Annotated in this window: 61 protein-coding genes and 1 tRNA gene (2 of these 62 running past the window's edge); 27 read left to right on the top strand and 35 right to left on the bottom strand. The window is 60.8% G+C overall.

The annotated features are described in order from the left end of the window. The 3 genes in view from ispE to FZX13_RS02245 are tightly spaced (at most 14 nt apart) and all read right to left on the bottom strand, a layout consistent with a single transcriptional unit that may run on beyond the window. A protein-coding gene (ispE, locus tag FZX13_RS02255; protein ID WP_226406888.1) for a 4-(cytidine 5'-diphospho)-2-C-methyl-D-erythritol kinase crosses the window boundary here: on the bottom strand, positions 1-181 show its 5' end (the start). The gene continues 743 nt to the left of window position 1, outside the view; the window shows 181 of its 924 coding nt (coding positions 1-181); it begins with the start codon at positions 179-181; its stop codon lies beyond the left edge, outside the window. A 9-nt stretch (positions 182-190) separates the two neighbouring features. Then, on the bottom strand, positions 191-1015 hold the full coding sequence (rsmA, locus tag FZX13_RS02250) for a 16S rRNA (adenine(1518)-N(6)/adenine(1519)-N(6))-dimethyltransferase RsmA (RefSeq protein WP_226406886.1): 825 nt from the start codon (positions 1013-1015) through the stop codon (positions 191-193). A 14-nt stretch (positions 1016-1029) separates the two neighbouring features. After that, complete coding sequence (locus FZX13_RS02245; RefSeq protein ID WP_115023341.1) at positions 1030-1398, bottom strand: YraN family protein; 369 nt, start codon at positions 1396-1398, stop codon at positions 1030-1032. A gap of 72 nt (positions 1399-1470) precedes the next feature. Here FZX13_RS02245 and FZX13_RS02240 point away from each other — a divergent pair, with 72 nt between their 5' ends. From FZX13_RS02240 to FZX13_RS02220, 5 genes are all read left to right on the top strand, one after another. Next, positions 1471-1956 (top strand): pentapeptide repeat-containing protein, encoded by a 486-nt coding sequence (locus tag FZX13_RS02240; protein WP_115024199.1) that lies wholly within the window; start codon positions 1471-1473, stop codon positions 1954-1956. A 3-nt stretch (positions 1957-1959) separates the two neighbouring features. Further along, positions 1960-2385 (top strand): hypothetical protein, encoded by a 426-nt coding sequence (locus FZX13_RS02235; protein ID WP_166018206.1) that lies wholly within the window; start codon positions 1960-1962, stop codon positions 2383-2385. Further along, positions 2382-2816 (top strand): 23S rRNA (pseudouridine(1915)-N(3))-methyltransferase RlmH, encoded by a 435-nt coding sequence (locus FZX13_RS02230; protein ID WP_226406884.1) that lies wholly within the window; start codon positions 2382-2384, stop codon positions 2814-2816. Before FZX13_RS02235 ends, FZX13_RS02230 begins: the two co-directional genes overlap by 4 nt. Before the next feature lie 324 nt (positions 2817-3140). Continuing rightward, positions 3141-3689 (top strand): hypothetical protein, encoded by a 549-nt coding sequence (locus FZX13_RS02225; RefSeq protein WP_226406882.1) that lies wholly within the window; start codon positions 3141-3143, stop codon positions 3687-3689. A 2-nt stretch (positions 3690-3691) separates the two neighbouring features. Then, positions 3692-4291 carry a 2OG-Fe(II) oxygenase gene (locus tag FZX13_RS02220; protein WP_226406880.1) on the top strand — a complete coding sequence of 200 codons (600 nt, stop codon included), beginning with the start codon at positions 3692-3694 and terminating at the stop codon, positions 4289-4291. On the opposite strand, the gene FZX13_RS02215 is transcribed toward FZX13_RS02220, so the two are convergent. Then, a complete protein-coding gene (locus tag FZX13_RS02215) occupies positions 4260-4649 on the bottom strand; it encodes a hypothetical protein (RefSeq protein WP_115093751.1) in 390 nt (129 codons plus the stop codon). The two genes, FZX13_RS02220 and FZX13_RS02215, sit on opposite strands and share 32 nt — an antisense overlap. A 94-nt stretch (positions 4650-4743) precedes the next feature. On the opposite strand from FZX13_RS02215, the gene FZX13_RS02210 reads away from it, so the two are divergent. Together FZX13_RS02210 and FZX13_RS02205 are read left to right on the top strand one after the other, a co-directional pair. Continuing rightward, the gene (locus FZX13_RS02210; protein WP_226406869.1) at positions 4744-5175 is read left to right on the top strand and encodes a translesion error-prone DNA polymerase V autoproteolytic subunit; all 432 of its coding nucleotides are present in this window, start codon (positions 4744-4746) and stop codon (positions 5173-5175) included. Between the two features lie 12 nt (positions 5176-5187). Continuing rightward, complete coding sequence (locus tag FZX13_RS02205) at positions 5188-6462, top strand: Y-family DNA polymerase (protein ID WP_226406867.1); 1275 nt, start codon at positions 5188-5190, stop codon at positions 6460-6462. Between the two features lie 9 nt (positions 6463-6471). Here FZX13_RS02205 and FZX13_RS02200 read toward each other — a convergent pair whose 3' ends face one another. The 4 genes from FZX13_RS02200 to dnaG all read right to left on the bottom strand — a co-directional run bounded on the left by FZX13_RS02200 (position 6472) and on the right by dnaG (position 9582). Further along, complete coding sequence (locus FZX13_RS02200; RefSeq protein WP_226406865.1) at positions 6472-6846, bottom strand: hypothetical protein; 375 nt, start codon at positions 6844-6846, stop codon at positions 6472-6474. A gap of 3 nt (positions 6847-6849) precedes the next feature. Then, positions 6850-7146, bottom strand: a complete 297-nt coding sequence (locus tag FZX13_RS02195) for a hypothetical protein (protein WP_115023356.1) — start codon at positions 7144-7146, stop codon at positions 6850-6852. Next, the gene (locus FZX13_RS02190; RefSeq protein ID WP_115023358.1) at positions 7146-7403 is read right to left on the bottom strand and encodes a hypothetical protein; all 258 of its coding nucleotides are present in this window, start codon (positions 7401-7403) and stop codon (positions 7146-7148) included. Before FZX13_RS02190 ends, FZX13_RS02195 begins: the two co-directional genes overlap by 1 nt. An 88-nt stretch (positions 7404-7491) precedes the next feature. Next, positions 7492-9582 carry a DNA primase gene (dnaG, locus tag FZX13_RS02185; protein WP_226406863.1) on the bottom strand — a complete coding sequence of 697 codons (2091 nt, stop codon included), beginning with the start codon at positions 9580-9582 and terminating at the stop codon, positions 7492-7494. 53 nt (positions 9583-9635) lie between these two features. Between dnaG and FZX13_RS02180 the strand changes: the two genes are divergently transcribed. Further along, positions 9636-10526 (top strand): DMT family transporter, encoded by an 891-nt coding sequence (locus tag FZX13_RS02180; RefSeq protein ID WP_226406861.1) that lies wholly within the window; start codon positions 9636-9638, stop codon positions 10524-10526. 25 nt (positions 10527-10551) lie between these two features. On the opposite strand, the gene FZX13_RS02175 is transcribed toward FZX13_RS02180, so the two are convergent. Then, on the bottom strand, positions 10552-11013 hold the full coding sequence (locus FZX13_RS02175; RefSeq protein WP_170952158.1) for a hypothetical protein: 462 nt from the start codon (positions 11011-11013) through the stop codon (positions 10552-10554). 22 nt (positions 11014-11035) lie between these two features. On the opposite strand from FZX13_RS02175, the gene ruvA reads away from it, so the two are divergent. The 3 genes from ruvA to FZX13_RS02160 are packed head-to-tail and all read left to right on the top strand — an operon-like array spanning position 11036 to position 12435. Then, positions 11036-11680, top strand: a complete 645-nt coding sequence (gene ruvA, locus FZX13_RS02170) for a Holliday junction branch migration protein RuvA (RefSeq protein WP_166018390.1) — start codon at positions 11036-11038, stop codon at positions 11678-11680. 56 nt (positions 11681-11736) lie between these two features. Further along, the gene (gene rpsO / locus FZX13_RS02165; RefSeq protein ID WP_006851408.1) at positions 11737-12006 is read left to right on the top strand and encodes a 30S ribosomal protein S15; all 270 of its coding nucleotides are present in this window, start codon (positions 11737-11739) and stop codon (positions 12004-12006) included. Positions 12007-12018: 12 nt separating this feature from the next. Beyond that, a complete protein-coding gene (locus FZX13_RS02160) occupies positions 12019-12435 on the top strand; it encodes a PAM68 family protein (protein WP_226406859.1) in 417 nt (138 codons plus the stop codon). 29 nt (positions 12436-12464) lie between these two features. Here the strand turns inward: FZX13_RS02160 and FZX13_RS02155 are convergent, their stop codons facing one another. The 8 genes from FZX13_RS02155 to trpD all read right to left on the bottom strand — a co-directional run bounded on the left by FZX13_RS02155 (position 12465) and on the right by trpD (position 22517). Continuing rightward, positions 12465-15983 carry a DNA polymerase III subunit alpha gene (locus FZX13_RS02155; RefSeq protein WP_226406857.1) on the bottom strand — a complete coding sequence of 1173 codons (3519 nt, stop codon included), beginning with the start codon at positions 15981-15983 and terminating at the stop codon, positions 12465-12467. 70 nt (positions 15984-16053) lie between these two features. After that, complete coding sequence (gatA, locus tag FZX13_RS02150) at positions 16054-17529, bottom strand: Asp-tRNA(Asn)/Glu-tRNA(Gln) amidotransferase subunit GatA (RefSeq protein ID WP_226406855.1); 1476 nt, start codon at positions 17527-17529, stop codon at positions 16054-16056. Between the two features lie 28 nt (positions 17530-17557). Beyond that, positions 17558-17803, bottom strand: a complete 246-nt coding sequence (locus FZX13_RS02145; RefSeq protein WP_115093742.1) for a DUF1816 domain-containing protein — start codon at positions 17801-17803, stop codon at positions 17558-17560. A gap of 60 nt (positions 17804-17863) precedes the next feature. After that, positions 17864-19447: a 23S rRNA (guanosine(2251)-2'-O)-methyltransferase RlmB gene (gene rlmB / locus FZX13_RS02140; protein WP_226406853.1), complete on the bottom strand. Its 1584-nt coding sequence runs from the start codon at positions 19445-19447 to the stop codon at positions 17864-17866. A 16-nt stretch (positions 19448-19463) separates the two neighbouring features. Next, positions 19464-19874, bottom strand: coding sequence for a Mini-ribonuclease 3 (locus FZX13_RS02135; protein ID WP_115023373.1), 411 nt, complete (start codon positions 19872-19874; stop codon positions 19464-19466). Continuing rightward, entirely contained in the window at positions 19871-20260 is a 390-nt protein-coding gene (locus FZX13_RS02130; protein ID WP_226408221.1) for an STAS domain-containing protein, read from the bottom strand. Before FZX13_RS02130 ends, FZX13_RS02135 begins: the two co-directional genes overlap by 4 nt. Before the next feature lie 42 nt (positions 20261-20302). After that, the gene (gene carA / locus FZX13_RS02125) at positions 20303-21463 is read right to left on the bottom strand and encodes a glutamine-hydrolyzing carbamoyl-phosphate synthase small subunit (RefSeq protein ID WP_226406851.1); all 1161 of its coding nucleotides are present in this window, start codon (positions 21461-21463) and stop codon (positions 20303-20305) included. A gap of 7 nt (positions 21464-21470) precedes the next feature. Continuing rightward, on the bottom strand, positions 21471-22517 hold the full coding sequence (gene trpD / locus FZX13_RS02120) for an anthranilate phosphoribosyltransferase (RefSeq protein WP_226406849.1): 1047 nt from the start codon (positions 22515-22517) through the stop codon (positions 21471-21473). A 150-nt stretch (positions 22518-22667) separates the two neighbouring features. Between trpD and FZX13_RS02115 the strand changes: the two genes are divergently transcribed. The 6 genes from FZX13_RS02115 (at position 22668) to FZX13_RS02090 (ending at position 26693) form a co-directional block, all read left to right on the top strand. Beyond that, on the top strand, positions 22668-24431 hold the full coding sequence (locus FZX13_RS02115; protein WP_226406847.1) for an ABC transporter ATP-binding protein: 1764 nt from the start codon (positions 22668-22670) through the stop codon (positions 24429-24431). Positions 24432-24499: 68 nt separating this feature from the next. Continuing rightward, the gene (locus tag FZX13_RS02110; RefSeq protein WP_115093736.1) at positions 24500-24763 is read left to right on the top strand and encodes a hypothetical protein; all 264 of its coding nucleotides are present in this window, start codon (positions 24500-24502) and stop codon (positions 24761-24763) included. Positions 24764-25239: 476 nt separating this feature from the next. Beyond that, a complete protein-coding gene (gene msrA / locus FZX13_RS02105; RefSeq protein WP_226406845.1) occupies positions 25240-25953 on the top strand; it encodes a peptide-methionine (S)-S-oxide reductase MsrA in 714 nt (237 codons plus the stop codon). Positions 25954-26037: 84 nt separating this feature from the next. After that, the gene (locus FZX13_RS02100) at positions 26038-26202 is read left to right on the top strand and encodes a hypothetical protein (RefSeq protein ID WP_226406843.1); all 165 of its coding nucleotides are present in this window, start codon (positions 26038-26040) and stop codon (positions 26200-26202) included. 67 nt (positions 26203-26269) lie between these two features. Continuing rightward, positions 26270-26605 (top strand): hypothetical protein, encoded by a 336-nt coding sequence (locus FZX13_RS02095; RefSeq protein ID WP_226408219.1) that lies wholly within the window; start codon positions 26270-26272, stop codon positions 26603-26605. Between the two features lie 14 nt (positions 26606-26619). Then, positions 26620-26693: transfer RNA gene (locus tag FZX13_RS02090), tRNA-Pro, on the top strand. A 79-nt stretch (positions 26694-26772) separates the two neighbouring features. On the opposite strand, the gene FZX13_RS02085 is transcribed toward FZX13_RS02090, so the two are convergent. The 5 genes from FZX13_RS02085 to FZX13_RS02065 form a co-directional block, all read right to left on the bottom strand. After that, positions 26773-27408 carry a Crp/Fnr family transcriptional regulator gene (locus FZX13_RS02085; RefSeq protein ID WP_226406841.1) on the bottom strand — a complete coding sequence of 212 codons (636 nt, stop codon included), beginning with the start codon at positions 27406-27408 and terminating at the stop codon, positions 26773-26775. A 181-nt stretch (positions 27409-27589) separates the two neighbouring features. Then, complete coding sequence (gene pstS / locus FZX13_RS02080; protein ID WP_226408217.1) at positions 27590-28564, bottom strand: phosphate ABC transporter substrate-binding protein PstS; 975 nt, start codon at positions 28562-28564, stop codon at positions 27590-27592. A 179-nt stretch (positions 28565-28743) separates the two neighbouring features. After that, positions 28744-29748, bottom strand: coding sequence for a phosphate ABC transporter substrate-binding protein PstS (gene pstS / locus FZX13_RS02075; protein WP_226406839.1), 1005 nt, complete (start codon positions 29746-29748; stop codon positions 28744-28746). Positions 29749-29771: 23 nt separating this feature from the next. After that, entirely contained in the window at positions 29772-30044 is a 273-nt protein-coding gene (locus FZX13_RS02070; protein WP_115093731.1) for a hypothetical protein, read from the bottom strand. An 80-nt stretch (positions 30045-30124) separates the two neighbouring features. Next, positions 30125-30988, bottom strand: a complete 864-nt coding sequence (locus tag FZX13_RS02065; protein ID WP_226406837.1) for a 3'-5' exonuclease — start codon at positions 30986-30988, stop codon at positions 30125-30127. Positions 30989-31073: 85 nt separating this feature from the next. Between FZX13_RS02065 and FZX13_RS02060 the strand changes: the two genes are divergently transcribed. Both FZX13_RS02060 and FZX13_RS02055 read left to right on the top strand, forming a co-directional pair. Further along, positions 31074-31529 (top strand): peroxiredoxin, encoded by a 456-nt coding sequence (locus FZX13_RS02060; protein WP_226398958.1) that lies wholly within the window; start codon positions 31074-31076, stop codon positions 31527-31529. A gap of 2 nt (positions 31530-31531) precedes the next feature. Next, the gene (locus tag FZX13_RS02055; RefSeq protein WP_226406835.1) at positions 31532-32257 is read left to right on the top strand and encodes a DUF1350 family protein; all 726 of its coding nucleotides are present in this window, start codon (positions 31532-31534) and stop codon (positions 32255-32257) included. A gap of 21 nt (positions 32258-32278) precedes the next feature. Here the strand turns inward: FZX13_RS02055 and acs are convergent, their stop codons facing one another. Continuing rightward, the gene (gene acs / locus FZX13_RS02050; protein WP_226406833.1) at positions 32279-34252 is read right to left on the bottom strand and encodes an acetate--CoA ligase; all 1974 of its coding nucleotides are present in this window, start codon (positions 34250-34252) and stop codon (positions 32279-32281) included. A 141-nt stretch (positions 34253-34393) separates the two neighbouring features. On the opposite strand from acs, the gene FZX13_RS02045 reads away from it, so the two are divergent. Next, the gene (locus tag FZX13_RS02045) at positions 34394-35056 is read left to right on the top strand and encodes an HAD family phosphatase (RefSeq protein WP_226406831.1); all 663 of its coding nucleotides are present in this window, start codon (positions 34394-34396) and stop codon (positions 35054-35056) included. Here FZX13_RS02045 and sds read toward each other — a convergent pair. Genes sds through FZX13_RS02020 form a run of 5 tightly spaced genes read right to left on the bottom strand, consistent with a single transcriptional unit; the run spans position 35040 to position 39530 of the window. Continuing rightward, positions 35040-36011, bottom strand: coding sequence for a solanesyl diphosphate synthase (gene sds / locus FZX13_RS02040; protein ID WP_226406829.1), 972 nt, complete (start codon positions 36009-36011; stop codon positions 35040-35042). The two genes, FZX13_RS02045 and sds, sit on opposite strands and share 17 nt — an antisense overlap. A gap of 37 nt (positions 36012-36048) precedes the next feature. Beyond that, positions 36049-36846: a glutamate racemase gene (gene murI, locus FZX13_RS02035; RefSeq protein WP_226406827.1), complete on the bottom strand. Its 798-nt coding sequence runs from the start codon at positions 36844-36846 to the stop codon at positions 36049-36051. After that, positions 36843-37937, bottom strand: coding sequence for an N-acetylmuramoyl-L-alanine amidase (locus tag FZX13_RS02030; RefSeq protein WP_166018149.1), 1095 nt, complete (start codon positions 37935-37937; stop codon positions 36843-36845). Before FZX13_RS02030 ends, murI begins: the two co-directional genes overlap by 4 nt. Before the next feature lie 5 nt (positions 37938-37942). Further along, on the bottom strand, positions 37943-38764 hold the full coding sequence (locus tag FZX13_RS02025; RefSeq protein WP_115023402.1) for a carbon-nitrogen hydrolase family protein: 822 nt from the start codon (positions 38762-38764) through the stop codon (positions 37943-37945). Between the two features lie 34 nt (positions 38765-38798). Then, a complete protein-coding gene (locus FZX13_RS02020) occupies positions 38799-39530 on the bottom strand; it encodes a 2-phosphosulfolactate phosphatase family protein (RefSeq protein WP_115023404.1) in 732 nt (243 codons plus the stop codon). A 63-nt stretch (positions 39531-39593) separates the two neighbouring features. Here FZX13_RS02020 and FZX13_RS02015 point away from each other — a divergent pair, with 63 nt between their 5' ends. The 4 genes from FZX13_RS02015 to glmU are packed head-to-tail and all read left to right on the top strand — an operon-like array spanning position 39594 to position 44793. After that, a complete protein-coding gene (locus FZX13_RS02015) occupies positions 39594-41156 on the top strand; it encodes a UbiD family decarboxylase (protein ID WP_115023405.1) in 1563 nt (520 codons plus the stop codon). Between the two features lie 24 nt (positions 41157-41180). Next, positions 41181-42506, top strand: coding sequence for a 3-phosphoshikimate 1-carboxyvinyltransferase (gene aroA, locus FZX13_RS02010; RefSeq protein ID WP_226406825.1), 1326 nt, complete (start codon positions 41181-41183; stop codon positions 42504-42506). Further along, positions 42487-43404 carry a tRNA (5-methylaminomethyl-2-thiouridine)(34)-methyltransferase MnmD gene (locus FZX13_RS02005; RefSeq protein WP_226406823.1) on the top strand — a complete coding sequence of 306 codons (918 nt, stop codon included), beginning with the start codon at positions 42487-42489 and terminating at the stop codon, positions 43402-43404. The genes aroA and FZX13_RS02005 overlap by 20 nt, the downstream gene beginning before the upstream one ends. Before the next feature lie 36 nt (positions 43405-43440). Beyond that, the gene (glmU, locus tag FZX13_RS02000; protein WP_226406821.1) at positions 43441-44793 is read left to right on the top strand and encodes a bifunctional UDP-N-acetylglucosamine diphosphorylase/glucosamine-1-phosphate N-acetyltransferase GlmU; all 1353 of its coding nucleotides are present in this window, start codon (positions 43441-43443) and stop codon (positions 44791-44793) included. 10 nt (positions 44794-44803) lie between these two features. On the opposite strand, the gene murF is transcribed toward glmU, so the two are convergent. From murF to menD, 6 genes are read right to left on the bottom strand one after another with little or no spacing between them, the layout of a single operon-like run. Next, positions 44804-46168: a UDP-N-acetylmuramoyl-tripeptide--D-alanyl-D-alanine ligase gene (gene murF, locus FZX13_RS01995; protein ID WP_226406819.1), complete on the bottom strand. Its 1365-nt coding sequence runs from the start codon at positions 46166-46168 to the stop codon at positions 44804-44806. Then, positions 46165-46932: a hypothetical protein gene (locus FZX13_RS01990; RefSeq protein ID WP_226406817.1), complete on the bottom strand. Its 768-nt coding sequence runs from the start codon at positions 46930-46932 to the stop codon at positions 46165-46167. Before FZX13_RS01990 ends, murF begins: the two co-directional genes overlap by 4 nt. A 2-nt stretch (positions 46933-46934) precedes the next feature. Beyond that, on the bottom strand, positions 46935-48470 hold the full coding sequence (glgA, locus tag FZX13_RS01985) for a glycogen synthase GlgA (protein WP_115023415.1): 1536 nt from the start codon (positions 48468-48470) through the stop codon (positions 46935-46937). Positions 48471-48525: 55 nt separating this feature from the next. Continuing rightward, positions 48526-49071 (bottom strand): L,D-transpeptidase, encoded by a 546-nt coding sequence (locus tag FZX13_RS01980; RefSeq protein WP_115023417.1) that lies wholly within the window; start codon positions 49069-49071, stop codon positions 48526-48528. Positions 49072-49076: 5 nt separating this feature from the next. Continuing rightward, positions 49077-49946: a 1,4-dihydroxy-2-naphthoyl-CoA synthase gene (gene menB, locus FZX13_RS01975; protein ID WP_115023418.1), complete on the bottom strand. Its 870-nt coding sequence runs from the start codon at positions 49944-49946 to the stop codon at positions 49077-49079. A gap of 5 nt (positions 49947-49951) precedes the next feature. Further along, positions 49952-51637 (bottom strand): 2-succinyl-5-enolpyruvyl-6-hydroxy-3-cyclohexene-1-carboxylic-acid synthase, encoded by a 1686-nt coding sequence (gene menD / locus FZX13_RS01970; RefSeq protein ID WP_226406815.1) that lies wholly within the window; start codon positions 51635-51637, stop codon positions 49952-49954. A gap of 57 nt (positions 51638-51694) precedes the next feature. Here menD and lepB point away from each other — a divergent pair, with 57 nt between their 5' ends. Both lepB and FZX13_RS01960 read left to right on the top strand, forming a co-directional pair. Further along, entirely contained in the window at positions 51695-52285 is a 591-nt protein-coding gene (lepB, locus tag FZX13_RS01965) for a signal peptidase I (protein ID WP_226406804.1), read from the top strand. Between the two features lie 48 nt (positions 52286-52333). Beyond that, the gene (locus FZX13_RS01960) at positions 52334-52687 is read left to right on the top strand and encodes a DUF760 domain-containing protein (RefSeq protein ID WP_115023423.1); all 354 of its coding nucleotides are present in this window, start codon (positions 52334-52336) and stop codon (positions 52685-52687) included. Here FZX13_RS01960 and FZX13_RS01955 read toward each other — a convergent pair. Beyond that, entirely contained in the window at positions 52677-53873 is a 1197-nt protein-coding gene (locus FZX13_RS01955) for a DUF4336 domain-containing protein (protein ID WP_226406802.1), read from the bottom strand. The genes FZX13_RS01960 and FZX13_RS01955 overlap by 11 nt on opposite strands. 556 nt (positions 53874-54429) lie before the next feature. Here FZX13_RS01955 and FZX13_RS01950 point away from each other — a divergent pair. Continuing rightward, on the top strand, positions 54430-54441 hold the 5' portion of the coding sequence (locus tag FZX13_RS01950; RefSeq protein WP_226406800.1) for a hypothetical protein. The gene runs 171 nt beyond the window's last position; the window shows 12 of its 183 coding nt (coding positions 1-12); the start codon lies at positions 54430-54432; the stop codon falls past the right edge of the window.

Here is a 54441-nt window from a genome sequence, read left to right as displayed (position 1 = left end):
CACTGAGGCTGGCGTCATCGCAACTGAGGCTGACCCGCGCATCGGCGGTGTTCTCAAAGCTGAGACGATCCGCCAATTCGATGCTCTGCATCACCATGGCCAGCTCATGGAAACCGTCCGACCGCAGCCCCAGGACCTCCAGGTGCAGATTGACTTTTGCCGGGGCCGTCACCGTAATCATGGTGGTCGTTCAGTCGCCCCGATTCAAACCCCTGGCCAGGGCAACCCAGATGTCCGGAGCTAGTTCCTGGGGACGCTGCTGAAGGCTGAAGCCAGCGGAGGCAGCCAAAGCCTGCAAGCGGTCGGGATCGGCCACGCCCGCCAGGGTGTTGCGCAACATCTTGCGCCGCGCCAGAAATACCTGCTTCAGCAGGGATTCCACCTGAGCAGCCAAGGCCGGCTCCACCCGCTCGGACGGCGGCAAAGGCTCCAGGCAGATCACTTCCGACTGCACCTTCGGAGGGGGCTGAAAACAGCGCGGCGGCACTGGACACACCGAACCACAGCGGGCAAGCAACTGCATGCGCACACTTAGGGCGCTGAAACTGCTGTGGCCCGGACGGGCACGGATCCGCTCCGCCACTTCCTTCTGCACCAGCAACACAAGCCGTTGGTACGGCGGATCCACAGGGCGATCTAACCGCCCCACCAGCCGCTCAAGCAGAGGCCCTGTGATGTTGTAAGGGATGTTGGCCACCACTTTGTCGGCGATGTGACCGTCACTCAATTCGAGGGGCGCCTCGAGAACATCCCCCTGATGGAGGCTGAACCCAGGGTGATCAGCGAAACGATCCTGCAGACCGGCCACCAGATCGCGATCAAGCTCGATCGCATGCACTGCCCCCACATCCGCAGCCAGCAGACGCTCGGTTAAAGCCCCCCGACCAGGCCCCACCTCCAGCACGCGATCGGTCGGCTGAAGATCGGCAGCCTCAACAATCCGCTGCAGAACGGAGTCGTCACGCAACCAATGCTGGCCGAAGCGCTTGCGGGCGTGATGTCCGGAGAAACCCATCGATCAACTGTGCATCAGCACAGCCGCTCCACATCCATCCAGCAAATCGTTTCTTGGGATGGCATCAACGGCACAAGGGCCAGCTTGATCCGGAGCAGCTTCTCGGCGCAGGTTGGATGCGCAGCTCTCCAGCAACTGATTGCACGCGCCATGCGGCGTCTTTTGGCGGGATGAAACGCATCCAGGCCGCGGCGGTCCCAATGACCGATGCGGCGCCCTTTTACCTCCACCACCAACAGCTGCTGATGCTGTTCCAGCACCAGATCCAGTTCCCCCCAGCGGCAGCGCCAGTTGCGATCGAGCAACCGCCATCCCTTCGCTTCAAGCTGTTGCAAGGCCTGCTGTTCCGCCCAGCGACCGCTGCATTGAGACTCCACCGGCATGAACCATCACTTTCTTGTTCAAACCATTCCCCCCAGGAACGGTTCTAGGGTTCAGCGGTGATTGTTCCGCTCATGCGCAGACGCTTCGCGGCCCTTCTGGTCTCTTTTTTGGTCTTAACCGCTCAGTGGCTGGTGGTCGCTCCAGCCCATGCAGCCATGGATGTCGCCAAACAGGTCTTGATCGGTGCCGACTACTCCGACAAAGATTTGCGTGGCGCCACCTTCAACCTCAGCAACTTGCGCGAAGCCAATCTCTCTGGATCGGATCTACGCGGGGCAAGCCTGTACGGCGCGAAGCTGCAGGACGCCGACCTCAGCGGCACAGATCTGCGCGAAGCCACGCTGGATTCCGCCGTGATGACGGGAACCAACCTCTCGGATGCCGTACTGGAAGGATCCTTCGCCTTCAACACTCGCTTCAAGGATGTGGTGATCACAGGAGCTGACTTCACCGATGTCCCCATGCGCGGTGACCAACTCAAAAGCCTTTGTGCAGTGGCCGACGGCGTTAATTCAGTCACTGGCCGAAGCACCCGCGAAAGTCTCGGTTGCGCTTGAACCATGAGCTTTGATCCCCGCAGTCTGGAGCGCCTGCGTGAGTTGGGACGCCAGCTCCCCGAACGTTTGCCAGAACCCAAGCCCCCGGCGGCAGCCAAAGCAAGCCAGGCGCGCCACCGCGTCGAAACGGAAAAGGATCCCGAAGAACTTTTCCGGGAACTGATGAAGGCCAGCCAGGACGGCACGGTTCCTGAGCACCTCATGGCCCGCCTCAAACAGTTGGAAGCCCAACGCAAGCCGTCTGGGCAGTCTTCGTCCTTGAACAGCAGCAACGAGGTTCCAGGCCTGGCCGCCCCGACGCGCAGCCAGGCTGGACCGGGAAAAAACACCAAACCAAAACGGCCGAAAGTTGACCCGGGAAGCGAAGAGGAGAGCCTCTATGTGGCCTTCGGTCAGCTGCTTCTCGAGGACGAAGGAGATGACGTTTGAACCCGGCTCGTTGCCGGATTCTTGCGGTGGGCAAAGTGCGTCGCGGTTGGATTCAGGAGGGCATTGAGCTTTACCTCAAACGCCTGCCGGGATTGACCATCAGCGAGCTTCGGGACAGCACCCCGGACAAAGAGGCAGATGCGATCCGAGCGGCCCTAAGGCCAGACGAAACCCTGATCGCTCTCATGGAGCAGGGCGAGACCCTGGCGTCGGTTCCCTTCGCGCGACGACTCGAACAGTTCGGTTACGAGCGGCTCGTCTTTGTGATTGGTGGAGCCGATGGTCTAACCCCTGAGCTCAAGGCACAGGCTCACTGGCGCTTGAGCCTCTCTCCGATGACGTTCCCCCACGAACTAGCGCGACTGATGCTTGTGGAACAACTGTTCCGGGCCCAGACGATTGTTCAAGGCAGCCCTTATCACCGCGCCTAAGATTTTGCTGTCGCTGCTGCTCTTTCTCTCTCCACCATGCGTCTGGCTCTGCTCTCCCCGATCCATGGCCAGTCAATTGATCACATTGCCCAACAACTGGAGAACTACAGGGTGTTTCTTGCACCCTTTGAGTTGCGTCATTACTTCCACGTTTCTTTGGAGAGTCATCCAGACCTCCAATCCGACCTCACCGCCCTCGCCGAACGGGAGGGTCACAGCATCCACTTCACAAAACAAAGGCAGCCCACCTGGCGGCCCTGCACCGTTTATGCCCTGTGTGAACTAATCAAGACCGTCCTCGCCGACCACCACAGTCACGACAAGGTGCTCATTCACACCGATACGGACCTGCTCGTGTCAAGCCAGGCGAAGAATCAACTTTCCAACCACCGTATCGGCTGCGGCAACAAGCCATTTCGGATTGACAGAAAGACCAAGTGGAGATGGAGATTAAAGGCTAAATCTGATCCTCACCTCAAACAATTCGTCAGGGAAATGTTGGACGACGACCCATCAAAGCTTCGGGTTGGCCGGGTTTGTGGTGCCTACATGCCCTGGTCGACTTTCAAAACTTTCGGGGTGCTCTTTAACAACTATTTCAACAACAACTACTTCAAGAGACGGCCCAAACGCCACTGGCCCGTGACTGAAATCGCTATACCCAGCATTCTTCATCTTTTAGAGGGCCCAAAAGCCAACTTTCAACCTCCTTTGATCGAAGTACCAAAGGGCAAAAAAGTGTCCTGCAAAAACATCGATCGGTTGCTCCAAAGCGATCACAGCTTTGGACTCAAAAAAATTGCCAGGGATACAGACAGCAAAGCGTTCCAGTACGTGATGCACCTGCAAAAGCAAGCCTCGCAACACGCCTAACCATGCTGCACGTGGTCGACAACCTGCTGCAGCCCGAGGAGCTGCAACACCTGCGGGATCTTTGCGACATCCATGGCCGGCTCAGGGAGCAGCATTCCGGCGATGCTCAGTTCAGCTGGCGACCCGAGAGCGGTGCCCCTCGCTCCATCCACGCGCCCGCCCAGCAAGCCATCGTCGATCGCTATCTCGACGAGGTTCTTCTCCCCCTCGCCACACCGTTCGCACCCCAGCGGGCCGGGATCGAGTGGTGGTGCAATACCAACAACGACCTCGATTGGCACATCGACAAGGACGAGCTGGAAGGCCAATACAGCGGCCGCTATGTACTGCCGTTGCTGTCCACAGTGTTCTATCCCCACGTCAGCTGTGCTGGAGGTGAACTTCTGGTCGCCGACAACCCCCCGATCAGCAACGGCTATCAGGGCCCCCTGCCAACGTTCCGGTCTGTGATCTCGATCCCGCCCGTGGTGAACCGTTTGGTGCTCTTCTCACCCGGAATCCTGCATCGCATCAACCCATTCGAAGGCGAGCGCTACTCCGTGGCCGTGAACATCTGGGCTCAACCGCCCCTCACCACAACGGCTGCAGAGCCACCGGCTTGAATTTCTCGATCGATACGGTCCAGGCCCGGGGCGAAAAGGTCTGTAGCGCCGCTTTGAATGCAGCCGTATCACCCGTGTTCAGCCAGGCCGCCTTAAGCCTGGGCACATCCTCCGGCAGCCGCTCCATCGGCAGCTCCACCAGCAGCAGACTGTCTGCTCCAGCAGCACGCTGCAGAGAACCCTGATCGCTGCGCTGGAAGACCCGCAGCAGCAGCTCCAGCACCAAGACATGGCCCAACGCTTCCGGAGCCTCACCCTGCGGAGCCACCTCTTTCTGAGAGCGTCCCCCCAGAGGCAACGCCCGCTGCCCCTGCTGATCGATCAACGCCATGGCCACGAGATAAGGAGAGTCAGCCAATACCAGAACCCGAAGACCACCATCCTCACCGGACCCTCCCCATAGCGATCAGTACATGTGTACTATTTAGCCAGCTGTTGCTGTTGCTGTTGCCGTGGAGCTCCAACACATTCCGCTGCCCCTGCAACCAAGGCGAACCCGGCTCACTCTGCCCCTAGCCAATGAATGCGTTGCCGCTGGGTTCCCATCCCCCGCCGATGACTACGTCGATGTGGGGATCGACCTCAATGAACAACTCGTCCGGCATCCCACCAGCACCTTTTTCCTGCATGTCAGCGGCAACTCCATGACCGACGCCGGCATCCACGACGGTGATCTCCTGGTGGTCGATCGCAGCCTCGAACCGCGACCGGGGAAGGTGGTCGTGGCTGTGCTTGACGGTGCCTTCACCCTCAAGCGCCTGGTGCGCCATCGCGGCAGGTTGCGCCTGGAAGCCGCCCATCCGGACTATCCGCCGCTGGAGCTTCACCGCTGCGGCGAGGTTCAGATCTGGGGCGTCGCCATTCATGTAATCCATCCGCTCTGAGGCGACATCGCCATGTCTCAGGCCACGGCCCTGATCGATGGAAACAATTTCTATGCCTCCTGCGAGCAGAGCCTGGACCCGGCCCTGATCGGCCAGCCCGTGGTGGTGCTGTCCAACAACGACGGCTGCATCGTGGCGCGCAGCGCCGAAGCCCGTGCCCTGGGGATCCGCATGGGGACGCCGTACTTCAAGGCGCGTCGAGAGCTTGAACGGCACAACGTGGTGGTGCGCAGTTCGAACTACGCCCTTTATGCCGATATGAGCCAGCGGATGATGAGCCTGCTGGAGGCCCACTGTGAAGAGCTGGAGGTGTATTCGATCGACGAAGCCTTCGGTCGGATTCGTCGTCCCAGCAATGGTGATCTACAAGGTTGGGCCCGACAGCTGCGGGCACGGGCCCGACAGAACCTCGGCATCCCAATCGCCATCGGCCTGGGGGCCAGCAAAGGACAGGCCAAGCTGGCCAATCGCCTGGCCAAACAGACCCCGAACCGTGCCGGGACGTTCGACCTCGGCCAGTGCGATAACCCTGATCACTGGCTGGAAACGATTGCGATCGAGGATGTCTGGGGGATCGGTCGTCAATTGGCCCATTGGTGTCGACTGCGGGGCATCAGCAACGCACGACGCCTGCGGGACATGCCGAGCGGTGAGCTACGCGCCAAATGCGGCGTGGTGGGCCTGCGTCTGCAACGCGAACTGCGCGGCCATGCCTGCCTACCGCTGGAGCTTGCACCGGCACCGAAGCAGGAAACCTGCGTGAGCCGCAGTTTCAGCCGACCCATCACCAGCGAGGCTGAGCTGCACCAGGCGATCACGACCTATGTGGTGCGCGCCGCCGAGAAATTGCGCAAGCAACGGCAGCGGGCGGCAGCCCTCACCATCTACACCCGCACAAGCCCGTTCGCTCCCGGCTTTTACAGCCAAGCGGCCAGCACGCAACTGGATCTACCGAGCAATGACACGTCCGTGCTGCTGCAAGCAGCGCACCCCTTGGTGGCACGAATCTTTCGCCCCCACCGTCAACTGGCCAAGGCCGGCGTGCTGATGCAGCACCTGCAGAGCCATGAGATCCTCCAGACCCATCTGATGGTGCCGATGAGTGAAGAGCAGCAGCAGAAACGGGAATGCCTGATGCAGACCATCGACCAGATCAATCGGCGTTACGGGCGTGGAACCCTGCAATGGGCAGGCTGCGGACTGCAGCCAAGCTGGTTGATGCGACGGGAGCAACTCAGCCGAGCCGCCACCACCCGTCTGCAGGATCTACCCGTGGTGAGGGCCTGAGCCCATCGATCACGGCTCACCCAGAAAACGGCAGGCAGGGAGGCTGATCGCCACCTGATCCACACCGTCGAGGAAAGCTTCAGCGTCGACCGCCCGCGTGCGCACAAAACTGGTTCGAATCTCTTCCAGCTGGGCCATGGCGTCGTCACGACTCAGGCCTGTGGAGGTGTGAGCAAGACTGCAAAGGGATGTCGCGACACCACGACCGAAGCCACGTGAACTGGCCTGGCGCCGCACCGCCGACAGCAGCATGGGCACCACGAGACCACCCAGCACGAGAACAAACACAATCACGCCCCAGAGGCGACCGCCACGCACCCAGTAAGGAACCAGATAAAGACCGCTATTGGCAGGAGAGGGTGGCTCAGAGGGAGGAGGGTTCATCACTCAGGCCTCCTGCAGCAACTGAATGACCTGTTCACGTGTGCTGAGCAGCAACACCATCCGCTCACCATGGGCATTAAGGCCAGTCTGCTCCCGCACCAGATCGGTGCTAGCGAGCGCCAATCCTCCGGTTTCGGTGAACAACACCGGCAACGTGCCGTGGTGTCCCCGCATGCCCTGTAAATCCAAAGCCTGACGCACGGCCCGCTGCGCTTTGTCAGAGCCCAAGCGCTCCACGAAGGCCGGCCAGAGGTGGTTCACCGGAGCGAGAGCCGCGAAATCAAGCTGCGTATCAGACATCAAGACGGCAACAACGCGAGAGCTTCACTGATCATCTGCGGGGTGACAGCGATGCGCTCAAGCGGATCGGCATTGTCGAGGTAAGCGTCAAACGAAGCGAACCGCTCGATCACCGGATCAGCTCCCTCGGCGGCGCAAGCTTCGACCCAATCGCCCTCCTCCGGCTTCACCGCGATGTAGGCCTGCAGCGCTTCCTCGAGATCACCGCCGTCGCCGACGCCATCGCCATGCCAGATCGCTTCGAAGAATTCAGACATCTCAACGCGACGGACAGGTCTTGATGCAGTTTGCCGAGAACATTGGCAACCTCACCACACATCGAAGCCAAGAACCATGGCCCATGGCTCAGGCGGCGGGAGGAACCGCATCCCCTGAGGTCTCCGCAGCAGGGGAATCGACCGCAACGGTGTAGCTCGCGCAACGCTGCTGATCCAGATGGCCGATGTGCTTTCTCTCGGTGTAATAAAGCTCCTGGTAACGCAGCGCATCACGGTTGAGGTCATCGAACAAGGCCTGAATCCGTAGCTCCATGTCCACGTTGCTCTCGTCTGACGAGGCGTCCTGATCAATCAATACGGCGATACAGGCCTCCAGGGTCTGCAGGCGCTGACCACCCCAGGCCTCCAGCAGATGCCGGCAGCGCTTCAGGCTTTTCTGGCGCTCCAGCAGAGCAGCGATGCCTCGCAACTGCTCCAACGGCTCCGCCAAAGCAACAAGCTGCAATTCGCCGGGCTCCAGGAGAGGCGTCAGGCGGGAGACCAGCGCACTGCTCTCGAGCAACAGCTGATCGGTGAGCAGGCGTGGCAGATCCATCACATCAAGACCCTCGCCGTCGTCGTCGCATCGGCTGATCGCCTCCAACCGCCCCTCACCCAGGTTGGTCTCCTCTAGATCCGTAATGGCCGCCCAGAGATGGCGGTGATGGGGGATGGCGAAATCCTCCAGTTCCCGCGTGCGCAGTTCCTGGCGAATCGTGGCCCGATGCCGAGGGCAATGCAGATACAAACGCAGCAGGTCTGCCTCGCAACGCTCCCGCTGACCGGATTCACCCGGCTGCTCATGGCGGCTGGAGCGCCCATGCCAACGCTGGCCCTTCACCTGCTGGCGCAGATCGTCCTCGAGCTGAAGCGCCAGCCGTCCCTGCCCACCACTGAGCCGCTCCGCCACCCGTTGGAGGTAGTGGGTTCGGACAGCGGACTGGGGCAGTTTGCCCAGCAGCCCCACCAGGGCCGTCACCGCCTGCTGAAACTGGTCAGCCCGGCTGAGGTCTCTCGCCTCAAGGACCTGCTCGATCTGCCAGTCGAGCCAGAGGGGGGCCTGATCCAGCAGAGCGCGGTAATCGCCGGCCCCGTTCTGTTTGAGGTATTCATCAGGGTCCTTACCGGACGGGAGGTGCAGAACCCGCAGCTCCAGCTGGCCCTGCATGGCCAGCTGCTCCACCTCTCCAATAGCCCGATTGGCCGCACGGACACCAGCGCCATCGGCATCAAAATTCAGAACGATCCGCTTGCTATCGCTAACGCGGCACAACTGGGTGATCTGCTGACTGCTCAGAGCCGTGCCAAGGGAGGCCACGGCGTTGGTGATGCCGGCGGCATGCAGTGCAATCACATCGAAGTAGCCCTCCACCACCACAGCCCTGTCGTCCTTACGGATGGCATTGGAGGCTTTGTCGAGACCAAACAGATGCTTTCCCTTCTCGAACACCTCGGTCTCGGGAGAGTTGAGGTACTTCGGTTCGCTGCCATCAAGACTGCGCCCCCCGAAGCCGATCACCCGACCCTGACGGTCATGGATCGGAACCATGACCCGATGGCGGAAGCGGTCATAAAAGCCATTGCCGCCCTTGCGAGGCACCACCAGACCAGCCGCCTCAAGGAGCTCGGGAGCCAGCCCCTCCACCTGTTGAAGATGCTTCAGAAGGCCATCCCACTCATCCGGCGCATAGCCGAGCTGAAATGACTCCTGGGTGGCGGGGCTGAGACCTCTGGCGTCGCTGAGGTATTTGAGGGCCTCTGCACCCGTGGGAGCCAGCAACTGGCTGCGAAACCAGCCGGCGGCCAGAGCCAGGGCCCGTTGCAGCTTGTCCCTACGGGAGAGCTGCTGCCGCAGCCGCTCCTGCTGCGGACCATCCACCGTCTCGATCGGGAGCTGGTAACGCCGCGCCAGATCCAGCACGACATCACTGAAGCTCTGGCGTTGGAACTCCATCAGGAACTTGATGGAGTTGCCCCCGGCACCGCAGGAGAAGCAGTAGTAGAACTGCTTGGCGGGAGACACCGTCATCGACGGTTTGCTGTCGTCATGGAACGGACAGATCCCGACGAATTCCCGTCCCTTCTTCTTGAGCACCACGTGCTCGCCCACCACATCAACGATGTCGGCCCGTTCCTTGACGGCCTCGATCGTTCTTGGGTGCAGGCGGGCATTCACCATCAGTTCATTCTGCGAAGTCGCAGGGTTCCGTGCACCCCGTCATCAGAACACCCATGGCCGAAACGCAGAACGAACCAGCCTGGTGGAACCGGGAATCGGTGCGGGGCAGTCGGGCTCTGATCCTCAGCTCTCTGGCCTTCAGTCTGATGACGGTCTGCGTCAAGCAGCTGAACAGTCGTCTTCCGGTGGTGGAAATCGTGCTGAGCCGAGCGCTGATCAGCATCGTTCTGACCGTAATTGGGCTACGCCTCGCCGGGGTTTCTCCCTGGGGGCATCGACGCGGGCTGTTGGTGGCCCGTGGGCTGCTGGGCAGCCTGGCTCTGCTGTGTTTCTTCGAGGCGATTGATCAGCTGCCACTCGCCTCGGCAACGGTGCTGCAGTACACCTACCCCACATTCACGGCCCTAGCGGCGCTGCTGCTGCTTGGCGAACCGCTCCGACGACGCATCAGTGGGGCGGTTCTGCTGGGCTGGATCGGCGTCACGCTGGTGGTGCAACCGCAGTGGCTGACGGGAACAGCACAGCCGGCTCAGCTCATCCCTGCCCTGATCGGCATTGCTGGCGCTCTGATGACCGCCCTGGCCTACGTCAGTGTGCGGCGGCTGTCGGAAACCGAACACCCGCTGGTGATCATCCTGTATTTCCCGATGATCTCGGTTCCCTTAACCCTGCCCTGGGTGCTGCATCAGGGGGTGTGGCCCAACGGCATCGAGTGGTTCTGGCTCCTGGGAGTCGGCGTGATGACTCAGCTTGGCCAGATTTGGGTCACCGAAGGCCTGCGCTGTCTGCCCGCCGCCCGAGCGACGTCGATCAACTACGTGCAAGTGGTCTTCGCCGCTGGCTGGGGCTGGCTCTGGTTTGCTGAATCGGTGAATGCCTGGCAGGTGGGTGGGGGAATGCTTGTGCTGTCCGCCACCCTGATCAGCCTGTCGGCCCGGAGTTAGCTCGACTCGAAGTAGAAAGTAGACCTCAGGCCTTGTCCAATCCCAAGGGATAGGTGAGCCAGGCCTGACGGTCATCCGTTCCACCCTTGGGGCGAACCAGGCGCCAGCTCTGCCCGCGGGAGCCCCGTTGCAGAAACAGCTCAAACGGGCTGTCCACCTGAACGCGGTCACCGGGCAGCTGCCAATCGAACCGACCCGAAACCCTCAAGCCCTGCTCATCGCCCAGGGCGAAGCTTTCCTGGTCTTCGACCCGCACACGACTAACGCTGGGGGCGATGGGCATCGGGGTGAGGTCCAGGGAGCTGGCGATAGCCGTCTGGGTGAGCTGAATCTGCAGGGCCAGCGCTTCATTCAATAGAGCGCGTGGCGGTTGGGATCCACTGCAGGCCGTGAGGGAAACCACGATCGACAAAACGCAAAGCGCCTGAAGAAACCTTTGCAAGACACGCTTCAAAAGAGACACAGGCAATGAGAGCTGCGGCAACATGACGCGGTTGGAACCTCTCCCCATGATCGGCTGGCTGCAAGGACGACCGATGGAGTGCTGGACTCAAGGCAACCGTAGCGGCGTTCTGTTGCTTTGCGGTGGTGTCGGGTATGAGGTGCATCTGACGGAGCGGCATCAGCAGAACCTCTCTGCTGACAGCGATCTGAACCTGTGGATTCATCAGGTGCAGCGGGAGGACGGCAGCAGCCTCTATGGCTTTCCTCTCCGTCAGGAGCGGGATCTGTTCAGGCTGCTGATCAGCGTCAGCGGTGTCGGTCCCCAGGCCGGTCTGGCCCTGATGCAGGAATGCAGGCCCCAAGAACTGGTGGAAGCGATCAGCAGCGGTGATCTGCGCCGACTTTGCAAGGCGCAGGGCATCGGCAAACGCACAGCAGAGCGCCTTGCGGTGGAACTCAGGGCCTCCATCGCGGCATTCGCGGGCGTTGATCCAGCTCCCTCCCTGGCTGAAGGAATCAGCTCAGAGCAGATGCCAGAGAGCGGGGCCGACGTCGAAGCAACCCTGGCAATGCTGGGTTACGACGATCTCGAAATCCGTCGCGCCATCCGTGCGATCGCCGAGGGTGCAGATGGCCCCCCGCCTGCCGGAGGCGACCAGGACGCTTGGCTGCGGGTCTGCCTCCAATGGCTAAGTCGCGAATCGGCCTGATCCGTCCCTCGCAAAGGTAAGCTGGTTGTTTGCACTGACAGGGCCGCCCCCCGCGCATGTCGCTTGATACCACCGAGAAGCAGCAGCTGATCAACACCCACCAGACCCACGGCACCGACACCGGTTCGGCCGAGGTCCAGGTAGCCATGCTGAGTGAGCGGATCAACCGTCTCAGCAGCCACCTGCAGAACAACATCCACGACTTCTCCTCGCGTCAGGGGTTGCTCAAGATGATTGGCCGTCGCAAGCGTCTGCTGAGCTACATGCGCAGCAAGAGCGAGCAACGCTACGCCGATACGATCGCCAAACTGGGCATCCGCGGCTAATCGAACTGCCCCATGGCTGAGCAACGCAATGCCCTTCCCTTCGAGCCCAAAGGGTCTGGGAAGGGAAGCAAGCCTGCCTCTGGGGCTCCCAGACAGGAAGCCATTCCTCGGTATGTGGCCGATCGAATGGCTCGTCGTGTCGCTGTGTTCACAGGACTCCCGTCTCTCGCAGGGATGGGAGTTTTTGTTGGCAGCTACATCGTCGTCACCCGTGGCATCGCCGATATCGCTCCGGGGCTCACACTCGCAGGCTCCGGCTTGTTTTTCCTCCTAGGGCTGGTGGGACTCAGCGTTGGCGTGTTGACAGCCAGCTGGGATCCCGAACCCGGTTCGCTTTTGGGCTTTGAGAACTTCAAACCCAATGTCCAGCGGATGCGTGAGTCGATCCGGGCCCAGAAGCAACAGCAGAGGTCATCAGAAGAGCCCTGAACAGTGCTCTTCTGATGACCTAATCAACATCAAGTGAGAACCAGACGGTCGCTGCTGCGGGCTTCAAAGGCTTGGTTGCGCAACGATTCGATCGCTTCATCTACATTTTTTACGCAGAACTGAGGGCCAAGTCGCACGTAGCGAACGGTCTCGCCATGACGCACCTCGGCGACCACAGGCACTTTGACGCCCAACTCATCCCGTTCGGGACGATGTTGGTTCAGGCATTCCCGCAACTTGTGCTGAATGGCGATGTCACTGGCCTGATCAGAAGGGAGCTGAACCAGAAGCAGATTGAGCTCATCAACGGCGCGGCAGTCGTCAATGATCAGCTGCACGCGCTCGTCACGCCGATCCACCCCAGCCCACACCAGCAAGCGGGCTTCGGCCATCAGATGATCCGCGAGGCGGGCATAGCTCTTAGGGAAAACAACGGCTTCGCAGCTTCCGGTGAGATCCTCGAGCTGAAGAATCGCCATGCGGTCGCCCTTACGGGTGGTGACCTGGCGCATCTCCGCCACCATCGCGATGGCACTCACCTTTGTTTTATCCGGCTGCTCCTCAAGGGATCCCAGGCCGATGGGCGCCAGCAGTTTCGAGGAGGGCGTGAGCTGTTTGAGGGGGTGATCTGACAAGTAGAAGCCCACCAAATCTTTTTCAAGGCGCAGCTTTTCTGTCGGGGGGTAATCCGGCACCGGTGCAGCTTTGGGGGCATGGCTGAGATCAGCCGGGCCAGCGTCATCGGATGCTGGGGCCATCAAATCGAAGAGATTGCCCTGACCGCTGTCACGGTCCTTGGCCCGTGAGGAGGCCCAGTCGAGGAGCAGGTCCAGATCGGCCATCAGCTGGGCACGATTGGCCTGCGGATCCATGGCATCCAGGGCGCCGCAGTGAATCAACGATTCCAGGCCACGACGATTGAGCACCGAAGACGGGATCCGATCACACAGATCGGCCAGGGAGTGGAAGGGCCCATCGCTATCGCGGGCGGCGATCAACTGCCGAATCGCTCCGTCACCAAGGTTGCGAACAGCGGAGAGTCCAAACAGGATTCGATCGCCGTTGGGGGTGAAATCGGTCAGGGAGGCATTCACATCCGGAGGCATCACCTCAATCCCCATTGCATTGCAATTGGAGATGTAGCGCTGCACCTTGTCGGCGGCTCCTGCATTCACCGTGAGCAGGGCCGCCATGTAGGCCACCGGATAGTGCGCCTTCAGATAGGCCGTCTGATAAGTAACGGCGCCGTAGGCCGTGGAATGGCTCTTGTTGAAGCAATATTCAGCGAAGAGAACCATCTGATCGAACAGTTCGTCGGCGACCTTTTCATCAACGCCACGCTCACCAGCTCCTTTGACGAAGATGCCGCGATGCTTCTGCATCTCTGAAACTTTTTTCTTGCCCATCGCCCGTCTCAGCAGATCGGCCTGACCCAGGGAATAACCAGCCAGATCCTGAGCGATACGCATGATCTGCTCCTGATACACCATGATCCCGTAGGTCTCCGACAGGATCGGCTCCAAGATCGCGTGGGCGAAATCAATCGCCTCCCGCCCGTGCTTGCGGTTGATGAATTTGGGAATCAATCCAGCATCGAGAGGGCCCGGTCTGTAGAGAGCGAGGATTGAGGAAATATCTTCCAGAGAAGACGGCTTGAGATCGCGCACGATCTGCCGCATGCCACTGGATTCCAGCTGGAAGATCCCCTCAAGGTCACCGCGAGCGAGAAGAGCAAAGGTCTCTTCATCCTCCGGCGGGAGCTTGTCGGGATCGACGCGGGTTCCACTGCTGACCTCCACCAGCTCGAGCGTCTTTTCGATCATCGTGAGGTTCTTCAACCCCAGGAAATCCATCTTCAACAGACCCATGGATTCCACGTCTTCCATGAAGTACTGCGTGATCACCTGACCATCGTTGTTGCGCTGCAACGGCACAAGCTCATCCAGAGGGTCAGCGGCAATGACCACCCCGGCTGCATGCACACCAAAGGTTTTATTGGTGCCCTCAATCCGCATCGCCATGTCCACCCAACGCTTGACCGTTGGATCCGACTCGTACTTCTCGCGGAACTCGGGATTGGGTGATTCCTCACCGATCATCGCCTTGAGCTTGGCGGGCTTGCCGCGAACCACTGGGATCAATTTCGCCAGACGGTCGGCATCGCCATAGGGAATATCAAGCACCCGGGCCACATCCTTCAGAACCGCCTTGGAGGTCATCCGGTTGAAGGTGATGATCTGGGCCACCTTGTCTTCGCCGTAGCGCTCGGTGACGTAGTCGATCACCTCACCACGGCGTTCAATGCAGAAGTCGGTGTCGATATCAGGCATCGACTTGCGTTCCGGGTTGAGGAAACGCTCGAAAAGGAGGCAGTTGGTGATCGGATCGATGTTGGTGATCCCAAGGCAGTAGGCGACAAGCGAGCCTGCAGCAGAGCCCCTGCCAGGCCCCACAGGAATGCTCTGTTCCCGGGCAAAGCGGATGTAATCCCAGACCACCAGGAAGTAGGTGGGGAATCCCATCTGCTCCATGATCTTGAGCTCGTGGCTCATGCGCTCGGCGTAGTCGTCGGGCAGAGGAGCATCGACACCGAGCTCGAGGCGATCCCGCAGCCCTTGCTCCGTCACCTCCCTTAGGTAGCTGACAGGGGTATGCCCTTCGGGAATCGGGAAGCGGGGCATTTGGTAGCGCCCGAGGATGTCGTAGGGCTCCACCTTGTCGGCCACCTTGACGGTGTTGGCAATCGCCTCCTGGACCACCTCAGGCTCCAGATGGTCACCGAAAAGACACGCCATCTCCTCTTCGGTCTTGATGTATTCGGTTCCCGTGTAGCGCAGTCGCTTCTCATCGGTGATCAACTTGCCGGTGAGCACACAGAGAAGAGCGTCGTGGGCTTCGACGTCCTGCTTGCTCAGGTAATGGGCATCGTTCGTCGCAACAATCTGGATGCCGAGTTCCTTGGCGATCTTGACGATCTCGACGTTGACGATCCGATCTTCCGGAGATCCATGGTCCTGGATCTCGAGGTAGTAGTCATCGCCAAAAACCTCCTGGTACCAGGCCGCCACCTTGCGTGCAACATCAGGACGACCACGCAAAATCGCCTGGGCAATCTCGCCACCGAGGCAGGCCGTGGCAATGATCAGCCCCTCGCTGTGTTGCTTCAGCAGCTCCTTGTCGATGCAGGCACGGGAAAAAATGCCGCGTCCCCGCATCCCCCGCAGATGGCTGATGCTGGTGAGCTTGACCAGGTTGCGGTAGCCCGTGGCGTTTTTGGCAAGCACCACCAGGTGGTAGCGCTTCTCTTTCTTGGGTTGCGGATCATCAATGGACCCGTTGATCACGTACATCTCGTTGCCGATGATCGGCTTGAGATCGGTGCCCTGACAAAGCTTCAGAAGCTCGATGGCGCCGTACATCACGCCGTGATCGGTCAGGGCGATCGCTGGCATGCCCAGTTGCTTCGCCCGCTCCACCATGGCCGGCAACTGCGACGCCCCGTCGAGAAGGCTGTAATCGCTGTGGTTGTGGAGAGGGACAAATGCCATAGGGTCAGACTAGGACCCAACGCAAGATCCAGCGTTCACGGGGAACGAAACACCCCACATGTGGCGGAGCTCAGGGAACCAGAGCGGCTTCAGGGCGTGAAGCGAACACCTGCGCAGCCTGCTCGTACTGGTGCGCCACCTGGAGCAGACGCGGTTCGTCCAAGACATTGCCGATCAGCTGCATCCCAATCGGCAAACCCGCCGCACTGAATCCGCAGGGAACACTGATGGCAGGCAACCCGGCCAGGTTCACCGGAATCGTCAGCAAGTCGGCGAGGTACATCGCCAGAGGGTCATCAGCATGGGCGCCAGCCTTGAACGCGGTGGACGGTGCGGTTGGCGTGAGCAGCACATCAACACTCTGGAACGCAGCATCAAAATCACGCCGGATCAGGGTGCGCACCTGCTGGGCCTTTTTGTAATAAGCGTCGACGTATCCGGCGGAAAGGGCATAGGTGCCAATCAAGATCCGCCGCTGCACCTCCGCACCAAACCCCTCAGCACGGCTTCGTGCTGTCATCGCAGCAAGGCTCTCGGCGTCGTCCGCACGAAAGCCGTATTTGACCCCGTCATAACGGGCCAAATTGGCAGAGGCCTCCGACGGCGCAATCACGTAATAGGTGGCGATGCCGTCGTTGAAACGGGGGCAGCTCACCTCCACCAGCTCAGCGCCAAGAGCCTCCAGCTGAGCAGCAGAGGCCTGCACCGAAGCCTTGACCTCAGCATCGAGGCCTTCGGCATCGAAGCACTCCTTGATCACACCAACCTTGAGACCCTTGATGGGCTTGTTCAGGCCGGCACTGAAGTCCGGCACAGCCGCATCAAGGCAAGTGGAATCACGGGGGTCGGGCCCTGCGATCACCTGAAGCAGTTCGGCCACATCAGCCACACTTCCTGCAAAGGGACCCACCTGATCCAAGGAACTGGCAAAAGCCACCAGACCCCAACGGCTGACGCGGCCGTAGGTGGGTTTAAGACCCACAACGCCACAAAACGAAGCAGGCTGACGGATGGAGCCTCCGGTGTCGGAACCCAGAGAAGCAACGCAACTCCCTGAAGCGACGGCCGCAGCACTGCCACCGGAGCTTCCGCCCGGTACGTGGGCTGTGTTCCAAGGATTCTGAGTCGCACCAAAGGCCGACGTTTCCGTGGAGCCGCCCATGGCGAACTCATCCAGATTCGTCTTACCCACCAGCACACCTCCGGCTTGCCAAAGCCTTTCGGTCACTGTTGATTCGTAGGGAGGCACAAACTGTTCCAGCATGCGGCTGGAGCAGGTGGTGCGAACCCCTTTGGTGCAGAGGTTGTCTTTAACGGCCAGTGGCAATCCAGCCAGAGGGCCGAGGGTCTCTCCAGCGGCCCGTGCTTCATCGATGCTGGATGCATCAGCACGGGCTTTTTCGCTCGTCACCTCAACAAAAGCATTGAGAGACGGCTCAGAGTTTTCGAGCCGCTTGAGGTGTTGATCAATGAGCTCACGGGAGGAAATCTCACCGCTCTGCAGTTGCTGACGCCACGCGCTGATCGTCATGTCCCTGCGATCCATTGCAGGGAGGACGCTATCAGCCGCTTGATCAGCCCTCAGCTGTGATGGTGAGGGGCTCGGAGCGACGAGTCCGCAGCAGGGAGTGGCTGATCGACTGGGGTTGCTCAGACTTGACGTCGTCAAGGAAGGAACTCAGCTCGTTTTCCAAACCTTTGCGGGTGACAAACGGACCGAACCAGTAGGTCACATCGGGACCAGATGTCTGAATCCGAGCCCACCAGGCGACCCCAAGGCCATTGGCAAGGCTGCGCAGCGGCCGGATCAGGGGACTCATGGGAGGGGTAGAACGACCTCAAGGCATTGTGCCTCGTGAACCGGCAAAACCGAGCTGTTTTCAGGGAGATAGCTGGATATTCTGATCGAACTCCGGCGCAGCAGCTTGTTCAGACGGATGGAGATCCAGTTCAATCCGCTGGTCAGGAACCTTCTCCACGGGTTGTTCAGGCGGTTCAGACGCCTCAGTGGACGTCTCTACCCCAGCGAGTTGGGGCCGTCGAATCGGGGGTGACGGCGCCTGGCCGTGAATGTCCTTCATCCAATTGCGTCGCGCCACTTCATAAACGCAAAGTGCCGTAGCAACGGATGCATTCAGGCTTGGGGTAATGCCCCGCAGCGGAATACGGACCAACTGATCACAGTGACGCCGGGTCAAAAGCGACAAGCCCTGGTCCTCTGACCCGGTGACCAGCACCAATGGGCCGCTGAGATCAACATCCGTGAGGGTCACGTCCCCTTCTGCCGCAAGGCCCACCACCCTGTATCCCGCATCCTTGAGCTTTTCCAACGACCGGTTGAGGTTGACCACACGCGCGACCGGAAGGTGTTCAAGGGCGCCGGCTGCCACTTTGGCAGCCGAACCGGTTAAACCAGCACTCCGACGCTGGGGAATCACCACCCCATGGGCTCCCATCGCCTCGGCGGAACGCACGACAGCACCGAGATTGTGGGGGTCCGTGACACTATCCAAAGCCACCAATAAGGGGGGTTCCCCAAGATCCGAACAGCCATCGATGAGGGTTTCGAGATCGAGGGTTTCAGCCGCTGCCGTCTGAAGGGCGATGCCCTGGTGAACGGAACCACCTGTGATCTGTCCAAGCCGAGCCCAGGTCACCTCTTCCACCAAGACCCCAGACGCCTTGGCATCGCGCAAGAGCTGGAGAAATTTGGCCGCACTGCGCATCTCCGGGGTGCACCAAATGCGATGAATGGGTCGTCCTGCCTCCAGCGCGGCTTGGGTGGCATGGCGCCCCCAAATCAGATCATCTGCCGGAGGTGTGGCCGCTGCGGCCTCCGGTGCTGCATCTAGTCGCTGGGAACGGCCATTGTCGTAGCGCGATCGGGGGCGCTGGGACGGCTGGCGCCGTTCATCCCCGGAGCGGCGACGGTCGCCGTAACGATCATTCCGATCTCGAAATCGTCCGGGCCCTGAACGGTCGTTCTGAGATTCCGTACGAAAAGCATTCTGATCCCGGTCGAAGGAACGGGATCGATCCCCGAATCGCTCTCTGGGGCGATCATCAGATCGATTGCCGGGTCGATCCCCGAATCGCTCTCTGGGTCGATCCCCGGATCGATTGCCGGGTCGATCTCCGAATCGCTCTCTGGGGCGATCATCAGAACGATTACCGGGTCGATCTCCACCCCGAGGACGCTCCCAGCCCTCATCCCTCGGCGCTCGTCGGTCGCGAAAACTGCTGCCATCTCGACCAGGTTTGGCGTAAGGGGAACGACCGCCGTCGGAACGACGATTGCTGGGCATGGGACGACCGTTGCCAGAGCGCCCCACCGAGGAGCGACCAGCGGATGGACGTCCACTGGGAGGCCTGCCTCCTGGTGGTCGTCCACTTCCACTCCCTCCTGGCCCCGAACGACCATCGCGGGATGGGCCGCTGGAGCGGCGTTCAAAGCGAGGGCTCATGGTGTGCGAGGCAACGTTATGGGTTGGATCCGGCTTGCTCCAGGTGATCGAAGAGCTCAGCAAGCCGGGCTGGATTGTTCAGAAACAGCCAGCCAACCATTGTCTCAAACCCCGTGGCCCGTCCATACACAGCGGCCTCGGCTCGGCGCGGACCACGGCCTGCACTGTTGCGACCCCGACGGACCAGATCGAGTTCCTGGGAGTCAAGGAGTTGACGGTCTTCCAGCCATGTCAACAAACGGGATTGGGCATCGGCGCGAACATCGGCCACCACAGCACGATGCAAATGGTCGGAACGGCCGGGTCTGGCTCCATGGCGGAGCCGTTGATGAAGCTCCCAGACGGCATCTCCGATCCAAGCCAGCTGCAATGGGCCCAACTGATCGTTCAGGCCACTGGGTGACTGATTACGAATCCAGTCGCTCAAGCGGCCAATTGGTTCAGAGCTGTCGGAAGATCCTCCACTAGATGGAGGAACTCTTCGAGCCGCACCAACTTGATCGTCTGCGTCACACGGGTGTTCCCCACAAGGAGAAACGAACGTTTGGCATCCGTGCATTGTTTGGCCAACTGCACCAGGGCGCCAAGCCCTGATGAGTCGAGAAAATCGATCTTGCTTAGATCGAGAACAGCTGGAAGCTTGTTGGCTTTCAAAACATCGGCCACGTACTCCATGAACTGCTTCTCGGAGTACGCATCCAGTTGGCCGGTGAAGTGAAACACCAAACAGCCATCCTTCTGTTCAAATCCGCCCCGTAGAGAGACGGTCAGTCGCTGCAGTTCGCTGATGGGATCAAGCCCCCCAGGCATCATCGGCACGAAGTGTAGTGATGCTGAGCCTGGGCAACCACCTCATCAACGGCGATCGGCCATGAGCGTCACAAAGCGGGCGAAATGATGATCCGCGTCATGCGGTCCAGGACTGGCTTCCGGGTGGTATTGCACACCAAAAACGGGCTTGTGACGGTGAGCAATGGCCGCCACGGTGCGGTCGTTCAGATTGAAATGGGTGACATCAATGGCGTCGGCATCCAGAGATTCGGCAGAGAGGGCAAATCCGTGGTTCTGACTGGTGATTTCAACCTGCCCCGTGGTGCCACAGGGATGATTCAAACCACGATGGCCATAGGACAGCTTGAAGGTCTTGCCGCCGAGTGCCAGGCCGAGAATCTGATGGCCCAAACAGATCCCAAACAGCGGTAGATCGGCCTCCTCCAAGAGAGTCTTGGCCAGGGCAATCCCATGGCTCACCGCCGCAGGGTCGCCAGGACCGTTGGAGAGAAAGACACCATCCGGGCGATGGGAACGAACCGTGGCCAGATCGGTGTCTGCAGGGAGAACAGTGACGTCACAGCCATGGGCGACCAGGCGATCGAGAATGGCTCGTTTAATTCCAAAATCAACCGCGACGACGCGGAAGGGGGCGTCGCTTCGACGCTGCAGGCGCTGATCGAAGCCAACACTGCAGGCTTGATTCCACTGGTAGGGCTCACGGGTGGTGACGCGATCCGCCAGGTTCAGTCCTTCCATCGAAGGCGCCTGCTTCAAGAGCTCAAACAACTGCGCAGGTGTCTGGCCGTCACTGCTGATCACACCATTCATGGCACCGACCTCGCGCAGATGACGCACCAGCGCACGGGTGTCTACACCGCTGATACCCACCAGTTGATGGCTCTGCATCCAGGTATCGAGAGTCTGTTCACAACGCCAGTTGCTGGGCGACGGCGCCAGCTGGCGTGCGATCACACCAAGGGCGTGGGGACGATCGGCTTCCTGATCGTCGGAATTAACCCCGGTATTGCCGAGTTCGGGATAGGTGAAGCTCACCAGTTGTCCGGCATAGGAGGGATCCGTCAGCACCTCCTGATATCCGGTCATCCCGGTGTTGAACACCACTTCACCGATGGTTGTACCGCGATGGCCAAAGCCGACACCGGTCAGAACCGTGCCATCGGCAAGGACGAGATAGGCCTTGTCTGATGGGGAGTCGGGCATCGGAGGGCCGCCGAAGGGCATCAGTCACTCATTCTCCATCTCCATCGGACAGGGCATCCCGCAGAGCGACAAGCTTCTCCCAGGCCTTGCCCTCTCGCAGAACCGTCATGGCCTGTGCAGCAGCAGCCGTCAGATCCGTTTGCAATCCAGCGGCCCAAAGCACCAATGCCGTGTTGAAGGCAACCACCTCCGTTTGAGCGAGCGATCCATGCCCTTGCAGAACATCTCGCAGGATCTGCTGATTCACCGAGCAGTCACCACCACCCAGCAAATCGAGGCCGGCACCCGTCAGGCCCAGATCTTCAGGGCAGACCTCCTGGCTGCTGATGCCCCCCGATTCGATCAAACGCAAGGCGTTGGGGCCAGCCAAGGAAGCCTCATCGAGACCGCCAGCGCCGTGAACCACAACGGCACGGGTCAATCCCAACTGCTGGAGGGCACCTGCCATGGGATCGAGAAGCTCCGGACGGGCCACACCAAGAACCTGGGCCTGGGGCTGCAGTGGGTTGACCAGTGGACCCAGCAGGTTGAACACAGTGCGAACGCCCAGACAGCGTCGTAATGGAGCCAGATTCACCAAGGCGGGATGCCAGGCCGGAGCAAACAAAAAAGTGACACCGGTTCCAGGCAGAGCCTCCACCACCTTGTTTAAGGGTGCCTTGAGGTTGAGACCGAGCCCTTCAAGAACATCGGCTGAGCCCACCTTGCCGCTGGCGCTGCGGTTGCCGTGCTTCGCCACATTCACTCCACAGGCGGCGGCGGTGAAGGCGACAGCAGTTGAGATATTGAACGTATCTGCACCGTCACCACCGGTGCCGCAGGTGTCGACCATCGCCAAATTGGGTCGGGCGCAGGGAAGTGGGCACGCTTCCCTCAAAACAGCTGCCATGGCCGCAAGCTCATCGGCCACCATTCCCTTGGCTCTCAGACCAGCGAGGAACGCCCCTGTTTGAACGGGCTCTAGCTCTTCGGCCAGCCAGGCATGCATCAGGGCGGTGGCCTCATCGGAGCTGAGGTGGTTGCCCTGCAGCAGGTGGTCCAAGCGAACCGACCAAGAGCGCGTGTCTGAGGACATGGAAGAGAAGCTGGCAGTAAAAAACCCGGGTGCGAGGCACTCCGGGCCAGGTGATGGGGACGTCTCCACTATCCCTCAGATGAGTGGCGGACGACCAGCCGTTCAAGACGGATGCCTAGGTTGGCGGCCCAACGGGACCCACGAGCTCGCATGGCTGCCCTACGTCTCGACTTGATCGGCCGCTACTTGCGACCCCATCGACGCACCGTCCTGCTGGGAGCCATTGCACTGGTTGTGGTCAACATCCTGCGGGTGACGATCCCGATGGAGGTCCGCAGCGTCGTGGATGAGCTGCAAGAGGGATTCAGTTACGCCGGGGTCCTGCGCCAGGCGGGATGGGTCGTGCTTCTTGCGAGCACCATGGGGGTTATTCGACTGGTCTCGCGCCAACTCGTCTTCGGCGTGGGCCGGCAGGTGGAAGTGGAGCTGCGTCAGCGCTTGTTCGAGCACATGCTTCGCCAGGAACCCGATTGGATTCAGAGCAAGGGCAGCGGAGAGGTGATCAGTCGCGCGACCAGCGATGTGGAAAACATCCGGCGCCTGCTCGGATTCGCGATTCTCAGCCTGACCAACACGTTGCTGGCCTATGCGCTCACGCTGCCAGCCATGTTGGCAATCGATCCATGGCTAACCCTGGCCGCCGTCGGTCTTTATCCCGTGATGCTCAGCACGGTGAGGCTGTTCGGCGGGCGCATGATGCGTCAACAACGTGCACAGCAGGAAGAACTATCGGCGCTCAGCAATCTGATTCAGGAGGATCTGTCGGGCATCGGGGCCATCAAGATCTACGGCCAAGAGGCTTCGGAACAGGATGCCTTCGCGACGCGCAACCGCCGTTATCGCGATAGCGCCATTCGTCTGGCGAGAACACGGAGCACCTTGTTCCCTCTGCTTGAGGGGATTTCGTCCATCTCTCTCCTGTTGCTGCTGGCCATCGGCAGCGGTCAGCTCGAATCCGGTCGATTGAGCATTGGTGGCCTGGTCGCCCTCATTCTTTATGTGGAGCAACTTGTATTCCCGACTGCACTGCTGGGATTCACCCTCAACACCTTTCAGACCGGACAGGTCAGCCTCGAGCGGGTGGAAGAGTTGCTCCGACGCGAACCGAAGATCAAAGATCCAGAGCAACCCACCGATCGACCTCATCCGACGAACCAACGAAGGGGTCGCTTTGAAGCCCGTGACCTGACCGTTCAATACGAGGGTGCTGAGCACAACACGCTCAACGGCCTGAGTTTCTGCATCGAACCGGGAGAGTTGGTCGCCGTTGTTGGTCCAGTGGGATGCGGCAAGACCACCCTGGCTCGCTCCTTCGGGCGCATGGTTCCTCTCGAGCCCGGGAAGCTGTTCCTGGATGGGGTGGATGTCACCCAGATGCCCCTGCAGGAGTTACGCCGTGATGTGGCGATTGTTCCCCAAGAGGGCTTTCTTTTCACCAGCACCCTGGCGGACAACCTCAGGTATGGCGACCCTGCAGCCACAGATCAACGGGTTGAACGGGCAGCAGGCCAGGCCCGTCTCGCTGATGACATCAAGGGATTTCCAGATGGCTTCGAAACGATCGTTGGGGAACGCGGCATCACGCTGAGTGGTGGTCAGCGTCAACGCACAGCGCTCGGACGTGCCTTGCTGATGTCGGCCCCGGTGTTAGTTCTCGATGACGCCTTGGCGAGTGTCGATAACAACACCGCAGCAGCCATTCTCGATTCGATCCGGGCGCAGGACGATCGGACCATCGTGATGATCAGCCATCAACTTTCTGCAGCCGCTGCCTGTGATCGCATCCTCGTAATGGAGGGCGGGCGCATCGTGCAGCAGGGACACCACAGCGCGTTGATTCAGCAACCAGGGGTCTACAAGCGACTTTGGGAGCGTCAGCAGGCGGCGCAACAGCTGGATGCGATGGCTTCCTGAAGAATCTCCGAGCTGTTTCTGACAATCGCCGTGTCCATGGCTTAGCTGTGGTGACGGCAACTTCTTCCATGAACAGCGGATCCCCCTTCGCGGTGCGCTGCACGCTCACCTTTGGTGACATCTACGGGCAGGTGCTGGCTTGGATGGCAGTGATTTTTGTGAGTTTGGCCTCTGGTCTCGCGCTCATGGGGTCATCGCGCCCGGTGTTTGCGCTTGTAGGTGTGGGACTCATCCTGGTTCTCAGCCTGCCTTTTCTTCTTTTTGCATTTGTCACAACGCTGCTGAACCATATTCAACTGGAACCACAAACACCAAAAGCTTCAGAGAGCTGAAAGCGAAAGCCTCAATTAAATCCACAAACACCGACACTGCTTCGCTAATGAACGAGCAATGAGAAGACGATAAATCACGATTTTCAGATTATTTTGATGCCTTCAACAACAGACCCCTGAGACATTTTTAAGTGAGCAATCCCGAACGGCCTTCCCTTGATCTGCCGAAAAGCTAATAACAAATTCATCCATTCGTCAAAGACGCCACGGTCCGCCGACATTCTCCACATCACATTTTGAGCACATCAAAAAACGTGTGATTAATGACATCAATCTGATAACCAGTTCTAAGCAGACACAAATCTGATTTCAAACGGATTCAAATTCACCGCCCGCTCGTTTCTGTCAAACCAAGCTGGTTCTTACCGGAGGGTTTTCATCTCTATCAGGGCATCCAGCCACGACGAATCTTTGATGTGCCAAAGCATCACGCTGTTGAATCAGCTGCCTAAGCTTGGACGATCGACAGAATCAACATGCTGCCCTCTTGGTTGTCTCCCCGCGGCGGCGCTGAAGCATCTGAACCAGCAATGCACGCTGTTCTGGGGACACCGCTCAATGCCCCATTGATGGCGGACCAAGAGGAGGCGATCTTTGCGTGCGGATGCTTTTGGGGAGCTGAAAAAGGGTTTTGGAGGCTGCCGGGAGTCGTGACCACTGCCGTGGGCTACGCGGGCGGTCAAACGGAACAACCGACCTACAACCAGGTCTGCTCCGGCAGAACAGGGCACACAGAAGTGGTCCGCGTGGTTTGGAGTCGCCCCGCTCTGGACTTCAGCGACCTGCTGAAGCTGTTCTGGGAATGCCACGACCCCACCCAGGGCAATCGGCAAGGCAACGACACCGGCACCCAATACCGATCAGCCATTTACACCTTCAACCCGCTGCATCTTCAACAGGCCCAGGCCAGCCGAGACGCGTATCAAGTCGCCCTTTCCGCCAAGGGCTATGGCGCCATTACCACCGAAATCCTGGCGGATCAAACCTTTTACTTCGCCGAGGAGTATCACCAGCAATACCTCGCCAAACCGGGAAGCCGCCCCTACTGCTCCGCGATGCCAACCCAGACGCTGCTCGGCGACTTCGAAGGCTCCAACTACAAACTCCCGAAGCAGGTTTGGGACAAGTACGACTGGTCCATCAGTCACTGCGTGCTCCGATCTGACAACAGTCCGATCGCGCTCGCCTAAGGAGATAGGGCTCCTGCACGGCCGCAAACACGCTGCGAAAAAACAGTCGTTTCGGCCAGGATGTTCAAGAACCCAATCCATGGCATGCCCGAGCCTTTGTCTGATCGGCAGGTGATCCTGGCCATCGCGGTAACGCTGATTTTGGTTCTCGGCCTGATCCTCGGCAGTGTCTCCCTCAACCGAGAGCAGCAAGCTCCATTCCTCTGGCGGGAGACGCCTCAACCCAAAGTGACACCATTGGCAATCTGACCACCTGCCCAGAAGCAGGTTGCCTCCTAGTGCGATCGTGGATGCAGAGGGACCCCTCCGATCTGCAGTGAGTGCGCGGCCTGATCCATCCGAGCAGCGACAACTCCATCCTCTGCCCAGAGGGCTGGTTGAGCTCTACGGCTTGATTGCCGTTCTTGTTGTGCTGATCCCTGAGTGGTTGGCGGATGGAACTCTCAATCTTGGCCAAGCCAAAGGCCCTGCGGCACTCCCCATGCGGTCCAGGGCTTGGCGCACCCTTCCGGAACTCCGTTTGGCCGCGATGAGCTTGGCCGAGCTCCGTAAGGCCGCCTCAGAACTGCGTCTGTATCACTACGCATCAGCAAGTCGAGACAAGCTCACCACTCGGTTGCTTCGACGACTCAGACGCCGGGATGCACTGTGATAACTTAAATCTGACGGGGCGTGGCGCAGCTTGGTAGCGCACCACTTTGGGGTAGTGGGGGTCGTGGGTTCAAATCCCGCCGCTCCGATTTCAACCGTTTTTTTCCCCACCTGAAACCCAACCTTTCAGGCTCTGAGCCGGCAAACATGCCGGCTCTTTTTTTGTGTTCAGTGACGGCCAGTGCGGGTCATCACGAGATGCCTGGATGCATCAATCTGAAGCCAACCCTCATCACGTAACTGACCCAACACACGGGTGACAGTCACCCGCGTCGTGCTGAGTGCACTGGCGATCTCCTGATGGGTGAGGCGGAGATTCAGCCGCAAACCATCATCACAGGGCTCACCAAAGTCCCTAGCGAGCAGCTCCAAAAAGCCCCGGACCCGTTCCTCAACGCGCCGCAGCCCCAGCAAAGCCAACATTGACTCAGCTTGGCGGTAACGAGCCGCCATGGACCTGGCCAGGAGAAGAGACAACTCAAGCGACTGCTCGAGCTCTCCAAGATCACAGCACAGCAAATCACAATCCGTGAGCGCAACAGCTTCGTACGCCTGCACATTGGTGAAAGCCGCGCCGAAGTGTTTATTGGGCCCCACGAGCCCAAGGACAAGTTCATCGCCATGCACCGAAATCGCCCCGAGCTTCACCATGCCGCGAACCACAAACCAAACACTGCCTTTGAGGAGTGGAACAAAGCTTCCCGATGTCACATGAACAATATTTCTTTTTTGATAGCTGTCTTCCAGAAGAGCCTTAAAGCCGAGAATTTCCGAACAGAGATCAGAGGATGTAGTAGCAAGCATATGAAATCCTATGAATGCACAAAAACTCTATGCAAAGCCTCTTTGACGACCAACAAAGAAGCGGGAGAGATTTGGTTAAGGACTCCCTAAAGTTCCTGAGAACAAAGCAGTTGGGCTTCCAAAAAAAGGGCCCCAAAGGGCCCTCTAACGCTTTGCTGTTCAAAAATAGATCAAGCCCTGATCACTTGCCGATCTTGTTCACAGCGGCCTTTGATTTGGCCAGGATGTCACCCTTCAGAGGAACAAACCCCAGGGAAGGAGCTTTGTCCTGAGCCTTGCTGCTCAACATGTAATTGAAGGCATCTTGCACCACTTTGGCGTTTTTGCCGTTGCCGGTTTTGTAGGCCAACACCCAGGTCAGCGTTGCAATGGGGTAAGCGCCCTTAGCGGTGGGGTTGGGATTCTTGCCAGCCAGATCCTTGTCGAGGCTGATGCCGTTCAGGGCACGGGCGCCAGCAGCAACGGAGGGCTTGAGGAACTCACCCGCCTTGTTCTGGAGAGCAGCGGCCTTGACGTTGCCCTTGATGTAGGACTGATTCACATAACCGATGGCACCCACGCGGTTCTGAATCACACCGGCAACACCGGAATTACCTTTGGCGCCGACACCAGCAGGCCACTTGACGGACTTACCAGTACCCAGGGTCCAGGTCTTGGAGAAAGCCTCCATGGAGTTGGTGAAGGCCTTGGTGGTGCCGGAACCGTCAGAACGATGCACCCAGGTGAGAGTGCCGGCTTGGCAGCCCAGCTCTTTCCAGTTCTTAACCATGCCCATGGCGACCTTGACGGCCTGCTCCTGGGTGAGTTTCAGGTTGCAGCCAGGCTTGTTGTAGCCGAAGGCAATGGTGCCACCCACCATCGGGATCTGAACAACACCACGGCCGACCTTGGCCATATCCTTCTTCTTCATCGGATCATCCGATGCGCCGAAGTTCACGGTCTGGTCGATGAAGGCTTTACGGCCGGAACCGGAACCGACAGCCTGATAGTTGACCTGAGGGCCACCAGACTTGGCCAGGTCGGCGAACCAACGCTGATAGATCTTGGCAGGGAAGGAAGCACCAGCGCCGTTCAGCTTGGGAGCTGCCGAAGCGGAGATGCCTGCTCCCAGAACAAGCAGGGAAGAGGCAAGAAGGGCTTTTTGTGCGATGCGCATCACAACCGAAAGAGAAACGAGGCTGTAGCAATCCAGGCTTAATCGCAGCAAGGACGACCTGTCGTTATGCGCCCATTAACGCTGGTTAAGGTTCCCCTAAAAGCTCTTTAAGTCATCAAAAAACCCCGGCTTGGACAGTCCAAACCGGGGCATGAATCCAGCAAATCAATGGTTTGCGTTCAGGGCTGAATGCCCTCCACTGCACTGCGAGATTTTTCGAGGATGGTTCCCCGGAGAGGGACAAAGCCCAAGGCCGCAGCGCCTTCCTGGGTGGAGTCTTCCAGCATGTAGTTGAAGACGTTCTGCACAGCTTCAGCTTTGGCGCCATTGCCCTCGGCGTAGGCCAACACCCAGGTGAGTGTCGCGATGGGGTAGGCACCAGCGGCCTCAGGGTTCGGATTGCTGCCAGCCAGATGCTCATCAAGCTCAATGCCGTTAAGGGCTTTGGCACCAGCTTCCACGGAGGGTTTGAGGAATTCACCGGATTTGTTCTGCACCGCAGCAGCCTGCACATTTCCCTTGATGTACGACTGATTCACGTAGCCGATCGCGCCAACCCGATTGTCGATCACCCCGGCCACCCCAGAATTGCCCTTAGCACCCACGCCCACCGGCCACTTCACCGATTTACCGCTGCCGAGGGTCCAATCCGGTGAAAAAGTCTGCATCGAATTGGTGAAGGCCTTCGTGGTGCCGGATCCATCGGATCGATGCACCCAGGTGATCGTGCCGGCTTCACAACCAAGCTCCTTCCAATCACTGATGCTGCCGATGGCCACCCCCACTGCCTGCTGCTGGGTGAGCTGAAGCTCGCAACCCGGCTTGTTGTATCCGAAGGCGATGGTTCCCCCCACCATGGGGATCTGGACCACCCCTCGGCTCACCTGATTGCGGTCGGCCTCTTTGATCGGGTCGTCTGAAGCAGCGAAATCGACGGTTTCATCGATGAAGGCTTTGCGACCGGAACCGGAACCCACCGCTTGGTAGTTCACCTTGAGGCCGCCGGAGCCGGCCAGATCGGCAAACCAGCTCTGGTACACCTTGGCGGGGAAGGAAGCTCCGGCTGCATTGAGGCTGGACACACTGGAGCTGCCACCACAGGCGGCAAGACCGACAGCAAGGACGCTCAGGCTTGAGACAGCCAGGGAACAATGTGCCAAAACCTTCGTTGTGATTTTGACCATCCTCCCGCGTCGTGGATCCAACCTCAGAGCGTCGGAACGACGGTGATCGGAACAACGGTGAGACGGGTTGCCACCGCGTAGCAACGCAGCCAGCGGTTCACACGTCTGCGATGGATCGCGGGAACCTCGCCGATCAATTGACTGAGTTCATCAGCGCCCATGCGTCGCAGGGCCCGTACATCCACATGCCACAGCGCTTCCGCTTCACGAATCAAGCGTGCCCAGGTGCGGACCTGCTGCCATTGGCGCAAGCGAGAGCGAATGGGGCGTTGATGGGGATGCAGAAATGCCGTCATGTGTTCAGAGTGCTGCCTCAAGCAACACTGTCTGCAAAATCACCCAGAGCCTTTCGGAGTGCTGAAGCAAATGCGCAGTCTCAGGCGCTGAGGCGATCAGCCTCCAGCTCCACGGGGGCGACAGGAAACTCCAGCGCTGCAATCTCGCGATCACTCAACCGACGGGTCCAAGCACCCTTGATCGGATCGTTCCAGCGGAAGCCGGCCGCTTTGGCCAGATGGCGTTCATCGAACGACACCCGAGCGCGCATCAATTTGCGGGGTTCCAAGCCCCGCTCCAAGAGCTGCTCCAGGTCATCGCAACGCGCGAAGACCTCTGCGATGTAGATGCAATCGCTCAGGGCACGATGAGCTGCCCAGACCGGGACGCCATAGGCCAAGGCAAGGTCACGCACCGATGGCCGTGAGCGCAGCTGACGCTCAGCCGGCCAGCGAATGTCCTCCATGGTGCAGAGCCATGGCGTGGTGGTGGCCGGCACAGAACCAAGACCGAACCACTGGCAATCGAAGGCTGCGTTGTGAGCGACCAGCAGATCAGCCGCGCTGAGCAGATGCTCGAACCACACCAGCGCCTGTTGCCAGGGTTGTGGGCGGCGGGTGACGGCGGCGGGAATCCGGTTAATCGCCTCCGCAGCATTGGATTCAACCGGCAGGAGGAAGGATTGCTGGGCCAGCACCGAGCGACTCGGTACATCGAAAAGAATGCAGCCCACCTCAAGACACTTGTCTTGAAGCGGATCCAAGCCTGAGGTTTCGGTGTCAATGATCAGAAGGGTGGAGGGGGAGCCCTCGACCGAATCCTCAGTCCGATCGCCATTGGCGGCGGGCACAACGTCTGGCGGAACCACAGAAGGTGAATCCGAAGCTGAGACCTGAGAATCGGTCGGCGTTGGAGCGGCTTGGGGCTGTGAAAAGCCTGCAAGAAAGTTGAGCTGCTCAGGCATGGCGCGATGTCTGCTCCCACCCCTGATTCTCCCGCCCCGGGCAAGGAGCCTGCTGCCTAGGGTTCACACTCTTCACTTTGATCGGATGGCCCTCGGGATCGGCGACCGTCTTCCCTCCTTCAGTCTGGAGGATCAGAACGGTGACCTTCGCACTCCCGCCTCGGTGCAGGGCCGTTGGCTGGTGCTGTTCTTCTATCCCAAGGACGACACACCGGGATGCACCGCCGAGGCATGCAGCTTCCGCGACAACACGGAGAGCTTTGCTGCACTCGATGCGGAGGTCTGGGGCATCAGCGGTGATGACGCCGTCAGCCATCGCCGTTTTGCCACCCGCCACAACCTGACGTTCCCGTTGCTGTGCGACCGCAACAACGCCCTGCGACGCGAAATGGGAGTTCCTAAAGCCCTGGGCCTTTTGCCCGGTCGTGTCACCTACATCGTTGATGGCGAGGGGGTGATCCGACACACCTTCAGCAACCTGCTTGATGGCCCGGCCCATGTACGGGAAGCACAGCAAGTGCTGAATCAGCTGCGCGGCTGAGCATGGTCAACTGGCGTCAGCTGGGTCCGATCTGGCAGCTGCGGCCTGCCGAACCAACGGGGCTGATCGAATTCATCGGCGGCAGCTATCTGGCAGCGACACCGCAGCTGAGCTATCGGAGGTTGCTGGAAGACCTTGTGGCCGATGGCCTCGCTGTGCATGCCTGGGCCTACGTGCCTGGATTTGATCATCAGCGGCAGGCCCGCGATGCCTGGAGCGCCTTCCGCTCGGCGCGACGCCAACTGGAGGAGCGATGCGGAGCCCTGGCAAGTCCACTTCGCCTAGGCCACAGCCTGGGTTGCAAGCTTCATCTGCTGGCCCCCGATGGGGGACGCGGCAGCAGAGCACTGATCGCCCTGAGCTTCAACAACTTCAACGCCGACCGTTCGATTCCGCTGCTCGGCGAACTCGCGCCACGGCTAGGGGTGGACACTGAATTCAGTCCCAGTCCAGCCGAAACGATTCGCTTGATCGGCCGCCACTATCAGCAGGAGCGGAATCTGGTGGTGCGATTCGGGCGTGATGAGCTGGATCAAAGTGGCGACCTGATTCAGGCGCTGAAACAACGACCTTCGGATTCCAGCTCAACCCTTGAGCTTCCCGGGGATCACCTCACCCCGGCCAGTGCTGGGCTGCGACGCAGCTTTCTCGGGGACTGGGCGGATGACCCCAAACGGGTGGCGGTCATCCGACAGTTGAGCAGAACCATCTGCAGCTGGAGCAGCTGAGCCTCTGCGGCCCCGAGGCAATCAGGCCCTCAGTCGATCCAGAACGGAGCGGTCTTCCAGGGTGCTGGTGTCGCCACTGACCTCCTGACCGGCCGCCAGGGCACGCAAGATTCGGCGCATGATCTTGCCACTGCGGGTCTTGGGCAGGGCATCACTGCAACGGATCTCATCCGGCCGCGCGATCGGACCAATTTCCGTTCCGACATGGGCCCGCAACTCCTTCACCAGGGCGTCATCGCCGTCACGGCCAGCCTCGAGGGTGACAAACGCGACGATTCCTTCGCCCTTGAGGTCATCGGGTCGTCCCACCACTGCCGCCTCTGCCACAGCGGGGTGACTGACCAAAGCCGATTCGATCTCCATCGTGCCAAGGCGATGGCCCGAGACATTGATCACGTCATCGACGCGACCCATGACCCAGAAATAACCATCTGCATCCCGGCGAGCGCCATCCCCAGCGAAATAGAGATAAGAGCCATCGGCAGGACGGATGTGCTCCCAGTAACTCTCGCGGAAGCGTTGGGGGTTGCCGTGCACGGTGCGCATCATCCCGGGCCATGGGGCACGCACCGCCAGATAGCCGCCTTCATCGGCACCACAACTGTTGCCTTCCGCGTCGATGATGTCGGCCTGAATACCCGGCAGAGGCAGGGTGGCGGAGCCTGGCTTGGTGGGGGTTGCTCCCGGCAGAGGGCTGATCATCACTCCACCGGTTTCGGTCTGCCACCAGGTGTCGACGATCGGACAGCGATTGCCTCCGATCACATCGCGATACCACATCCATGCCTCCGGATTGATCGGTTCGCCGACCGTGCCCAAGAGGCGGAGGCTGCTCATGTCGAACTGATCAGGAACGGATCGACCGTTCTTCATGAAAGCCCGGATCGCTGTAGGAGCCGTATAGAAGATCGTGATCCCATGCTTCTGAATCAACTCCCAGAAGGCGCCGGGCTTGGAGGGGCGCGGTGCGCCTTCATACATCACCGTCGTTGCACCGTTCGATAAGGGGCCGTAAACGATGTAGCTGTGGCCGGTGATCCAGCCCACATCGGCGGTACACCAGAAGACATCCTCATCACGAATGTCGAAAATCCACTGGAAGGTGAGGTGGGCCCAAAGGTTGTAGCCGGCGGTGGTGTGCACAACACCCTTGGGTTTACCCGTGGAGCCGGAGGTATAGAGAACAAAAAGGCGATCCTCGCTGGCCATGGGCTCAGCGGCGCAGTCGGCACTCTGGCCCTCCACCAGGTCATGCCACCACTGATCGCGACCGGCGACCATCTGCACGTCCTGCTTAGTGCGCTGCACAACGAGCACTCCGGTCACAGAGGGGCAGGCACCATCGGCAAGAGCCGCATCCACCGCGGGTTTAAGCGACACCGGTTTGTCCTTGCGGAAGCCGCCATCGGCGGTGATCACCGCTTTCACCTCACCATCGTTGATACGGTCCCTGAGGGCTTCAGCCGAAAAGCCACCGAACACCACTGAATGGGGTGCGCCAATGCGAGCGCAGGCCAGCATGGCGATCGCCGCCTCAGGCACCATCGGCATGTACAGCGCCACGAGATCGCCTTTGCCGATCCCCATGGCCTTCAGACCGTTCGCGGCTTTGCAGACCTCAGCGTGCAATTCCCGATAAGTGAACCGGCGTACATCCCCCGGCTCCCCTTCCCAAATCAGCGCTGTTTTCTGTGCCGTTGGCCCGTCGAGGTGTCGATCCAGGCAGTTGTAGGAGAGGTTGGTGGTTCCTCCCTCAAACCAGCGGGCGAAGGGGGGATTGGACCAATCGAGCACGGTGTGGAAGGGCTCGAACCAGTGGAGTTCACGGCGGGCGGCATCGCCCCAGAACGCATCAGGATCGTCTTGGGCCGCATCGGCCATCGCCCGATAGGCATCCAAACTGCCGATGCGGGCTTTGGCGGAGGTGTCTGCTGGCGGCTCAAACACCCGCTGCTCCTGCAGGACGCTTTCGATGGTGGTGTTGGAGTCGGTCACAGCAGACTGCGCGGTGCATCTCCTCGAAGGGTAAGGAGCAAGACCCCGCTTGATCCATGTCCCGTATCAATCCGTCGGACGATGCAGCGGAAGATGGAGCGGACGATGCGAAAAGATTGAGCTGGGCATCGCCGTTCCGGGATGAAATTTCCACCTGCCGCTTGCCTGTTCGATCTGGACGGGCTTCTGCTCGACACCGAACCGCTGCATGGCCGGGGCTGGTCGGAAGCCGCGGCCCATTTCGGCACACAGCTGAGTGAGGCTCAATTGATGCAATTGAAGGGCCGTCGCCGACTCGACTGCGCAGCCCAGGTGAATGCATGGCTGGCCACACCGGTGGGCGTGGAGGCCCTCTTGGCTGTGCAGCAGCCAATCGTTCGTGCCCTGCTGCCCGATGCCTCCGCGTTGCCCTCAGCGCAGGAGCTGGTAACGCTCTGCCACAGCCGAGGAATTCCCATGGCTCTGGTCACCAGCAGCAGCCGCGTCGCCGTTGAATTCAAAGCAAGCCCTCACCCCTGGCTTGAGCAAATCCGGGAACGGGTTTATGGCGATGACCCTGACCTTGCAGCGGGCAAACCCGACCCCGCACCCTTCCTGCTTGCAGCACAGCGGCTGGGGCTCAACCCACAGAACTGCTGGGCCCTTGAGGATTCACAGGCCGGAAGCCAGTCGGCTCACCGTGCCGGATGTCAGGTCTGGCTGGTGAATGCATCCGGTTCAAGTGATCCTGACTTCACCACCAACCCCTGTGAGATCAACAGTCTTGCCGTTGTTTTAAAGCTGTTGATCAGTACAGACGGCTGAGAACAAAGTCCGGCAATTCCATCAAAGCTCTCTGAGAGGGAGACTCCGGCAGCCAAGCGATCGATTCACGGGATTCGCGAGCAAACGTTTCGGCAAGATCTCGGGTGCGTTCAATCGCTTTAGACGCCCGCACCATCTCAAGCGCTTGGTCAAGGTCACCGGGCCCTGAAAACTGGCGATCGATCAGCGGTTGCAGCGATGGATGCTCCTCAAGGGCGTAAAAGGTGGGAGCAGTGAGATAGCCACTGGCGAGATCACTTGCCGCTGGCTTTCCGAGCTGCTGGTCGCTTCCAGTGAAATCAAGGATGTCGTCAACAACCTGGAACGCCAGACCAAGCTGGCGACCAAATTGATAAAGGTTGTCGAGCTGTAACGGAGAGCAGCCGCTGAGAACGCCTGCAGCGCGGCAACTATTGGCAATCAACGATGCCGTCTTGCAGTAACTCTTTTCGAGGTAGGTCTCAAAGGTCTGGGCTGTGTCGAAGCGGTACAGGCCCTGTTTGATCTCACCATCCGCAAGATCCATGATCACGCGGCTGAGCAACTTCACCACTTCGAGGTCATCGAGGTTGGCCAGGTGCCAGCTGGCCTGCGCGAAGAGAAAGTCTCCGGCGAGAACAGCGACGCGGGCGTCAAAGCGGCTGTGGACCGTGTCCACGCCACGCCGTGTCGATGCTTCGTCCACCACATCGTCGTGAACGAGCGAAGCGGTATGGATCATCTCTGTGATCTCAGCCAACCGTCGGTGGCGGGGTGAAAGCTCACCCTTGTCGGACAGAGCCCTGGACAGCAGCAGGACAATCCCCGGTCGCAAACGTTTACCGCCGGCGCTGAAGAGGTGCTCAGCTGCGGCCTGAAGAATGGGATGACCTGCCCCAATCAGGCTGCGCAGGTCTCCGAGCAGGGTTTCAAGGTCGTTCTCCACCGGTTGGAGTAGCTCGGTGACGGTGCTCATGACTCCCCTCGGCGCCGCGATCCTAGTGGCCCCATGCTCAGTCCTGCAGCAGCTGGAGGCTGACGGCAGGCCGCTGCCCCAGCCAGGGGGTGGCGCGCATCGCGAAGCCATCGGGGTCAGCAGTGACACAGAACCGGCAGCTCTCTAATGAAAACGGGCTTTGGATCTGCGAGATCCGGTCTGGTGGCCCTAAGAGCGCGTCCAATTGACGGGCCACTCCCATCGCCGGATCAATGATCTGGACAGACTCCGGAAGCATCTGCCGCAACAGAGGCACCAGCAACGGGTAATGGGTGCACCCCAACACGATCGACTCGACGGAGGCCGCGAGCAAAGGTTCGAGATAAGCCTGCGCCGCTCGGCGCAGGTCTTCAGAGTTCATATCGCCAGCTTCGATCAGTGGAACAAACGCAGGACAGGCCTGCTCAATCACGACCGACCCGGGGTGAAGCGCTTCGATGCTGGCCCGATAAGCCGAGGAGGCAACGGTGGCCGGCGTGGCCAGCACACCAACCCGGCGGGTTTCCACCATCGCAGCGGCTGCACCAATCAGACCGATGACCGGAGCCCCGGCCTGGCCCTCAGCCACATCCCTCGCCAAGGCGTTGGTGGTGTTGCAGGCCATCACCACCGTGGTCACCTGCTGGTCACTCAGCCAACCCACCACTTCAGCAGCAATGCGACGGATGTCATCCGGTTGACGATTGCCGTACGGCACCCGCGCCGTGTCACCGAGGTAGACGCAGGGAACCGCCCCATGACGTTCAAGCACGCGCCGGAGAACCGTCAGGCCACCGAGTCCACTGTCGAAGAATCCCAGCAGTTGAGGCGTCATCGCACCTCCTGCTTGAGGTAATTGAGAATGCCGGCCGCCAGTGCCAAGGCCAACCGGCGGCGATGGTCAGCGTTCGCAAGACGTGGCGCATCAATCGCTCCAGTGACAAATCCCATCTCCACGAGGGCAGAGGGCATGGTGGTGCGACGGATCACGAAGAATCGACCTCGCCTGACACCACGATTCGGTGTGCCGGGAGACACATCCATCATCTGCTGCTGCAAATAGGACGCCAGGCGTCCAGATCGGGGGTCCGAGAAGAAAAAGGTCTCAATCCCATTCACATCCGGACGGTTCATGCTCAGCGCATTGGCATGAATGCTCACAAAGGCGGTTGCACCTGTTCGATTCGCTAGGGACACCCGCGGCGGCAGGTCCACATCCACTTCACGCGTACGGGTCATCCGAACATCCACGCCGCGCGCCCGGAGCAGGTCTGCAACCTGCAGCGACACATCAAGAACCACGTTGGTCTCGCGCAAGCCACCAATGCCGATCGCCCCAGGATCTGGACCACCGTGACCAGGGTCGATCACGATGCGATAGCGATTACGGGCGACCGTCGGCAGCCCCGAAGGATCGACCGGCGTTCGGGTGGGACGGAATCCACTCGGCGGGAGCCAGGCCGTAGCGCGACCCGTCAAATCGCCTTCGCCAAAGTCATCGAGCCCACGGGTAGGAAGACCGGTGAAGACCAGTTCCCAGCGATCCGGAGCGGTTCCACGCAAACGCAAATCGTTGGGGTTGAGATCCACATCGGGGCGGAATTCCACAACCAGACGGGTGGCACCGACGCGGGGCTTCCCCAGCCGAATTTCTCGGACGGCGCCCCGACCAGCCAACCGCCGCGGGAACTTCAACTCCCCAGGAATATCAATCCAGACCCGGGTACCACGACCATCGCTGGCAGCCTGAAAAAAGGCTTCCAACCGAGCGTTCCGGCTCGTGCGCAGCTTGAGCACCCCCTCTTCGGTGAAGGCCCAGGCCGCCAGGGCACTGGCAGCTCTGGCGGGCAAGCCCTGGGTGAAAGCAGTGCACTGCAAGGCCGCGGCCAGAAGCCAGGCCAGTCGTCGGGACGACGCTGGAGGCATGGTGCTCAGAACAGGGCGGGCTGACGATGCCGAAGGCTCGGCATCTGGCCCCGAACATGACCGAGGTGATTGGTGTTGACCGGAGCAATGGCTGCTCCAGCCTGAACACCCGCATCGGCAAGGACCGTGCCCCAGGGATCAATCACCAGAGCGTGTCCGTGGCTCTGTCGGCGACCGTGGTGGACCCCCGTCTGCGCTGGGGCAAGCACATAAGCCGTGTTCTCGATGGCCCTGGCCTGAAGAAGAACCTGCCAGTGGTCTTTTCCGGTGAACGCGGTGAATGCTGCAGGAATCATCAACAGATCTGCGCCGGCGCCGACGAGATGGCGATAGAGCTCAGGAAACCGCACGTCGTAGCAAATAGACAGCCCCACCTTGCACAGACCAGGGATGTCGACAACAGGGGGTAAATCACGCCCCGGGTTCACCGTTGCCGACTCGCGGTAGGTGTTGCCGTCCGGCAGGTCGACATCAAACAGATGAATCTTGTCGTAACGGCCCAGGAGCATGCCGTCACGGTCGACGAGCTCTGAGCGGTTCAGCGTGCGTGATCCATCACCCACAGGCACAGGAAAGCCCCCACCAAGAAGCGCCACCTGATACCGGCGCGCCATGGTCACCAAAAAGCGACTGCACTGTTCAGCCAGCGTTGGGGCCAGTGCCAGGCGCCGGCTGTCCTCCCCCATAAAGGCGAAATTCTCGGGGAGACCAATCAGTTCGGCACCACGGCGTGCAGCCAGATCGATCTGCTCCTCAGCAGCATTGAAATTGAGCTCCGGATCCTGACTGCTCGTTAGCTGAACAGCAGCCGCCAGGAAGTCGCTCACATGAACTGATCAGATCGTCGAATTTTACTGAGAGTCAGGCCGCCCGAAGCACCCCGGGTTCGACCTGTGTCGGAACGACACTGAGCTGATCAAGACCAGCACAGCAGCGGAAATCATCATCGTGATCCCCCAGGCCAATCAAACGCTGGCCATGGGTCGCCGTGCGAAGGCACGCTTCTGGATCGGATTGCCACTGACGCCAGAGGGAAACGGCAGAGGTGAGTTCATCGTTGGCGGCGTTGCTCCCCGTGGGATCCAGCTCAAGCAACCGATGGGCCAACGCTCCAGCAGCGAGTGAATCTTCTAAGGAATAAGCACCCTCCCAACCGCTGCCAACAATTGCTAAATGGCTGGGTTGTTTCGCCAGCAGACGCTGCGCAACGGCTTCGCGATTCGGCAGCGCCGCCGTCAAAAGCAGGGGGACCTCTCGCACACGATCCAAGGCACGCGTGCCATTGGTGGTACTCATAAACAGACGCTTGCCAGCCACCCGCTCCGGCACGACCGCAACGGGCGAATTGCCAAGGTCAAATCCCTCCAGCATCTTCCCCCCGCGCTCACCAAGCAGAAGACGCGAGTCAGCGGGCCACGCGGCTGATTCCGCCCGGAGGTCGTCGAGGCTGGCGAAGGCCTGCACGGCCTCGGCACCGTTATGCAATGCCCAGGCAATGGTGGTAGTGGCCCTCAACACATCAATCACCACCGCCGCATCAGGGCGAAGGTCCTGCGGCATTTCTGCCGGCACATGGAAGTAGGAGATCTGCATGGCCACGCTGAACACCGGCGTGCGACACAGTACCGAGACCGCTTGCGCCAAGACCGTCATCCCATGGCCATGTTCCAATCCGGTCCGGCCACCAGAGATCTGCGGGGCTTCCTGAAGCTCCTTGAGGACCGTGGTCAGTTGCGACGGATCACGGCACCTGTAGATCCCGACCTCGAGCTGGCAGCCATTGCCGACCGGGTCCTGAGCCAGGGAGGTCCGGCCTTGCTGTTCGAGAACGTGATCGGCTCCTCGATGCCGGTGGCCGTCAACACCCTCGGCACCGTGGAACGGGTGGTCTGGAGCATGGGTCTCGAACGGGCTGAACAACTGGAGGAGCTGGGTTCACGTCTCGCTTTGCTTCAACAACCCAGACCACCCAAAGGCCTCCAGGAGACCAAACAATTTGCCCGCGTCTTCTGGGATCTGGTCAAGGCCAAACCCGACCGCGACCTCACACCCCCCTGCCGGCAGCAGGTGTTTCGCGGCGATGAGGTCAATCTCGACAACATTCCCCTGATCCGCCCCTGGCCAGGTGATGCAGGGGGTGTGATCACCCTCGGCCTGGTGATCACCAAAGATCCCGAAACCGGGGTCCCCAACGTGGGCGTCTATCGACTTCAAAAACAGTCGTTGAACACGATGACCGTGCACTGGCTGAGTGTGCGTGGAGGAGCACGCCACCTGCGCAAAGCCGCAGCCATGGGCAAGAAACTTGAGGTAGCGGTGGCCATCGGAGTGCACCCGTTGCTGGTGATGGCCGCTGCAACGCCAATTCCCGTGCAGCTGAGCGAATGGCTGTTTGCGGGGATCTACGCCGGTGAGGGCGTTCGTCTGGCTCCCTGCAAAACAATCGACCTGCAGGTGCCCAGCCACAGCGAAGTGGTGCTGGAAGGAACGATCACTCCTGGCGAAGTGCTGCCGGATGGGCCCTTCGGAGATCACATGGGGTTCTATGGCGGTGTGGAGGACTCACCTCTGGTGCGCTTCCACTGCATGACCCAACGGCGTGATCCGGTGTTTCTCACCACCTTCAGCGGCCGCCCTCCGAAGGAAGAGGCGATGTTGGCTATCGCGCTGAACCGGATCTACACACCGATCCTGCGGCAGCAGATTCCGGAAATCACCGACTTCTTCCTGCCGATGGAAGCGCTCAGCTACAAGCTGGCGGTGATCTCGATCGACAAGGCTTATCCGGGGCAGGCCAAGCGTGCTGCCATGGCGTTCTGGAGTGCCCTGCCGCAATTCACTTACACCAAATTCGTGGTGGTGGTGGACAGCCACATCAACGTGCGCGATCCACGCCAGGTGGTCTGGGCCATCGCGGCCCAGGTGGATCCCCAACGTGACCTCTTCACCCTGGAGAACACGCCCTTCGACACGCTGGACTTCGCTAGCGAACAACTGGGCCTGGGAGGACGACTGGCCATCGATGCCACCACCAAGGTCGGACCCGAAAAGAACCACGACTGGGGCGAACCTCTGAGCCGTCCGGCGGATCTGGAACAACGGGTCAGCGACCGCTGGTCTGAGCTGGGTCTGGATGACCTCGGCGACGACGACCCCGATCCCAGCCTGTTCGGCTATGCCCTCGACCGACTAATTCAGGGCCTGAAGACCGGCCAATAGGATCAGCCCAACGACGTTGCGACCTTGAGCGGCACAGGCCAATCCAATGACCCCCGTGAGCTCAAGGCCGGAGGAAGCCTCAAGGGACGTGTAAAAGTCCCCGGCGATAAATCGATCTCGCATCGATCCCTGCTGTTTGGCGCCATCGCCGAGGGCACCACAACGATCGATGGCCTGCTCCCAGCAGAAGACCCCCTGAGTACAGCCGCCTGCCTGCGGGCCATGGGCGTCACCATCAGCCCCATCACCGACGGCGGCATCGTCACCGTTGAGGGCGTTGGCCTGGATGGATTGCAGGAGCCCGCAGAAGTACTCGACTGCGGTAATTCCGGCACCACCATGCGACTGATGTTGGGTCTGTTGGCGGGCCGCGACGGTCGACATTTCGTGCTGGATGGCGACGCATCCCTGCGCCGCCGCCCGATGCGTCGTGTGGGCCAGCCGTTGGCCTCGATGGGTGCTGATGTGCGCGGTCGTGATGGGGGCAACCTGGCCCCTCTTGCGGTGCAGGGGCGACGCCTCAAAGGAACCGTGATCGGTACGCCGGTAGCCAGTGCTCAAGTCAAGTCGGCCCTGCTCCTAGCCGCCCTCACGGCGGAGAGCCCGACCACCGTCATCGAACCGGCGCAGTCCCGCGATCACAGCGAACGGATGCTGAACGCCTTCGGCGCCGATCTGACGGTGGGCGGCGAAATGGGTCGGCACATCAGCGTGCGTCCCGGCGCCACCCTGCATGGCCAGAACGTGGTTGTGCCCGGTGACATCAGCTCAGCAGCCTTCTGGCTTGTCGCTGGAGCCCTCATTCCAGGAGCCGATCTCACCATCGAGAATGTGGGGCTCAACCCAACACGTACCGGAATCCTGGAGGTGTTGGAGCAGATGGGTGCACAGATCGACGTGCTCAACCCCCGCGATGTGGCGGGCGAGCCTGTCGGCGACCTCAGGGTGACCCACGGGCCCTTGAAACCGTTCCACTTCGGCGAGGAAATCATGCCCCGCCTCGTGGATGAGGTGCCCATCCTCAGTGTCGCCGCCTGTTTCTGCGACGGCGAGAGTCGGATCAGTGGGGCGTCTGAACTGCGGGTCAAAGAAACCGATCGTTTGGCGGTGATGGCCCGCCAGCTGAAGGCCATGGGGGCCGACATTGATGAACACGAGGACGGCATGACCATCCGCGGCGGGCGACCGCTCAAGGGAGCCGTGCTGGACAGCGAAACCGATCACCGGGTGGCGATGAGCCTTGGCGTCGCAGCCATGCTCGCCGATGGGAACTCCAGCCTGGCGAGAAGCGAAGCGGCAGCCGTGTCGTATCCCTTGTTCTGGAACGAGCTTGAGCGGCTCCGCTGCTGACCTCGGCGCTCTCCGCGTCTACCCGACAGCGGATGGAAGCTTCAGCCTGCACAGTGATCATTTTGGAGAGGCTTTTCACAACTCCGCGGGAGCTCTGAATGAGGCCCGCGCCAAGTTCGTCCAGCCTGCGGAGCTTCATCGCTTCAGCACCGGCTCTGCCTTGAGGATCCTGGATGTCTGCCTGGGCCTTGGGTACAACACGGCCGCCGTGTTGGAGGCCCTGCCTACGGCAGAACCCGTCGTTCAGTGGTGGGGACTGGAACTGGACAGACGGCCCTTGGAACAAGCCCTGGACCAGGCGAGCTTCCACTCCCTTTGGCCAGCTCCTGTGCTGGCCAAGCTTGAAGCGATCCGCGACCAAGGAGGCTGGGAGGAGGACAACAGCAGCGGGATTCAACTCTGGGGGGACGCCCGTCCGATGCTCGAGGAGATTCCTGAGGGTGTTCGCTTCGATCTGATCCTTCTGGACGCCTTTTCCCCCCAACGCTGCCCGGAACTGTGGAGCGAGGAATTCCTAGGAGCCCTGGCGCGACTCCTGGAGCCGCAGGGGCGGCTACTGACCTACAGCCGTTCTGCAGCGGTGCGGGCCAGCCTGAAGCGAGCAGGCTTGCGTTTGTTTTCACTGCTTCCAGCCCCGGGAGAGCGGGCGGGCTGGAGCAGCGGCACGCTGGCCATGCCACCGGACTCCGCCTGTCCGCAGGACGGACCCGGTTGGCGCCCCCTGTCGGCCATGGAGTGGGAACACCTGCAGACGCGGGCGGCCGTGCCGTTCCGCGATCCCCATGGCAATGCCACGGCTGATGCCATCCTTGAGCGACGCCGTGATGAACAGGAGCATTGCGGCTATGAACCCACCAATGCCTGGCAAAGGCGCTGGCGCGGGGACAGGCCGTCCTGAGCCCGGTAGATTCCGCCCGTCTTCCCCCTGCTCCGCATGCTCGCCGTAGCCGTTCTGGCCGCTGGAAAAGGCACCCGCATGAAGAGCGCACTCCCGAAAGTGCTGCAACCCCTGGCGGGAGCCACCCTGGTGGAACGGGTGCTCGCCAGTGCCCGCAACCTGCAACCGGAACGGCGGCTGCTGATCGTGGGACATCAAGCGGAACGGGTGGAGCAGCAGCTTGCCCCGCTCGGAGGTCTGGAATTTGTCCTACAGCAGCCCCAGAACGGCACGGGCCATGCCGTTCAGCAACTGATTCCCTCGCTGGAGAGCTTCGAAGGCGAACTTCTCGTGCTCAATGGCGACGTGCCACTGCTGAGAAGCGAAACAGTTGATGCTTTGGTGCAGCACCACCGGACCAGTGGTGCCGATGTCACTCTGCTCACGGCAAGGCTCGCTGATCCCACCGGTTACGGGCGTGTGTTCGCGGATCCCGACGGACGGGTGAGCGGCATCATTGAGCATCGCGATTGCACCGACGAGCAACGCACCAACAACCTCACCAACGCGGGCATCTACTGCTTCAACTGGAGGGCATTGGCCAACGTTCTGCCAAAGCTCAGCACCGACAACGATCAGGGGGAGCTTTACCTCACCGACACGGTGGCGATGCTGGCGAAGGCAATGCACCTGGAAGTGGCTGACGCCGATGAAGTAAACGGCATCAACAACCGACGGCAACTGGCCCAGTGCGAGGCCCTGTTGCAACAGCGGCTGCGCCACCACTGGATGGACGAAGGCGTCACCTTCATTGATCCCGAAAGTTGCACCCTGAGTGAAGGCTGCAGCTTTGGCCAGGACGTGGTGATCGAACCGCAGACTCACTTCCGCGGTGACTGCGTGATTGGCGACAACTGCCGGATTGGCCCCGGCAGCCTGGTGGAGAACGCGTCTCTTGGGGCCAACGTCAACGTGGTGCACTCGGTGGTGCGGGAGGCCAACGTGGGCAACGATGTCGCCATCGGCCCCTTTGCCCACCTCAGGCCGGCCGCGGACGTCGGCGATGGCTGCCGAATCGGCAACTTCGTCGAGGTGAAGAAAAGCCAGCTAGGTGCTGGCACCAAGGTGAACCACCTCAGCTACATCGGTGACGCCAATCTCGGGGACAACGTCAACGTGGGCGCCGGCACGATCACCGCCAACTACGACGGGGTGAACAAGCACCGCACCGTGATCGGCAGCAACAGCAAAACGGGTGCCAATTCCGTGCTGGTGGCCCCCGTCAACGTCGGGGAACAAGCCACCATCGGCGCCGGATCAACGATCACCAAGGATGTGGCCGATGGAGCACTGGCGATTGGACGCGCCCGCCAGATGACCAAGGAGGGCTGGGCCGAACGAAAGGTTTAGAACAGCTCTCTTACAGCCGTGGCAACAGCGGAATCAACCGCTCCAGGGCAACGCCTCGGCTGGCCTTCAGCAGGAGCACATCTCCGGAGGTCAGCCAGGCCGAGAGGGGAGCTGCTGCTGCTTCCGGGCTAGATACCAGCTGAAGATTGGGCAGCGATGCCGCCACCTCAACCATCGCCGCCCCCTCCGCACCAGCATCCACAAGCACTAGGCCGTCCAACCCAAGCTGAACGGCACGGGCCGCGACCTCACGATGCAACTCGAGGCTGCGTTCCCCAAGTTCCAACATGGTTCCCAGCACGGCAAAACGACGCCCCGGTTGAGCAGCCAACAGGTCAAGGGCCGCTAGAACCGCCTCGGGCGAAGCGTTGTAGGTCTCATCCAGGAGAGTCAACCCACCCTGTTGCAGGCGGCGGTTGCGCCCGCCAGGCACCATCACCTGCATCCCCGGCAACGCCTTGCGGGATACACCCAGCTGATCGGCTACAGCCACGGCCAGCAGCAGATTTCGGGCGTTGTGGCGCCCCTCAAGCTGTAGTGGGAGACGATCACCATCGATCAGCAACTGATCCCCATCAATGGCACCGATCAGATCGGCATCAGCCAGATCAGCATCGACCTGGGGATCGTCGACAAGGCGCACCCGCAACACGCGGCCTGACCAAACCGCTGCCAGGGCTCTCTCCAGCAGAGGATCACCGGCGGGAATCACCACGGTTCCCTTCGGATGAAGCCCAGCGGTGATTTCACACTTTGCGGCCGCAATCGCCTCGCGACTGCCGAGACGACCAATGTGGGCCGTTCCGATGTTGGTAATCACCGCCAGATCGGGCTCCGTGCAACCGGAGAGACGTTCAATCTCCCCAGGCCCTCGCATGCCCATCTCAATCACCAGGGCACGGTGATCAACATCGGCCTTCAACACCGTGAGTGGCACACCCACGTCGTTGTTGTTGTTGCCTTCACTGGCCTGAATCGGCCCCAGCGGTGCCAATGCCGCCCGTATCAATTCCCGCGTTGTGGTTTTGCCCGCCGAGCCTGTGACAGCCACCAGGGGTTGAGCCAGGGAGCGGCGATGCAGCAAGGCCAACTGCTGATAGGCCAGGAGTGTGTCGTCGACCCGCCAATGCAGCAGATTCGGCGGCAGCGGCTGAGCCCAGCTGCGGTTCACAACAGCTGCCTGACCCTCCCGTTCAGGGAGTTGATCGAGGAAGTGATGGCCATCAAAACGCTCACCAACCAGGGGGACAAAGAAATCACCCACCTGGAGCTGACGGCTGTCGGTACAGACTCGTCCCAAGGCGGTATCGGGTTCAAACGTGCCGCCCTCAGGTGTTCCCCAGGCATCGATCAGCTGACGCAGCGTCAGGGTCATGCCACCAACCCGAGATCAAAGAGGATCATGCCGCCCCCAACCCGAGCCGACCGCCCCAGCAGTTCGCCCTGTTCACTGAGCAACTGAAGACTGGAGTAGTCCAGATCGAGGGCGGATTGCAGCCAGCTGGAGGCGAGGGTCTGACGCTGGTCGACCGCCATCTGCTCCCACACGTCGACGGACAACTCCAACAGCAAGCGATCCTGCTCCGGAACGGGCTTGGCAGAACGAAGGAGTCCCTCGGGAACAGCTGTGTCCTGAAACAAGTCAAAGAGGGGATCAAAACGGAGTTGGGGCTGGGAAGGCTCCTCTTGTTCCAAAGCCAGCGCGGATTGCAACGGCGCAGGCACGGGTGACGGTTCCTCCGCCATGGGCTGTGGTGCTGGAATCAACTCAAGATCGGGCACCGCAAGGGGAGACTCCCGTGGCATCTCGACCGGCTCCTGACGTGAATCGGTGCTGGCATGGGTCTGCCACCAACGCAGGCCCGCTACGGGAAACAACAACAGCAACACCAGCAGCAAGGGCCAAAAGCTGGGGGCCAGATCCCGAGGCCAGAAGCCTGGGACCGACAGCTCACCTTCTCGGTTGCGGCGCCAGAGCTCCTGGAACCGCAGCCGCAGATCGGCAGCCATGGCCTGCAGATTGCGTCCGAACTCCCGCCAAGGGCTGACGTAGGGAGCCGGAAGGTTGCCTGACAGCTCCCCGCTCTGGGGCTCAGATCGGGCCTCAGATTGGGAGTCAGATCGGGCGGGCTCGCTCAAACTCAACTGGATCGACGACCGAAGAGACGGTTCAGGGGATTACGACCAGCGGAGGGCATCCCAGAGGGAGCGATGGCCTCTTCGGGCTGGTCTTCAGAACGGGATGGATCTGCGGATTGCCCCTGAGAGAACTGTTCCACAAGGGCAGCATCCGGTGTGGGCTCTTTGATTCCACAGACGTCCTTGTACATGAGGTCGTAATCGACAGCGGAACGATCCCAGCTGTAGTCCTCATTCATGCCGCGTTTCTGCAGCTCGACCCAGCTATCGCGATGGCGGAAGGCCTCCCAGGCCCGCACCAAGGCCGTGTAGAAATCAATCGCTTCAAAACGATCGAAGCAGAATCCAGTGCCGCTCTCGGCAGCGGGGATGTGAGGCGGAACCGTATCGACAAGACCACCAACCTTGCGGACCACGGGGACCGACCCGTAGCGCATGGCATAAAGCTGGCTGATGCCACAGGGTTCAAAACGGCTGGGCATCAGGAAGGCATCACTGCCGGCGTAAATCAACCGCGACAGATCATCGTCATAGGTAAGGAAGACGGCGCATCTGCCTGGGTGACGCGAAGCGAGTTGCCAGAGACCGGATTCCAGCCCGCGATCACCGGTCCCCAGTACAACAATCTGCGTGTCGGTGTAGGCCAACAGTCGATCAGCAACCTGCAGCAGAAGATCGACTCCCTTCTGGTCGACGAGACGACTGACCATGCCGAGAACAAAGGCGTCCTGCCTCACCTCGAGCCCCATCCGCTCCTGGAGCACTTGCTTGCACACCGCCTTGCCGGACAGATCATCGGCACTGAAATTCGCCGGCAATGATCTGTCGGTCGCAGGATTCCAGGCATCGAGATCGATGCCGTTCAGGATGCCGCGCAGTTTGCCCGAAATGAAGTTGAGCAGACCCTCCAACTTTTCGCCGTACTCCGCCGTGCGGATTTCCTGGGCGTAGGTGGGAGACACCGCATTGACGCGTTCGGCGTAAAGGAGAGCCGCCGCCATCGTGTGGTCCCCTTGCATGTACCAAGGGCACCAGGTCATCCGATCGAGTTTCCAGCGCCAGGGGCCCTGGTACTTGAGGTTGTGGATCGTGAACACCGTGCTGATTTCCGGGTCCTGATGCATCCATACCGGGATCATCCCGGTATGCCAGTCATGGCAGTGCAGCACCTGGGGTTTCCAGACATTCCAAGAAAATTCAGCAGCGGCGCTGGCGAAAAAGGTGAAGCGCCAGTCCTCGTCGTCACCGCCATAGACGCGCTCAGGGTCGAACACCGGGTGACCCACCAAGTAGATGGTCATCCCATTGGTGGGGTGCTTTGTTTCGTAGACGGCAAACTCAGTGCCCATCGTCTGAGCCCGCCAGATCGGATCCGCCGGCACGTTCAGGCGATTCCAAAGCTTGGCGTAGCCCGGCATGATCAGGCGCACGTCATGGCCGAGCTTGGCCAATGCCGGTGGGAGGGACCCGACCACGTCGCCCATCCCTCCGACCTTGATCATCGGGGCGCATTCCGCTGCAGCGAAAAGGATGCGCATGTCTGAGATCGGCGTTGGCGCGGCGACTTTAAGGGGAATTTACGAATCTGTTACGTCAGGGGAGCACTGTCACCTGAGTTCCAAGCGACACCTGGCGATACAGGGCACTCACATCCTCGTTGTAAAGCCGCACACAGCCATGGGAAACGGCCCGTCCCACCGTCCAACGGTGGGGGGTGCCATGGAAGCCCGTGGTGGTGCATCCCTTGATCGTGATCCAGGCCTCTCCGTCATGGGCATCACGGCCCATGCAGTCACGATGGAAGGCGATCCAGTGGCTCCCCAAAGGATTGTCTGGCCCCTGCTCCTCAACGCGCTCGCCAGTGACTGGATGGACCCACACCGGATTTGGGATCTTCTGCAGCACTTCAAAACGGCCGGAGGGGGTCTCCCAACCAGGCATGCCGATGGCCACAGGGAAGGCGTTGCGCAAGTTGCCGTTATCGAGCAAGAACACACGGCGACGGCCGCGCAGCATCACGACATGGCGATTGGATTGCCCACGCAAATCCTGAGGGAGTGACGCCAGGCCAGCCGGGACTGAATCCATGGCGGCCGCCTGAAGCAGAGGCAGCGGATCCGGCAGAGGAAGAGGCAGCATGCCCGTCAGGGTAACCAGCCTGTTTCTGAAAAATCCGGCGGCCTCTTCTCAAGAAAGGCATTGCGCCCCTCCTTGGCTTCATCAGTTCGATAGAAGAGATGGGTGGCATTGCCGGCCAACTCCTGCAGCCCGGCGAGGCCGTCGGTTTCGGCATTGAAGGCGGCCTTGAGGCAACGGATGGCCGTGGGGCTGTGCTGCAGCACCTCCCGGGCCCAACGCACCCCCTCCGCCTCCAGCTGATCCAACGGCACCACGGCATTAACAAGCCCCATCTCCAGAGCCTCCTTGGCGCCATAGCGTCGGCAGAGAAACCAGATTTCACGGGCCTTGCGCTGACCAACCACCCGCGCCAGGTAGCCCGCACCAAAGCCGCCGTCGAAACTGCCGACCTTGGGTCCGGTCTGGCCAAACACGGCGTTGTCGGCGGCCAAGCTGAGGTCGCAGAGCAAATGCAGCACCTGGCCACCGCCCATGGCGTAGCCAGCAACCAGAGCGATCACCACCTTGGGCAGGCTCCGGATGATGCGCTGCAGATCCAGCACATTCAGGCGCGGCAGGCCGTCCTCGCCGACATAGCCGCCGTCGCCGCGAACACTCTGATCACCGCCGGAACAGAAGGCATAACCACCATCAGGGGCCGGGCCAACGCCGGTGAACAGCACCACACCGATGTCACGGTCATCCCGGATGCGCGTGAAGGCATCACAGAGCTCCATCACCGTCTGCGGGCGGAAGGCGTTGCGCTTGGCGGGGCGGTTGATGGCCACGCGAGCCAGGCCGTCTGCGCAACGGTCTACAAGGATGTCCTGGTAACTGCCCCACGGAGTCCATTGCGCGGTTGGCGCACCGGGGAGCACCTGACGCATGTCACTCATCGGGTTCAGAGCTCGGTGCTTTCATTCTGAGCAGCGGCGCGCAGCTGCTGACGCAAGGCGGCATCACGACCTCGGACGCTGCACAACCGCAACAACACAGGCCGCTGCAACGACAAACCCCAGGCCAAGGCCTCCTCCAGATCATCCAGACAGGCCACCTGGCGCCCGGGGACGCCATGGGCTGCCGCCAAGGCCAGGGGATCCACCTGCTGGGGCATGGCGAAGAGTGATTCGAAGCCCGGTGTGGCGATGGGCAGCTGCTGAAAAATTCCACCACCGCCGTTATCGATCAGCAGCACCAGCAGTGGAGGTGGGGCTGCTGCAGAGGAGGCATGCAACCAGCCGTTGCTGTCATGCAGCAAGGCAAGATCACCGGTTACCAGAGCCAGCGGGCCAAGATTCACCGCCAGGCCCATGGCAAGGGACAGGGTGCCGTCAATGCCCGAGGCCCCGCGGAAGCTGAAGCAATGGTGGCGGCCGCAGGCGGCCCCACCCCAGGTCAACCAGTCGCGCACCGGCGAACTGGCGGCCAGCATCACCGGCAACTGCTCCGGCAGGAGTTGCGGAAGCCAGTAGGCCAGAGCGGGCTCGTTGACAGCGCCGCTCAAGGGCAGCTGGGCCTCGATCCACGGCGATAAGGCACTGGCACCGACAGATGGCTTGGTCGCCTGATCCAAAACGGGCTGTTGAGCGATCCAGGCGGCCAAGCCTCCCGACCACTGGCTGGCGCACCGCAGCGGATCAAGGGGCCTTGGATCTCCTTCCGTGATTAACAGCTGAGGGCCCTGATGGCGCTGAAGCCAGGCCTCCAGCCGCCGGCTGGCGGGCATCGGCCCAAGCCGCAACACCTGGACATCGGCAGAGAGGTTCAGGCGATCCAGCTGCAGCTCCCAATGCTCGATGCGGTTGGGGCACTCGGCGGCAAGGGCGGCGAGGGGATCCGCCAGCACAGGCCAGCCGCTGACGTTCAACCAACGATGCACAGCTTGTTGGTAGGGCGCCAAAGCAGGCGAAAGTCCACGCCAAGGCCCGGCAATCACGACCCCAGGGCGCTCAGGATCAAGGCGAGGCGGAGGCGCAATCTCGGGCGAAAGCTCAGGGCAAGCCGTGGGTAAACAGGCACCCGAGACGAGCTGTTGTTGCTGCTCGAGAGTGGTGTGCAGCGGCTCCTCGATGGGCAGGTTGAGCTGCACAGGGCCCGGTGGGCCACTGCCTGCCCCCTGGACTTTTTGCCAGGCCTGAACCGCCAGGGCGTTGAGGGCTTCGTTGGTCTGCGCATGAACACCGTCTGCCGCTCCACTGCCGACCCAGCGGCAGGCCGCGAGGAGGAAAGATTCCTGATTAACGGTCTGGTTGGCGCCGCAGTTTTTGAGCCGGGCGGGGCGATCAGCCGTGAGCAGCAGCAAAGGCTGACAGGAACGGTCCGCCTCCACCGCAGCGGGCAGCAGGTTGGCCACCGCGGTGCCGGAGGTGGTGACCACCGCCACGGCACGTCCATGGGCGGTCGCCATGCCGAGAGCCAGAAACGCGGCCGACCGCTCATCGATGGCCGTGACCAACTGCAGCTTCTCCTGGGACGCCAACACTCCCGCCGCTGTTGCCAGGGGGCCGGACCGGCTGCCAGGGCAGAGCACCAGCTGCTTCAGCCCCTGGAGGCACAACGCCTCAAGCAAGGTGAGCGCGGCCTGCAAATTGGTGCGGGCGGTGGACAGTGCAGCAGGCCAGGCTGGTGTGATCTTCGGTCAACGATGACCCAACCCACGACACCCGCTCCAGGGGACGACAGCAAGGGCTTCTGGCGCAATCTGATTCTCTGGGCCCTGCTGGCCCTGCTGCTGCGCTGGTTTGTGGTGGAACCGCGCTGGATTCCCTCCGGCTCGATGCTGCCCACCCTGCAACTGCAGGACCGCATCCTGGTGGAGAAAGTCAGGCCACGCCTGGCTCGCAGCCGCCACGGCCATCTGCACCGGGGCGATGTGGTGGTGTTCGCTCCGCCGGAGCAGCTCGTGGCCGCTGGCTATGACGCATCCGCAGCGCTGATCAAACGGGTGGTGGGCCTGCCTGGCGATCAGCTGGAAGTACGCGACGGGAGCCTGATTCGCAATGGATCACCGCTGGTGGAGCCCTGGATGAGGGAAGCGATCGATTACGACATGGCTCCGATCACCGTGCCAGCGGATCAACTGTGGGTCATGGGTGACAACCGCAATGCCAGCCTTGATTCCCATCTCTGGGGATCACTCCCAGAAACCAATGTGCTGGGCACGGCGGTTTGGCGGTATTGGCCGCTGCAGAGGTTCGGTCCGATACGGATCCCCGACACCAGCGCTGGCGGTTGAGACCGAGGGCTTGCGTTAGTGTCAGGGCCGTGATGTACATCACAGAGAATGTTTAACCCCGAGTTTCTGACAACTGACAGCAGTGACGGTCAAGCGGGGAACAGCCTGATCCAGTACCTGCAGGAGCAATCGCCAGACACTTTGCAGCGGGTCGCCAAATCAGCAAGCAACGATATTCAAGACATCATTCGCCATAACGTTCAGGGGCTGCTGGGAATGCTCCCTGGCGAGCACTTTGAGGTGAAGGTGACAGCCAACCGCGACAACCTCGCCAACATGTTGGCCTCAGCGATGATGACTGGGTATTTCCTGCGCCAAATGGAACAGCGCAAGGAGCTGGAAGAAACGCTGTTCGCTGATGAACAGATGGCGATCGAGCCGGAAGACGAGCTCAAGCTTTGATCACGGGCTGATCAGGCACGACGCCCAGATCCAGCAAACGCTGATCAATGGATCCAAGAAATTCCCAGTTCTCTGAACTGGGGGCCCAGTCCCGCTGTTGCAATGACGTGAGCAGTTGTTCAACGGTTTCGGGCGTGAATGTGACTGGCGCGCTGTAGTGGGCCGGCACCAGCCAGCGCAACTCAGCCAGGCCACCCAGCTCGTGCAACCAACGCAGAAGTGCGGCCTGTGCCCTAGGCAACACCAACCGCTCGAGCACCGGGGCCACCTGCAGCCTTGGGGCTTCGCTGCCCATCAAGCCATCGGCTGCAGCCTGCCAACCCGGCAGCCAGCGGAAGGGATACAGACCGAAGTGAGCCCGCAGAGAGCGAAGCCCTGGCTTGAAGGCGTCCCGCAACAGCTCCGGAAGAGAAGGAACCTCCAGCGGTTCCGGTCTCAGATAGGAGGCAAAGAGAACCAATCGGGCCCAGCCGCGGCGGCGGGCCTCTGCCGAATCGGTGAGCGGCTCATCTCCGCGTTCACGGGCATGGAACAACAGCGGCGTTGGGTCGAGATCGAACAAGGCCGGGGGTTCAGCACTGATGCCCACCAGGGCGTCGGTCACCAACAGAGCCCCTGACGGGCGATGGAAACAGGACACTTCCTGGAAGCGACCGACGCCAAGGTCGAGCGGTCCCAACGACAACCACTCACAAACATCGCCATGGGGGAGACCATCGTCGAACAACACCTTGGTGCGGCCTGCCGGAACGCCCAGCCAGGCCAGGGGCAACTGAACCGGAAAGCTCCACTGGCCCGGACACACCCACACCTCCGCATCAGGGAAGGCGCGTGCCAAGGGGCCTAGGGGAAGCTTGTGCTCCAAACCAGACGCGGTGGGCAGCACGATCGAGCGCACCGGACCGTGCTGTTGTTCAAGGCCGGCGATGGCTTGGCGGACCTCTCCGGTGGGCGGCAAGGGGTTCACCAACATCAAGCCACCGGGCACCTTGGCCACGGTGAGCCGCACGGGCACCGCCACGTAATACACGCCTTGAAGCTGCTCAAGGCTCCAGAGCTGGCCTGGGATCAGCTCCCTGAACACAGTGCGACGGCGGCCATAGGGGTAGAGGGGCAGCAGCGGCCACCATGGCCAGCCTTGATCGTCTCGCGAGACGCCCTCAGTTGCACTCAGATCTCCTGCCATGACTGGATTTAGCTGTCTCGTGGTCTCAAGTTGTGCAACTGGGCACAACGTTGTGCGAGTGGCTTTAGGGACAAATCAGGGATAGGCTAGGCGTGCAAGCCACTCTGTCCCTGTATGACAGCAGCCACTGGGCTTCGCCGCAACAGCGCAAGGCTGAAGGGCCTAGCCAAGTATCTCCGCACCAAGCACTCTGACCGCTTCGGCTTGTCACTGCGCCGCAAGACGAGGCCCAGCGGAGAGGATTTGATTTACTTGACCTTCAACACCAGGCCCGACGGAGACGGTGACCAGAAGTGGCTGAAGTTGAACGCGTCCTACCAAGACGGGGACGTTGTGATCTCAACCGCAGTTGATACAGCACTCGCCGAGTTCGACAACAACCTCAAAAGGAACGCAGGCGGCCCCGTTGGCAGCTCATTAGGGATCTACCAGCGGGAAGCTTTGGGCCGAATTGAGAGCGCAGGGAATTCGGAGAAACACGCTGCAAGGCGGGTGAAATGGGTCAAATCATGTGTTCGGTGGCTCGCAGAACACAACAGCAAGGCCAACAGCAGAGATGCCCTTCTGG

It is taken from the genome of Synechococcus sp. MU1625 (assembly GCF_020514205.1).
Lineage (GTDB): Bacteria > Cyanobacteriota > Cyanobacteriia > PCC-6307 > Cyanobiaceae > Parasynechococcus.
This window is presented reverse-complemented; position numbering and strand designations above follow the sequence as displayed.

Excerpts from the sequence above, each read along its gene's own strand:
- rsmA (WP_226406886.1), bottom strand. The coding sequence starts at position 1,015 with ATGGGTTTCTCCGGACATCACGCCCGCAAGCGCTTCGGCCAGCATTGG.
- FZX13_RS02245 (WP_115023341.1), bottom strand. The coding sequence starts at position 1,398 with ATGCCGGTGGAGTCTCAATGCAGCGGTCGCTGGGCGGAACAGCAGGCC.
- FZX13_RS02240 (WP_115024199.1), top strand. The coding sequence starts at position 1,471 with ATGCGCAGACGCTTCGCGGCCCTTCTGGTCTCTTTTTTGGTCTTAACC.
- FZX13_RS02235 (WP_166018206.1), top strand. The coding sequence starts at position 1,960 with ATGAGCTTTGATCCCCGCAGTCTGGAGCGCCTGCGTGAGTTGGGACGC.
- FZX13_RS02220 (WP_226406880.1), top strand. The coding sequence starts at position 3,692 with ATGCTGCACGTGGTCGACAACCTGCTGCAGCCCGAGGAGCTGCAACAC.
- FZX13_RS02205 (WP_226406867.1), top strand. The coding sequence starts at position 5,188 with ATGTCTCAGGCCACGGCCCTGATCGATGGAAACAATTTCTATGCCTCC.
- FZX13_RS02200 (WP_226406865.1), bottom strand. The coding sequence starts at position 6,846 with ATGAACCCTCCTCCCTCTGAGCCACCCTCTCCTGCCAATAGCGGTCTT.
- FZX13_RS02195 (WP_115023356.1), bottom strand. The coding sequence starts at position 7,146 with ATGTCTGATACGCAGCTTGATTTCGCGGCTCTCGCTCCGGTGAACCAC.
- FZX13_RS02190 (WP_115023358.1), bottom strand. The coding sequence starts at position 7,403 with ATGTCTGAATTCTTCGAAGCGATCTGGCATGGCGATGGCGTCGGCGAC.
- dnaG (WP_226406863.1), bottom strand. The coding sequence starts at position 9,582 with ATGGTGAATGCCCGCCTGCACCCAAGAACGATCGAGGCCGTCAAGGAA.
- FZX13_RS02180 (WP_226406861.1), top strand. The coding sequence starts at position 9,636 with ATGGCCGAAACGCAGAACGAACCAGCCTGGTGGAACCGGGAATCGGTG.
- FZX13_RS02175 (WP_170952158.1), bottom strand. The coding sequence starts at position 11,013 with ATGTTGCCGCAGCTCTCATTGCCTGTGTCTCTTTTGAAGCGTGTCTTG.
- ruvA (WP_166018390.1), top strand. The coding sequence starts at position 11,036 with ATGATCGGCTGGCTGCAAGGACGACCGATGGAGTGCTGGACTCAAGGC.
- rpsO (WP_006851408.1), top strand. The coding sequence starts at position 11,737 with ATGTCGCTTGATACCACCGAGAAGCAGCAGCTGATCAACACCCACCAG.
- FZX13_RS02160 (WP_226406859.1), top strand. The coding sequence starts at position 12,019 with ATGGCTGAGCAACGCAATGCCCTTCCCTTCGAGCCCAAAGGGTCTGGG.
- FZX13_RS02155 (WP_226406857.1), bottom strand. The coding sequence starts at position 15,983 with ATGGCATTTGTCCCTCTCCACAACCACAGCGATTACAGCCTTCTCGAC.
- gatA (WP_226406855.1), bottom strand. The coding sequence starts at position 17,529 with ATGGATCGCAGGGACATGACGATCAGCGCGTGGCGTCAGCAACTGCAG.
- FZX13_RS02145 (WP_115093742.1), bottom strand. The coding sequence starts at position 17,803 with ATGAGTCCCCTGATCCGGCCGCTGCGCAGCCTTGCCAATGGCCTTGGG.
- rlmB (WP_226406853.1), bottom strand. The coding sequence starts at position 19,447 with ATGAGCCCTCGCTTTGAACGCCGCTCCAGCGGCCCATCCCGCGATGGT.
- FZX13_RS02130 (WP_226408221.1), bottom strand. The coding sequence starts at position 20,260 with ATGATGCCTGGGGGGCTTGATCCCATCAGCGAACTGCAGCGACTGACC.
- carA (WP_226406851.1), bottom strand. The coding sequence starts at position 21,463 with ATGCCCTTCGGCGGCCCTCCGATGCCCGACTCCCCATCAGACAAGGCC.
- trpD (WP_226406849.1), bottom strand. The coding sequence starts at position 22,517 with ATGTCCTCAGACACGCGCTCTTGGTCGGTTCGCTTGGACCACCTGCTG.
- FZX13_RS02115 (WP_226406847.1), top strand. The coding sequence starts at position 22,668 with ATGGCTGCCCTACGTCTCGACTTGATCGGCCGCTACTTGCGACCCCAT.
- FZX13_RS02110 (WP_115093736.1), top strand. The coding sequence starts at position 24,500 with ATGAACAGCGGATCCCCCTTCGCGGTGCGCTGCACGCTCACCTTTGGT.
- msrA (WP_226406845.1), top strand. The coding sequence starts at position 25,240 with ATGCTGCCCTCTTGGTTGTCTCCCCGCGGCGGCGCTGAAGCATCTGAA.
- FZX13_RS02100 (WP_226406843.1), top strand. The coding sequence starts at position 26,038 with ATGCCCGAGCCTTTGTCTGATCGGCAGGTGATCCTGGCCATCGCGGTA.
- FZX13_RS02085 (WP_226406841.1), bottom strand. The coding sequence starts at position 27,408 with ATGCTTGCTACTACATCCTCTGATCTCTGTTCGGAAATTCTCGGCTTT.
- pstS (WP_226408217.1), bottom strand. The coding sequence starts at position 28,564 with ATGCGCATCGCACAAAAAGCCCTTCTTGCCTCTTCCCTGCTTGTTCTG.
- pstS (WP_226406839.1), bottom strand. The coding sequence starts at position 29,748 with ATGGTCAAAATCACAACGAAGGTTTTGGCACATTGTTCCCTGGCTGTC.
- FZX13_RS02070 (WP_115093731.1), bottom strand. The coding sequence starts at position 30,044 with ATGACGGCATTTCTGCATCCCCATCAACGCCCCATTCGCTCTCGCTTG.
- FZX13_RS02065 (WP_226406837.1), bottom strand. The coding sequence starts at position 30,988 with ATGCCTGAGCAGCTCAACTTTCTTGCAGGCTTTTCACAGCCCCAAGCC.
- FZX13_RS02060 (WP_226398958.1), top strand. The coding sequence starts at position 31,074 with ATGGCCCTCGGGATCGGCGACCGTCTTCCCTCCTTCAGTCTGGAGGAT.
- FZX13_RS02055 (WP_226406835.1), top strand. The coding sequence starts at position 31,532 with ATGGTCAACTGGCGTCAGCTGGGTCCGATCTGGCAGCTGCGGCCTGCC.
- FZX13_RS02045 (WP_226406831.1), top strand. The coding sequence starts at position 34,394 with ATGAAATTTCCACCTGCCGCTTGCCTGTTCGATCTGGACGGGCTTCTG.
- sds (WP_226406829.1), bottom strand. The coding sequence starts at position 36,011 with ATGAGCACCGTCACCGAGCTACTCCAACCGGTGGAGAACGACCTTGAA.
- murI (WP_226406827.1), bottom strand. The coding sequence starts at position 36,846 with ATGACGCCTCAACTGCTGGGATTCTTCGACAGTGGACTCGGTGGCCTG.
- FZX13_RS02030 (WP_166018149.1), bottom strand. The coding sequence starts at position 37,937 with ATGCCTCCAGCGTCGTCCCGACGACTGGCCTGGCTTCTGGCCGCGGCC.
- FZX13_RS02020 (WP_115023404.1), bottom strand. The coding sequence starts at position 39,530 with ATGCAGATCTCCTACTTCCATGTGCCGGCAGAAATGCCGCAGGACCTT.
- FZX13_RS02015 (WP_115023405.1), top strand. The coding sequence starts at position 39,594 with ATGGCCATGTTCCAATCCGGTCCGGCCACCAGAGATCTGCGGGGCTTC.
- glmU (WP_226406821.1), top strand. The coding sequence starts at position 43,441 with ATGCTCGCCGTAGCCGTTCTGGCCGCTGGAAAAGGCACCCGCATGAAG.
- murF (WP_226406819.1), bottom strand. The coding sequence starts at position 46,168 with ATGACCCTGACGCTGCGTCAGCTGATCGATGCCTGGGGAACACCTGAG.
- glgA (WP_115023415.1), bottom strand. The coding sequence starts at position 48,470 with ATGCGCATCCTTTTCGCTGCAGCGGAATGCGCCCCGATGATCAAGGTC.
- FZX13_RS01980 (WP_115023417.1), bottom strand. The coding sequence starts at position 49,071 with ATGCTGCCTCTTCCTCTGCCGGATCCGCTGCCTCTGCTTCAGGCGGCC.
- menB (WP_115023418.1), bottom strand. The coding sequence starts at position 49,946 with ATGAGTGACATGCGTCAGGTGCTCCCCGGTGCGCCAACCGCGCAATGG.
- lepB (WP_226406804.1), top strand. The coding sequence starts at position 51,695 with ATGACCCAACCCACGACACCCGCTCCAGGGGACGACAGCAAGGGCTTC.
- FZX13_RS01960 (WP_115023423.1), top strand. The coding sequence starts at position 52,334 with ATGTTTAACCCCGAGTTTCTGACAACTGACAGCAGTGACGGTCAAGCG.
- FZX13_RS01955 (WP_226406802.1), bottom strand. The coding sequence starts at position 53,873 with ATGGCAGGAGATCTGAGTGCAACTGAGGGCGTCTCGCGAGACGATCAA.